Source organism: Shewanella sp. S23-S33 (assembly GCF_043359565.1).
GTDB classification, from domain to species: Bacteria; Pseudomonadota; Gammaproteobacteria; order Enterobacterales; family Shewanellaceae; genus Shewanella; species Shewanella oncorhynchi.
The window spans coordinates 1-57,671 of record NZ_JBHFFD010000012.1; the positions used below are offsets into that span (position 1 = coordinate 1).

Sequence of the window (57,671 nt, forward strand, 5' to 3'; positions counted from 1 at the left end):
ACTTTTACCCTCATACAAAATCACAATTTCGAAAAATTCAAAAGATATGCTATTTATTTTATTTATATCAACTTTAAGAACTGCTTCAACAAGTTTTAAAATACTTGTCTTACCTGAGCCATTAACACCAGTAATTATACTCAAATCATCATTAAATCTTATTTCAGCGCTTATATACTTATGTAAATTCGCAACTCTAACACTTAATATTTTCATTATAAAATCCAATAGTTATATACCGATTTTTAAGTATGCTATATTTCACTTCAAACTGAGACCAAAGATATCATTATGATTTATAAATTGATTATTCACTCTTCCTTTTTTGTTTTTCAATATTCTGGGATGATATAGTATTTACGCCATGCTTCGGCTTTACGTATACGAGTGGCTTCATTTTGCTGAACGATACGTTACGTTGTTGTTCCACAGCCTATTGAATTGCAATTTTTTGCTGTTGATATTCAATAATCTTGCGTTCTTTTGCTGCCTGCTGGCGAGCAAGTTCTGTTTGCTTTTGTTGCATAGCAAACTCATTAAGCCCTTGTGTCAGACGGTATTCGACATAACTCAAATAGCCAATTCGCACCAACAAAGTGACTAAGCTCGCTAGCAAGATACCTAAGGTAATTTGTAGTATTAGTTTCATTGCAGCTCACATAACCCTAACTAAACTGAACCTAATGCTTTATCTGTTGCTGTCACTAATTCAGTAATAAACCGAATACACTTATCCACTTCATCACGCTTAATAATTTGAGGTGTTCCTATTTCAACCTGCGCACGATGAACCGCATCTCCACGCTTTCTTAGCCAAGTATTAAGGGTTTCTCTCGCTTGTTTAGGGATGTAATTCGGCCATTTCCAATGCTCTGTAACATCAATTCCGAAAAACTCTTCAAAAATTTGCTTCGTTTTAGCGGAGTCTGGGTTATGAAACATTTTCAAGCGGGTAGAAAACTGCTGCTCCATAAAGTTTCCAATTTGACACCCTTTTAGTGCACCAAACTTGTTGTTGAAAAGTTCTGTAGCAACATCTTCTACATAGGTTTCCCAAGCCGTCATAGTCATGATCAAAGCGGCTCTTTTTAATGCACCCAATGCTTGTGATTCCTGTTTTACATTTAGTTCGTCGTAGCATTCGATCAAAGCTCTTGCATCATTGATTGCACGCTTAAATGTATTTAGAGCAACAGACATTTTATTCCTTAGCCAAATAGTAGCCATACAAGTAAAAATCTGAATTTTAATAAAGTTTTTTGAATAAACACTAATGCCAAGAGTTACACCAATACCCTGCGAAGTTGCCGACGGGCGTTGAAGAAAATCACGTGTGCGAGGCATGGATGCCGAGCTAGCTTTCGGGGTACAGGATGTACCATCGGAAGCGTTAGTGATTTTCGAATAAGCGCTAGGCCAGTAACTAATGTATGTAACTTCGCTAGGGGCGTCTTGGAGCATCCAAGGAGGATAGGACGAGCAGTCCTCCTTGGTCGGGTGTGGGTTGAAGACCCACGACCTTGATTCACCTCGGCCGCTAGGCCGCAAAATTACTAGTTAACTAATTTGTGAACCGACAAAGCTTCCCCATTGCTACCGCACTTCGCCAACATTAGTCAGCCAAGCCATCAATCAAAACAAGGTTGCACTAGCTCAAAACGTCCACTGCTGAACATTGAGCAAAATGCCAATAAGCACTGTGGCAACAAGCATAAGTGCCAAAGCATATTCACCAATTTGCAGGAGGAGTTGGGTATCTAAGAAAGAGAAAAGACACATCGTCCTGATGCAAGTGACTCGAATCGCGGGTACGCGATTAAAGCTCATCCTTGTTAAAAACCTAAGATAGCGACATAGCGTACACTTGTCTATAACTTTAGCATTACAAATCAAGTAATTAAGCAAGCACTGATTTAACAATGTCAATATGAATACATGTGACTAAACCAATCGCCATCAAATAACACTATCTCTTGATCTTGCAGTGACATGAAGTCTCGCGGTGTCAGGCGGTTTGGTTTTGGCAAGCGAGCCAATTTCGACATGCGAATAAGCCCCAATTGAGCGCATTGCTCAAGGGCTCAGCGCAAAGGGTACTGAACAAAATTCAGGCATAACGTAACTGAGTTGAATCACAGTGCGAACATCACTGCAGAAGCCTGATAACACGGGTTTTACACTCTGATTTAGCTTGGTCAAAACTGCAACGATTAACCGCCTAAATTTGCATTTTCGGCCCTACATGCTAACGTGGCTAATGTAAATTTACATTCAGTGTTTATCAAAGCTATGTCGCAACAATCAATAAAAAGTCGATCGACAACAAGCTTATATCGGGCGATACCATGCAGCGCGGCTGATATTACACGGAAGCACAACTGAGGTTGAGATATGGAACCATCTAATACGTCACGCCGGACCTTTATTAAGCAATGTGTGATTGGCGGGGTTGCCGTATATTCGGCCCCTTTGTTGTGGGAAATGAGTCGCGCTAATGCGGCGATTGTCTCACCTGAACTGGCAGCCCAATGGCAAACTCAGGTTAATGGTCAATCCAAACCTAAGTTTCGTAATGACGGCATAGCGAAAGTCACAGGCCAAAAGGTCTATGGCCGTGATTACCGCGCTATGGACATGGAGGGCTGGCCCAAGCAGCAAGGTTACGCTTTTATACTTCGCGCTGCCGATGCCTCCCATGTTTATCAAGGTTTTTCCCTCGACCACCTGCCCGCTTCGGCTAAGCCCTATAAAGTGATCACCGCAGCCGATCTGGCCCGTGATAAAATCAAGCTGCCCGATTTTTACGGTGACAACATGTTACTGGCCGAGGGGCAAACCGCCGACTACTTAGGTCATGCGGTGGCGATATTGTTGTTCGACAGTTTCCCCGCCTTTAAGCAAGCTAAGTCTTTACTGCAATTTGATCAGACCTTACTGCGCTTTGGTGAGCAAACGCCGTTTGTGTCGGACTCGAAAGACCCGTACGCCAGCTGGCGCCTTATTCGAGTTGAAGGTGAAAATGGCGCAAGGGAAGATTTATATAGCCCGCTCCACGATGGGCTGTTTTTCCCTAGCGTAAAAGATCGCAAGCCTGAATGGTTAGGTAATCCGAATGCCAAAGGGACAGTGTCTGAGCGCGGGCTTTATTATGCGGGTGAGATAGATAAGCAGATTGCTAGCGCCCAAGCCAATCAACAATGGCAAGTGTTAGAGCGGGAATATCGCACCCAGATCATCGATCCTATGATGATGGAACCCGAAGCCTTTAACGGCTGGTATGATGCGGCTAGCCAAACCTTTCATACTGTGATTACCTCGCAGTCGCCGCAGGACTTTCAAGAGATGGCAGTGCACATGCTGTTATCTAGCCCACTGGCAGGCAAGGTAAAACATCTTGTGGTGCACTCGCCTTATATCGGCGGTGGATTTGGCGCGAAAGACCATTCGATATTTCCTTATTACGGCGTGATCGCGGCCGTTTATGCCAAAGGGCCAATCCGACTCGCCAATGACAGATTCGAGCAATTCCAGTCTGGCCTTAAGCGTCATCCGTTCATCATGAAAAGCCGCTTAGCGGTGGATAAATCGACCTTAAAAATCCAAGCCTTAACTTCGCAGATGACAGTCGATGGCGGCGGACGAGTCAACTTTACTCCGTCTGTGACCTCGGTTGGCGCAACGGCGATGCAAAGCATTTATTACACGCCGCGCAACGATATTATCGCCACCGCCTATGCGTCGCGTAACCCAGATGCGGGGTCGATGCGTGGTTATGGCACGCTGCAATCGATGACGGCGATGGAATGTATGATCCACGAGATAGCCGACGAGCTAAAGGTTGATCCCTTTAAACTGCGCGCCGCCAACGTGATGGAATCCGGCCAGCGCAATACTCAAGGTGCGATTCCTAACGGTACTTTACGTTACCGCGAAATGCTCGAGATGGCCGAGCAAGCTCCCGTGTGGCAAAACCGCGCGGTGAATAAAAAGGACTATGAGGCCAAACATCCGGGGATGCGTTACGGCGTCGGTTTTGGTATCGCCACTAAAGATTATGGAACGGGCGCAGCGGCGCCAAGTGCGGCAGTTCGCCTAGCTAAAGACGGTAAAATTACCCTCGAAATCGGCTTTATCGAAATGGGCACAGGCACGCAAACCTCCCAAGCCGTTGTGGTCAGCGATGCCCTCGGCAACTTTGCCGATGAGGTAAAACTCGCCGAAGTGGATATTTGGGATGCGATGCAATTAGTGCAAACCGATAATCCTTATATTATTTCGCAGCAACGCCAAGATGAAATGGCGGCCAATCCACGCTGGACGCCCGTTAAAGCTATGGCATCGTCGGCGTCTATGTCGGCCTATTACCAAAGCCATGTCAGCCGCATCGCAGCCGATATTATCTATCGCCACGGTCTGTGGCCTGCGGCGGTATCAATTTGGAACGAGTTGTATTTTAACACCCCAATGGGCTCAACTAATTTGCATAACTCACGGGATGGTCGCTGGGTCGATGGCAAGTTAACCGCCTTGGGCTTTCCGCCATTGTCGCTGGATATTCTCGCTAAACGCGCCCACGACATGGGCTTAGTGGTCGGCGTGATGGGCCATGCCTTTAATCGCTGGGCTTGGGCTGAAGCCGATTTCGACATTCTTGGCACTAAAGAGCGTTTAGCACTCGATGCGCTGGCGCTGCAATACGGCGAAGGCAACGCGACATTTGCGGCCACTTCCGACACGACTAAGAGTATCAAAGCGCGTCAAGCCAGCATGAAATCTAATGGCTATCACTTGATCGATCGTCAAGCCATTAGTTATCCCAGAGCCGAACTGAACAATGCCATGGTGACTTACTACGCCCCCTGCGCCACTTTGGTTGAAGTGGCCGTTAACGAAGGCAATGGCGAAGTCACGCTACTGAGTTCTCATACTTGGTTAGAGGCGGGCAAAGTGATTGTTAAAGAATTAGTCGAAGGGCAAATTCAAGGTGGCCTTGCGATGGGAATAGGCCATGCACTGCATGAAGGCTTACCGCCATTTGAAGCAGGCGCCGGCAATGGTACGTGGAACCTCAATCGCTATCAGGTACCGCTAGCGCGGCATGTGGGCGTGTGGGATCAACGTCATACCATATTGCCGCAGTTGTCTGATAACGATCCCAGCCGTGGTATCGCCGAAGTGGTGATGATCCCTGTGGTCGCGGCGCTGATTGAAGCCGTGTATCAAGCAACCCATGTCCGCTTTTACGATTTACCTATGACAGCGAAAAAAATTAAGGAGGCCATGGCATGAGCCAGTCTATTAAACTGACCATTAATAACCAAGCCGTAGGCCCGATTGAAGTCGCCGATGGTGTGATGATGATTGAGTTTCTACATGAATACTTAAACCTCACAGGCACTAAGTTTGGTTGTGGCGCAGGCGTATGCCACGCCTGTACAGTGATCGTCGACGACGAGCAAGGCATGAGCGAAGTGGTGCGTACCTGCATCAATGGTGTAGAGCGTTTTAATGGTAAACGCGTCCGCACTGTCGAAGGTCATGCTAGACAAAACTCCCTTGGCGAAATCACCGCCCTGAGCCCAGTGCAAGAGGCTTTTTTAGAGCACTTTTCGTTTCAATGTGGTTGGTGCACCTCGGGCTTTGTCAACGAATCGACCGCACTGCTTGAGCGATTAGAGCGACAACCTATCGCTAAAGATCAAGTTGAAAAAGTCGTTGAAGATGCCTTGAGTGAACACGTATGCCGCTGTACTGGCTACGTAAAATACTATGCGGCGGTCAAAGATCTGATCCTCAAAACTAAGGGGCTAACCCTGTGATGACATCAGCCAATCTGCGCTATTTCTCGCGCTATTTCCCGCACATTAGTAGGATAAAAAATCTGTTGAGCCACAATCTACTCCTGAGTTTAGGGCTAGGTTTGCTCGCCTGTTCCAGCAGCGTTGCAGATGAAGGCGGCAATACGAATAACGACATCGCACGCGGCGCGTATCTGATGAAGATAGGCGACTGTGTGGCCTGCCATACTGCAGTCGGCGGTCGCGAACTCGCGGGCGGTTTGCCGTTCGAAACGCCCTTTGGCGCTGTGTACTCAACCAATATCACCTCAGATAAAGAAACCGGTATTGGCAAATACAGTTACGAAGAGTTTTTTGATGCCATGCACCACGGTGTTGGCGTCAACGGCAACCTCTATCCTGCTATGCCTTACACTTCCTACAGTTTGCTCACGGACGCAGACACTCAGGCGATTTATGCCTATCTGATGAGTACTAAACCTATCAAGCAAGCTAATCGCGACAATGATGTTTACTTTCCGTTTAACCTGCGTTTTGGCCTAAAAGCTTGGAACTTAGTCGCCCACGATGCTAAGGAATTTACCCCTAGCAAGGAAAAAAGCGAACATTGGAACCGCGGCAATTACTTAGTTAATGCCCTAGGGCACTGCGGTGAATGCCACACCCCAAGAGACACGCTGTTTGCCATGGAGCAGGACAAGCACTTTGAGGGCGCGATTATCGAAGGGCTAGAGGCATCGGACATTCGCCCCGCCGAGCTTAACAGGCAAAACTGGACCCATGAGGATCTTAAGTCGCTATTTACCGAAGGCTACTCCCGTAAAGGCACTGTCTTTGGCGGCATGTATCCCGTGGTGTATCACAGCTTTAGCCACTTAACCGATGATGATATGCGCGCGGTTAGCAGTTATCTGCTCGATAACGACGATGATCTTAAACCGGATCCGCTCACCTTTAACGGCCATAAACCTGAACTGCCAGGCTATACGCTCTACAAAGGTTACTGCGCCGGTTGTCATGGCCAAAATGGTGAAGGTCGTCCTAATGTCGCGCCCGCGATGGCAGGAAACGCCACCTTAGATAAAGCGAGTCCTCACAATATCGTTGCCGTGATGCTAAAAGGCATTAAGAGCCAGCATTACAACCTCACCACCAGCTTTTATGCCATGCCAGGATATGCTGATGAGTTAAGCGACGAGCAGATTAAAGACTTAGCCAATTACCTAAGACTCACCTGGAGCACACAACCCGGTAATCTCGATGTGAAGACCATCCAAAGCTTGAAAGAAGTGATCCTCGAGCACGACTAACCCGCATATGTGGGAGATTTAAGATAAAACCCGCATTGATATGTGGAAAATTAAAAATAAAAGCCGACGCTAGCGTCGGCTTTTGCTTGAATGATATAGCGCGCATGAATCGGCCACTCATCGACTTAATCAAAGTAAGCGGAGCTTCACTCCCACTTAGCCACGCAGTCGAGTATCAAAGAAAGCTAAGCTGCGCGCCCAAGCAAGTTCGGCGGTGGCTTTATCGTATCTGCCAGTGGAGTCGTTATGGAAACCGTGATTCACATTCGGGTAAAGATAGGCGACATAATCGGCTTTATTGGTTTTTAGCTGGGTTTCATACTCGGCCCAAGTGTCGTTTACCCGCTGATCGAGCCCAGCAAATTGCAACATAAGTGGCCCCTTTACTCGGCTACGCAGCTCTGCAGCCGCGGGTGTGCCATAGAAAGGTACGCCAGCATTGAGTTCATCGGGAATCGTGGCGGCCAGCATATTGACGATATAGCCGCCAAAACAAAAACCTACGGCACCGAGTTTGCCATTGCTTTGAGGATGGGATTTTAAAAACTGCGCAGCGGCAATAAAGTCTTGCTCGATTTTGGCTCTGTCTAAACTGCTTTGCATGGCGCGGCCCGCATCATCATTACCCGGATAACCACCGAGGGAATAAAGCGCATCGGGGGCGAAGGCGATATACCCCTGCGCGGCTAATCGGCGAGCCACATCTTCGATATAGGGATTAAGGCCCCGATTCTCATGCACCACTAATACCACAGCGGCTTTTTTACTGAGATCTAAGGTTTTCGGCTCACCTGCGGCACTGCCCGCGAGCAATAACTCATCGGGCATGACTAAGTAGCCGCGCCCTTCACCGTAACCATTGGGCGAGGGAAACTTAACATAGCTGGCTTGAATACTGGGATCGTTAAAGGAGACTTGCTCGGCGAGGGCATAGTTCGGCAAGAGTGCGCCCGTGAGCATCGTCATGGTGAAACCTAGCGCCACCAGCCCTGCGAGCCGCCCCATAAACTCACGGCGATCGATAATGCCATGGGCATATTCGTCATACCAGTCAAAGGCTTCCTGCGGTATCGGTTGTACTTTCTGGGCATGTATCTGACTTGTTTCTGCTAAGGCTTGCTTGTCTTGTTGTATCATCGTTATTCCTCCATTGAACAAGCTAACCACAGGTAACACGTCTTCCCTAGCTTGTGGGTGTTAAGATTTAACTCAAGAGTAAAGTAAGAATCGCACTTAGGGCAACTGACTTTAACGTTTGCCGTTTGGTAAGTTTGTTTTGAAATAGCACACGATCGGCACAAACGGCTGTCGGTTAGGGCAAGGCTAGCTTAAAATAGCGATTTAGATTCTAGAGGGCCTAGCGTGATACAACATAGAGCTAGCCAGATGGTGATATTCCACACTCTGGTGACCAGTGGTAGTTTTACCCAAGCGGCGGCCAAGTTAAAAACCTCGACTTCCTATGTCAGCAAGCAGCTTGGCGCACTGGAAGCCGAGCTGAACTTGCTGTTAGTCCAGCGGACCACTCGCACCTTAGTGCTAACCGACGCGGGCCAACAGTTTGCCCATTACTGTGAGCAAGTGTTTGAAGCGACGCAAAATGCCGATGCGATTATGCTAGATGCCCGCGATGACATTAGCGGTACGATTCGTCTCGGTTCCTCCCAGTCCTTTGGCACCTTACACATTATCCCCGCGCTGGAAGTGTTGCAGCAAAAGTACCCCGAATTGCGATTTGAGCTAAGCCTGTTTGACCATAAAGCCGACATGCTAGAAGAAGGCCTAGATCTGTGGATCACTAACCATGAACAGCTGAACGAAGGTTATATCGCCCAGCACCTCGCCGAGACTAACTTTGTGGTGGTCGCCTCTCCCGATTATTTACTCAAGCATGGCGTGCCACACCATCCACAGGCGTTAGCGCAACATAATTGCGTTATCTATCAAAGCAAGAGCCGTAATTATGATCGCTGGAGTTTTGCTAAGGATGACCTAGAACAAACCGTGCATGTGGCGGGGAATTACCGTGTCGATTTAGCCGAAGCCGTGCGCAATGCGGTGATTGCCGGGCGCGGCATAGGCTATGTGGCCACGTATTTACTCAGTGATGAGTTTCAAAGCGGAAAACTGATCCAGCTCTTACCCGATTGGAAACCACTGCAACAGATGCCCGTCTATGTGGTTTACCCGAGGCGGCGCCATTTACCGACTAAGTACAAGGTGATAATCGAGTGTTTAAAGTCCCATATCGGCCACCCGCCCTACTGGGATAAAAAGCTCAAACCTTGGTTAGGTAAGACAGTCACTTAAGCTATAGTCATTTAAGCTACAGTCACTTAAGCTGCATTTCAAACCAGCACTGACTACTGCACCAGCCTAAAGTCGTCTGTGGCGTGATTTCTATTATTGCCGCAGACACAAATATTATTTCCTCTGGGCAACAGTAGCCAAAATCGTTTTTATTATCCTGCATAAACAGCAACTTAAACTGTTGCTATTTTCTACGATTTTATCGTAACAGCCCAGTAACGCCCTCGACTTGCCCTTACGCTGACTCGGCCTACAATGCGCGACTTCTTCTATCACTCAAAAGAATAAACCCATTATGACCGCGATATTAGGCATGATTAGCATCTTGTTTTTTGCTTGGTTACTGTCAGTGAACCGCAAGAACATTCCCTACCGCACTGTGATTTTAGCCCTAGGCCTACAAATTATATTTGCCCTGTTAGTGCTCTACGTCCCTGCGGGTAAGGCCGTATTACAGTCTGTTACGGCGGGCGTGTCGAGCGTGATAGCCTATGGCAACGAAGGGATTGGCTTCCTGTTTGGGGATCTCGCCACGGGTAAAGTCGGCTTCGTATTTGCAATCAATGTGTTAGGTATCATCATCTTTTTCTCGGCACTGATTTCAGCCTTATACCATATTGGGTTAATGCCTAAGGTGATCAACATTATTGGTGGTGGTCTGCAGCGTTTACTGGGCACGGGCCGCGCCGAGTCTTTATCTGCCACGGCAAACATCTTCGTCGGCATGATTGAAGCGCCGCTGGTGATCAAACCTTATTTAAAGCACATGAGCGATTCGCAATTCTTCGCGGTCATGAGCTGTGGTTTAGCCTCAGTCGCGGGCGGCACCTTAGTGGGATATGCCGCTTTAGGTGTCGATCTTAACTATTTGATCGCCGCCGCCTTTATGTCGGCACCTGCGGGTCTGTTGATGGCAAAAATCCTCATGCCGCCTAGCGACAATGACAAAAATAGTGCCGATGAAATCACCTCAGTCGAACTGCCACGCGCCACCAATGTGGTTGAAGCCTTAGCCGATGGCGCTATGTCTGGCATGCGGATTTCTGTCGGGATAGGTGCCACTCTACTGGCCTTTGTCAGTGTTATCGCCCTACTGAATGGCATGTTAGGTGCTGTGGGTGAATGGTTCGGTTACCAATTAAGCTTCGAATTTTTACTCGGTTATCTGTTCGCCCCTATGGCGTGGCTGCTGGGTATTCCTTGGCATGAGGCCATTACTGCAGGCTCACTCATTGGCCAAAAAATCGTAGTGAATGAATTTGTAGCCTTCATCCAGTTAATGAAAGTCGAAGACCAACTGAGCGCCCATTCTCAGGCCGTTGTGACTTTTGCCCTGTGTGGTTTTGCGAACATTTCAACCATGGCGATTTTGATCGGTGGGCTGGGTAGCATGGTGCCAGAGCGCCGCGAATTTATCGCCCGTAATGGTTTTCGCGCCATTGCCGCTGGCGTATTCGCTAACCTCATGAGTGCGGCAATTGCCAGCGTGATCCTCTCGCTGTAATCCATCAGCTTAGGCTTTTTTAGGCACTCATCTCACCATTGAGTTAACCACTAAGTTAGCCACTCGCGCGCAGCAAAACCGCGATCAACACAAACCCAAATCAAGCAAGCTTGGTTTGGGTTTTCTTTTATGCCTCAGATATTTTTTGTGTATAATGTCGCCAGAAAAAGATTAATGAGTTTACATTTCAATAACATGCGTAGCCAAAGGAGTACGAATGGCCATAGTGAAATACAAGGCAGTTAACGCCGCAATCGGTATAACAGCACTAGGCATAGCCTTAGTGCTCGCCGCCTGCGATAACTCAACGTCCCCCTCCAATTCAGTTAATACCAACATACCCACAGAGCGTGAATATCAGATTATCTCCACCATAAACCTCAATGATGGCTTTGAAACCCGCAAAGTGCTGCAGGCACGATTACTGCTGGATTACCAAGTACAAGACGCAGAGGGCAAGGCGGCCAACTTAACAACACCATTAACCCATAACGCCCGTTTTTTTATCCAACCTAATATGCTGCAAATTAGCGATTATGGCATGCCGATTCCGGTGAGTAATATCGACCCTAAAGGTAACTCTAATGAAATCTTTCAGTTGGTTAAAGATGGCTTTAATGTGGAATTTAACAATGGTGAAGTCCGCCAACTGACTCCCATTGCCAAGATGGATCAAAAAGATATCAAGGAATTATTTGACCACTGGGGGAATCTTAATAGCTTGTTTAAACAAGCTCCAACCTTGCCTGTGGCGCTAGAGCCTAGGGTCGGTTATAGCATTAGCGCCCCCATGGACGCACGCCTAACTTGGACGGTTGAGGGAGTGACCGAAGATAAGTTATTTGCGGTAGTACAAGGTGAGAAAGACAACTTTAAGGCCTATGGCAAGTTCGAGCTTAACCGCAAAACCGGTTGGTTAGAGAGCATGGCGTTTTTTCAACAAGAAGTGCAGCAAGGCAGTACTCTCACCCGCCGCATCGCCATGGCGCCCAAGGATAGCCCTTATATTATGAGCATGCTTTGGCATGCCGACGCTAACTACGATGCGGAGCGTGATATAGATGATCTGCAAAAAGAGCTCTACCCGATTAGCGATGTTCCGCGGGAATATAAAGCCCATGATAAGGACTTTATAAAATCCTTATTAGCTGATCAGCAAGGTATTCTTGATAATATTGGCCCATGGGGCGCTGACACGCCAGAAGTGCTGCAATTGCGCTTTGTGCATAATATGAGCCCGCGATATGTGGTTGCTAATGTGAATTATGAAGACTTAGCCGCCTTTGATGCCAGCGGAAATCCGATAGACATTCACTTCTGGCAGCACAGCAGAGGTGTGGCGATGAATTTCAACCGCTCGATTGAGTCTTCGGTGGATCTTATCGCCACAGGCTGGGACAACACCGCCAATAAACTCAAACAGATAGACCATATCACCGCCAAGCTGACCCTTATCCCCGAAAGCAATAAGATAGTCGAAAAATCGTGGGATGAACTGGTCGCGAATCCTTACGCCTTCGGCGATGCGAGCCTCACAATTCAGGTGCTCGACGCCGAGGCAAAACTATTTAAAGTCGTAACAAAGCAGAGTAACACTCAAAACATTAACCTTCCTTTTCAGCAATTTAAAGGAAAGATGGCCGAAGCCCGTCGCGATGGTGATTATCCTAAATGGTTAACGGTGACGGATAAGGAACTACTGGGGGAATTAATCGGTGTCGATGATCCTCATCACCTTAGCACCCGCGCCCTGCTACTTAAGCTAGATGAAATCCCTAAAACCGTTGTAATACTGGAGAGCCAGCCACAGCCGGAGTTAAGCCAAACCAAGAACATCCGCTTTGTGACCTTTACCGACTACAACCAAAATCTGGCCAATCCCTTAAGCGAGTTTGGCGATTCGAGCCTCAATAACTTCCTCTATCAAGATCTTGAGCCATCAAACGCCGAAATCAGTGCGATCCAAGGGATAAAACCTGAGACTGAAAATGGCCATAATCTGTATATTCCCATGTCAGCCGCATTAGCGAGTGCCTGTAAACCTGAAATAGAACAAGGTTTTAAAGAAGGGAAACACGAAGTCACTTGGCTGTTTGAGCATAATGCCCCAAACGGACCAGCCTATACCCTGATGACGCCCGACCGCGAGCGGCAGTTTTTCTACGATAAACACATCCAAGGAAAAATCCATTGCCAAGGTGATATCAGTTGGCAACCCTTAGAGCAGGCAGCTAACCCACGTCCTTGGTTAATCGATTTACAAGCTTGGCTAACAAAAACCGGTTATGGTGACGAGCCGAGTAGCGATCTTAAGAACTACTTTAAAGTCGAGGATGCCCAAGGCAAATCCCTAACGATTCGACTGCCCGAAACCACCGAACTGCGGATTAAAGAGGCGCTGGTCGATGGCCGCTATTTGAGTGTGGAGGGCCCTGCAGCGAAGGTGAGTTATATGACGCTCTCTCAAAACCCCGTAGACATCCCCTATGAATTCACCTTTAAACCTTTGCCATAAAAAGGAGCGGTTATGCGTCTATTTACAGTAAAACTGCTCCTTGGAGCACTGGTACTTATTTGTATCACTATCAGTGCCAGTGCCAATGCCAATGCCAATGCACAAAAGGTGTTACTCGATGCCCATTGGAAGGTTGTCAAAGATGAAAAACAGGCTCAATACTATCTAAAAAAATCGACCGAAGTTATCGACGGAAATTATAAGGCTGAAGTTTATTACAAAAATAACGATATGCTTTTCTGCGCCAGTGCCCTCGCCGATAACAAAATTGGCAAAACCCTCACAAGCGAACAATTTCGCGGTGCTTATCAATGCTACTTTGAGGATGGCAAGCCCTACGAACAAGGCTTTCGCAATGGGCAAGGTCAACTTCATGGCCTGCTCAAAAAATATATCGCCACGGGTCAATTGTATGTTGAATCGCACTATGAAAATGGCGTTAAACAAGGCCTTGAAACGGGTTACTGGGAAGGTGGGAAGATCCGGTACAAAACGACCTATAAAGATGGCAAAGAGGTCGGTATAAGCGAGCTTTTTGATAGCGAGGGCAAGCTTAGGGGCAAAGTCTGTAATAGTGGTACTTGTGTTACCCAGTACTATGACAATGGCAACTTACACGTCGAAATCCCTATGGTGGATGGGCTTACACATGGCCACGAGACCAATTGGGGCTTTGGTAAAATCATTTCGACCCAAGCTTATGTCAAAGGTAAGAAACACGGGGATTACTTCGAATATTTCGACGATGGCAAGGTAAAGCGCCACTACCGCTACCACAATGATTATAAAGTCGGTGAACAACTGGATTACTTTAAAAATGGCCAGATAGCCCAAAAGGAAATCATAGAGGCGCCATGGAATGTGAAGTTATCGATTAAATACAATGAAAAGGGCGAAATGCTCAGTTCAACCGAAGAAAAACACCAAGACAACAACTGGGTTTACCGTAAGCATCAACGCTTTAGTGAAGGTCAACTTACCTCTAACATAGAAGAAGACAAGCTTAAAAAATGGGTCCTCAACGAAATATTTGAGCAAGGTGAGTTAATTAGCCGCAGCGAGCATATCGATAACCAATTGACCGGTTTATATCTGCAAACCCTAAACCGTAGTCAAACTGTAAAAGTGATTACCCGCGAGTATTTTAAAGAGGGTAAGCGCGAAGGCCCCTACGAGATGCTGAAAATTAACCATGAGACAGGGGAGCAGTGGGTGGCCGAGCGCGGCCAATATGCCAATGACAAGCCCGTTGGCGCTTGGAAGAAACAACAAGAAGATGCCACCCTCACCTTTAGCTATGATGCCCAAGGCGAGCTCGATGGTGAGTTCCGTAATGAGACAAGTTCTGGGCAATTGCTTGAATTAATCAACTTTAACCATGGCAAACCCGAAGGATTAGTACAACGCTACGCCACGAACGGCCAATTGTATGAAAAGGGCGAATACCGCAATGGGCAACAGGATGGCGACTGGGTGTACACCCATGGTGAGTTCGGTTTCAACCCAATGCCAAATCCTGAGAGACACTATTGGTACGGACGCTTCGACCAAGGTAAACAAGTCGGCCACTGGGAACTGCGTAATACCGAAGACTATGTGCTTGAAATAGCGAATTATGACGAGCAGGGCAGGCTTCATGGTAAACAATACGAATTTAGGGATAATGGCTGGATAGAAGTGATCAATAGCTTCCATCATGGCGAGTTTTTAAATCGGGAAATACCGCCGCCGGTGATTACCTCGGACCATGTTTTCCCTATTTTTTAGCCTAAGCATATTCGCTTAATCGATTAACTTAACCCTTGGCGCTGTGCACTGTATATAAGTGCACAGCCCGATAAATAAACTCAACAGCAAAAAATTAGGATTCTTGTATAGGCTGCAAACCGCGCGGCCTTAAGACCCAGAACAGAGCAAGGAATCAGCATGTTCAATACGCCATTTCGCTTTATCAGCCTCGCGATTGCGGGAGCCAGCTTAACCAGTGTCCATGTACAAGCAGCGCAAAATCTCTCCTCCATGATGGTCGAAATCCGCCAACAGGACGGAATTCCCAGCTATTACAATCTCGCCACTGGCATGCCCTTAAATGGCGATATCGCCATAGTGCGCGATAACCAAGGCTATACCTTAGGGCAGTTTTCCGAGGGGATCCCTAATGGTAAATGGCAAGTATTTCATACCAATAACAGCAAGCTAGTCGAAGGAAACTATCAGCAGGGTTATCAAGATGGCACTTGGCATATGTTCGATTTGAGCGGCGCCGTTACTGAGGAACAGCAATTTGCCAAAGGCGTGCCCACGGGCGAATGGAAGGAATACAACAGCAGCGGCCATCTCAGCCAAACGACACGCTATCAAGACGGTAAAAAGGAGCAAGTAAAACGTTTCTATGCCAGTGGCAAACTGCAAGCCCAAGAAAGTTACCTCGATAACCTGCGCCACGGGAAATGGGAAAGTTTCTATGAAAACGGCACCTTGTCCCAAAGCCAGAGCTATGCGAACAACCAACTCTCAGGTTCTTATTTAGAACAAAATCCCAATGGACAAGCCACAGTGACGGGCCGCTTCGATGCAGAAGGCCGTCGCCAAGGAGCATGGGAAACCTTTTTCGATGACGGGACTAAATCGAGCAGCAGCCAGTTTAATCTCAATCTGCTCGAGGGTGAAGAACGGACATTTTACCCCAATGGTGAACTCGCCAGCCGCTGCCAATATAGCGCTGGACAACGCCAAGGGAAATGCCAGCAATTTAATGATGCAGGTAAATTACAAGTTGAAGAACAGTATGTTAATGGTGCATTAGACGGGCCACAGCAATATTTTAATGCCGAGGGCATTCTCACTAGTGCTCTCAACTATAAACAGGATCAACTCGCCGGTACGCAAAAATATTTCCACAACAACGGCCAACTTAAAGAATTACGTAACTACCAAGACTCAAAGCAGGCTGACAATGGCCAATACCCGCTTCATGGACCATCGGAGCGTTATGATGCCGAAGGTCATCTGCTCGAAAAAAGCCACTACGACATGGGAATTAAGGATGGCCAATTTGAGCGCTATCACGCTGGCAAGCTGCAATCCTCCGAACAATGGCGACAAGGGCAGCGTCACGGAGAATCACGCCGTTACCACAACAATGGCAAGCTGCGGACGCTAGATCAATACGTTGAAGGTAAACCAACAGGGAAATCAGAAACCTATTTTGACGACGGCACAGTGAGTGAGCGCGGCGAACGTATCGATGGCCAATGGGTCGGAAAATATGAGTCATTTTACGATAACGGTAAACCTCGGGAAGTATCTCACTACGCACGGAATAAAAAAGACAATGCCAGTCGTTACCCTCTTGATGGCCATTTCGCCCGCTGGTATGCCAATGGTGATCCCAATGAAGAGGGCACATATCAAAACGGCAATAAAGAAGGCCTATGGATACAGTACAGCGAAGGCCTGAAACAACGGGAGCAAACCTTCGCCAATGGCAAACTTAATGGTAACTATACAGAGTATTACCACGGACGCCGCCGTGTGACTGGGGAGTATCTGGACGACCAAAAAACCGGTCTATGGACGGATTATCGCTACGAAGAAAAAGACCCTACCTATGGCACAATCCCCGAGGGGAATATCCAGCAAAAAAGCCATTGGCAGGAAAACAAGCGCCACGGAATTCGCGAGTTTTACAGCTTTAAGCAAGTGGTTTACCGCTCAGAAACCTATGATAAAAATGATAAAACAGGCACATATGCCGAGTACTATCCCAACAATGGCCAGCTAAAACTCAGCGGGGCTATGGATAAAGGTAATCAAACTGGATTGTGGGAAAGCTGGTTTGAGGACGGTATGCAAGCTGCTAGCACTGAGTTTTTAGACGGTCAAAGCCATGGCCAAACGAAAGAATATTACAGTAACGGCCAACTCAAATTAGAGGCAATTTATGCTAAGGGGTCGCTTGATGGTCAAGTTAAGCAATATCACCAGAACGGTAAGCCAGAACTCGTTGAAACTTGGGTGAAAGGCCAAAAAGAAGGCGATGCCAGCTATTACCACAACAATGGCAAGTTAGCCGAACAAGGCACTTATCTTAGGGATCGCAGGGAAGGCCTATGGCAAAGTTTTTGGCCTAATGGTGAAAAACGCACTGAAGGCAGTTATCTCAGCGATCGAGAATCAGGGGATTGGAATCATTATGATCAACTCGGCAAGCTGATTAAAACAGAACACCATGGCTAGCTTAAAAATGGGGTTTTAGATTAAAAAGCGATCTAGTTCAAACATTTATCCTTAACTCCAAATCTAAAGGAAGTTTCATGCAAAGTGTGCCATAACCAGTGTCTATACTAACGGCCTTTTTTTTCGTTTAGGACAAATTGCCTATGAAGACATTTATGAAAGACGAGTTAGCCCTGCTACTGGGAATACTGACCTTAGTATTCTTTAAAACCGGTGGCGATAGCTTACTCGCCGATGGCACCGCCCTCTCGACCTATATTCCCGTTTCACTCGCCCTATTGGGTGTAGTGACTTGGGCCATTTTCTCTGTGGTACGCCACTCAGATGCACTAGCGATTAAGCTTGGCGATCCCTATGGCACCTTAATCTTAACTTTATCGGTCATTTCACTCGAAGTAGTGATGATCTCCTCCGTGATGCTGACCGGAGAACCCAACCCTGTCATGGCACGCGACACTATGTTCGCCGTCGTCATGTTGATCATCAATGGCTTAGTGGGCTTTACATTATTACTTGGCGGCTGGCGTTACCATACCCAGCATTTCAATTTAGATGGCGTAAAATCCTATCTCGTGGCGATTATTCCCCTCGCCCTACTCTGTTTAGTACTGCCCAATTTTACCGAAGGTGGCACTATTGGCGGCATGTCTAAAGCCATGTCTTGGATGCTGATCATTATTTCGATTCTGCTCTATGGCGTCTTTTTAGTGGTACAGACGAAGAGCCACAGCCATTTCTTTGTCGATGCCGATCATGAAGACCATGAGGAACACCACGGCATACTGCGCAGTAATGCTTACCATACGATTCTATTAATTGGCTACTTACTCGTAGTCATTTTGCTGGCAAAAACCTTAGCTATGCCCATCAATTACAGCGTAGCAACCCTAGGCGCTCCACAGGCATTAGGGGGCTTTATTGTGGCCTGCTTGATTTTATCCCCCGAAGCTGTGGGAGGCTTTAAGGCCGCGTTAAACAATCAATTACAGCGGGCGATGAATCTGTATTTTGGCTCAGTGCTCGCGACGATTGCACTCACAGTCCCCGCGGTATTAATTATTGGCAGCGTGATAGATCAAGAAGTCCATTTAGGCCTGTCACCCGCCGACATGGTGCTGTTAATCACCAGTTTAATGGTCTGTAAGGTAAGCTTTAGCAGCGGTCGCACCAATGCATTGCACGGCGCGACTCATATAGTCTTGTTTATCGTTTACTTGTTCTTAATGTTTGAACATGCCTAAACTTTATTAAATCCAAGGCCGAGCGTGATTTATTTGCGTCTCGGCTTTACGCTTTTCTCATCCAGATTGACCCGCAGTAAGAGTACAAACCAGACTAAAGCGCCAACAACAAACCAGATAAAAATCCACACTAACTTATAGCCATTACGAGCCTCAAATGGTTCAAATTTGGGCATAAAAATCGTTTGATGTTCAGCTTGATAAAGCGGACTTTTTTGTGCGGCGCTGAGCAACTCTGAACGAAGAGAGGATGGGGCTAATCGTTCAAGGTAAACAAAACTCTGGGGATCCAACTCATTGAACTCATTTAGGGATTTAGCCAAAAACGCTTTGAATTGCGCTTCTTTCTCATTGGGTTCAAGTCGATTACTGATCTCCTGCTGATAAACTTTACCATACCAAGCGAGGGCCTTAGCATGCCAACTGTCTGCACGCTCTGCAAAAATAGGCATAGCGATATACAGCGCCATATTTAAGTGACTACTATGTTTACCTGTAACCTCTAGGCTTCGCTGCAAACCAATTTGCGTCTTATCAATATAAGATTGCTGAAACTGATAATACTGAGTATTTTTATGGAGATACAATTCTTGTATCGATGCTAATTGCGTTAACTTCCCCGTGGTAGTCTTGAGATATTCCTGCGCAACGATGCAAGGAACAGCCATTAATTGCACCGCGATCAATAAATAGAAAAAGCGCGAATTATCTTTAACAAACTTGAGTCGTTTTAGCCTAGGTCGGATATAAATGATCGACAATAGCCAAGACAGTATCTGCGGCAGCCACAAATTAACGATATCTTCATCTAGGCTAAAAAACTCAAGGTTAACCAACAACAGCCAATGGACAAAACTGTAACCAGAAACAAATAACAGGCTGAGAAATAAGAAGGGAAAATAGATAAGTTGAATTTTTTTTAAAAATACATCCACACAAATGTCATCCTTGAGAACATAAAATAACGACTATGGTACGCTCAAATCCATCATAAATTTATCAAAATTGAGTAGAAACTCAAAGCGTTAAAACATAAAGGCCAGATTGATTGCTCATCTGGCCTGTTATGTTTGTACTTTTATAGAGCTGCAACCGAGAAACTAGGTCTCACTCAACTTAGCTAATTGCTGCTGGCTACGTTGTTTCTTGTATTGCTTAGCTTCAGCAGGAATAGGAGTGACTTTGCCAGTCTCTAACCAGTTACGTAAACGGTTAGCATCCGCAATATGCGTATATTTGCCGTAGGCATCGAGCACGACAAATGCCACTTGGCGTTTTGCCATTTCAGTACGCATCACAAGGCAATGCCCTGCTGCATTCGTAAAGCCTGTTTTGGTTAGATGAATATCCCAGTTATCTTTATAAACCAAACGATTGGTATTACGAAAATCTAAACTGTATCTTGGGTTGGCAAAGGTAACCGTCTTCTTCTCGGTCGAACTCAGCTGGCCTAGCATAGGATACTTTTCACTGGCCTTGAGTAATACAATCAGATCACTGGCACTCGAAACGTTTTTATAGGATAAACCTGTAGGTTCAACATAGCGGGTATTTTTCATTCCCAGCGCTTTTGCTTTGGCATTCATCGCCTTAATAAAAGCTTTATGACCACCGGGATAATGATGTGCAAGACTTGCAGCTGCACGGTTTTCTGATGACATTAAGGTCAGTAATAACATTTCTTTACGGCTGATTTCACTGCCGATACGAACTCGAGAATAAACACCTTTCATTTCTTTGGTATCACGGATGTTTACCGCAAGCTTTTGCTCCATAGGTAACTTTGCATCCAGCACTACCATAGCTGTCATCAACTTAGTGACAGATGCAATTGACATTACTGCATTAGGATTATTGGAATAAAGCACTTCATTGGTTTTTAAGTCCACGACTATCGCACTACGTCCTGCAATTTCTTGCTTTAATGGTGCTTGCTTCGTTTTTGCTGTCGATTGAGTTTTGGTGCTTTTATATGCGACAGAGGCCGAATCGGCTGAATGCGCTGTCGTGGCAACGGTGAGACTGCTGCACGCAAGAATAAAACTACTGAGCAGAAAACGGATCTTCATATAGATTTCACTGAATAGATAAGGGATCGATTGTGCTATGGCACAGGTTTTGGCTAAGTATAGGAGTTCTACAGTGAAAGAAATAGAATGCAATTAGACTTTTATCAGTAAGATCAGCACTTTCTTCTCAATTTTTTTATATAAAACCAGCTTAACCTGTCACCAATCCAGAGCAATAAAGCATCTAGATCTAGGCTTTTCAATTACAGTAGAGACAAAATCTTAGGAAGAGGCTTTTTTCAGTAGAATAATTTGAAATGAAAATAATGGGCGACTTTTTGCACTTTTAACAAAAGTCCCTGTACAACAGTGGTTTCAAGCATCTAAATACGTCATTTTAGGCGAATGAAAGCGTTAACATACGCCCTAAAATGTCGCGTTATAGCATCTTATCCGCTAGCGTAAGACAAATTCGAGTAAAGCTTCAGTATCTTCACACTCTTGTATCAGTTGGTCTGTCAGCACAAAGCCGTGTCTGAGCAGCACTCGCTGTGAAGCTAAATTATGTTTAGCCACATGGGCAAAGAGGGGTCTTAAACTGACTAAAGGCAAAAATTGCGCTAAGGTCTGTGTCGCTATACCTTTGCCCCAATATTCACGGTCAATCCAATACCCTATCAGCGCTTGTCCATCACTTTGCCAATGCCCAATATTGCCCACAAACTTGCCATCGACCACTATCGCCCTTGGTAATACATTCACTTGTCCCAGAATATTTTGATGCCAATGTTTAAAAAACGCTTCTCGATCCCGAGGAGGAAATTGAGCAAGCTGGTTAGCAATGGGATCGCTTTGATGCACAAAAATAGCTTCAAGATCACTTTCAATAATCGGGCGTAAACTCACGCTGTATTGCGTGTTTAGCTGTTTATCTGACTTACTAGACATAGGTATCACCATTAATACTATGTATTTCAACTTGGTACAGCATGCCACATTTTATGAAGGTAAGCTCAAAAAAAAAGCGCATAACCGAGAAGGAGTTAGCGCTCGAAGAGGCAAATTTGCCGAAATTGAGGTGTGTAAATTCAAGCCATAAAACTCACACGATAGCATTCAAAGCCTAGATAAAAATCAATGCAAAAACGGGTGCGCCTAACACCATAGCGATACCAATAAAAATCATAGTCAAACTGGCGATAACGCCCTCTTGCTTGCCGATTTCATTGGCTTTTGCGGCGCCCGCACCATGGGCAGATGCCCCTAGAGCAACACCTTTACCTAACGAAGTACGAATACGCATAAATTTAAATAAGGGATCGCACACCAAGATGCCAATGATGCCTGTGATTAACACCATCATGGCCGTCAACTCAGGCACGCCGCCAAAGGCACTAGTCGCCTCCATCGCAAAGGGCGTCGACACCGAACGTACCAGCAAACTCTTAGACAATTCCACCGGCAAGGGCACAAACTTTACCAACAGCCAAGAAGACATCATCCCCAAAAACAATCCCGCCGTTACACCTAACCCTATCGTCAGCGGATACTGGCGGATCAAGTTACGCTCACGATAAATCGGCAAAGCAAAGGCGATAGTCGCGGGCGCTAACATGGCCATCAACCAATGGGTGTACTCAAAATAGGTTGGCAGCGGGATCTTAAGATTAAACACCAATAAGGTAATCACTATTGGCGCTAACACTATGGGCGCTAACCACCAGACTCTATGGTACTTATAGAGACGCTTGGCACCGAAGTAACAGAATACGGTCAGCAATAAGCTGAATAAGGCTAATCCCGTCTGCGACAACACAAAATCCACCACTTTTGAGTCAGTCATCATTAAGCCGCCTTAGCGTGGCGACGGGCTTGCTTTTTGATGTTCAGTTGGCGCTCAAAACGAAACACTCTATCGACCACAAAGCCTGTACCAAACATCACACACACACTGCCCATCACTAAAGTGAATAATATATTGGTGCCGTATTGCTCAAACAAACCTTCGTACTTAATAACGGATATCACTGGCGGGATGAAAAACAGCAATAACTCACCAATCAACCAAGCGGCGCCCAGTTGCACTGCATTTTCAGGAATGAGTTTAAAACCTAATAAAAATAAGAGTATGCCTAAGCCAATCACACTCCCTGGAATAGGAGAATGTGCCCAAGTGGCGAACCAGTGACATGCGAAGGACAGTAAACAGAAGAGGCCGATTTGGCTTAATAACAAAGCCCAATGTCGACACTGACGTATTGCGGCTTGTGGGAATGACATGATTTTCTCGGTTAGAACAAAGTTTTCTATAGGGCTATTCTAGGCTTGCCTATTTGATAAAAAAAATGAATATTAAGAATGTAATGCATGAATTTTAAGAATACATTTAAAGGTGAACCTTAATGGACCTCAAAGTTATCCGCTATTTTATCGAAATCGTCGATGCTGGAGGCTTCGGTAAAGCCAGCGAAAAAGTCCATCTCACCCAACCTGCACTATCAAAAGCCGTACGCCAATTGGAAGAGGAGCTCGACCTCATCTTACTCGAACGCGGTAAACGCGGCACCCAAGTCAAACTCACGCCCGCGGGCGAAGTTGTTTACCGACATGGCAAAGAGTTACTCGCTGGCCGACAACGCATGCTCGCTGAACTCACGGCCCAACGCAGCTTAACCGCGGGCGAACTCAATCTCGGATTGGCTCCTCTAGGTAGTGCCGAAATTTTTGCCCCGATTATTGCCAAATATCGCCAGCAATATCCGCAGATAGAGATGCACTTACTCGTCCGTGGCGGTGTAGAGCAAACCGCGGCAATCCAAAAGGGCGAAATTGAACTGGCCACTGGGATTATTGATTTTGATGAGGGCTATGACGGCATACGCGTGTTTAACGATCCTATGGTAGTAGTGCTGCCTAAGGAAAATCCGTTATCCACCCGACAGATATTATCGTTTAGCGATCTCAGTGCCGACCCTCAGGTGATGTTCGAAACCGAATACACTCTCTATCAATTAGTGCTCAATGCCTGCCGACACGCCGGATTTGTCCCTAAAAACATTACCCGCGTTAGCCAAGCCGATTTCGGGATTGCCTTAGTCGCCGCGGGCACAGGGGTTATGGTATTACCGCGCTCCATCGCGCGGCGCTACAGCGTGCCAGGCGTCGTAAATATCCCGCTGGCGAGTGACGAGCTGCGCTGGGAGTTATCCCTCTTTTGGCGCAAAGACCAAGTCTTATCCTTCGCGGCTCAAGCCATGATCGCCTTAGTCGAGAAGCACTTAACCCATAAATAACCCTATTCTTACCAAGGAACAACTAAGCTTAAACGCACTAGCGTATCGCTATCCCATGGCAGAATAGGCAAATACTCAGCCGAGTTAACATCGACTTTGGCATAGTGGTCTAAATTGTACTGCGTGTGCTCAGCGCTCAGCATTAACACGCTATTGGGCCGCCAAAAATCGGTTTGGTAACTCAGCTCAAAGCGATATTGATTCTCTAACCATTGGTCTTCGTCTTGCCAGGTTTGTGAGGCCACTTGCATATGTAGCTTAGGCGTCACATTAGCCCCTACACTTCCCATAAAGGTATAAGCAAACGTACCATTCCCAAAATCGCCACGATCGTAACCTCGAGTTCTAGGCACATCGTCATCGATTTCGAGATAGTAATAACCCGCACCTGCCTTGAACTGGGCCTGTAATGCTTGTCCGTCAAAGTTAGCTGTCAGCCCAGGAAATACCTTAGCTTGTTTCTCAACCGAGCTAACGGTATTACGCTTTCCCTGTAAATCGAACTGCCAACCAAATGAAAACGCGGGATTAACACGATAAAGTTCACCGCTCGCGGCATAGGCAGACTTAAACCACACAGGGATGTGGTCAGGGTCGAGTTTATCGACATCTACGTCTATATAGGCATCCAGCGCCGCCGTCAGCAAAATATCGCTTTGGGTTTTATGTTCTAACAATAGACTCGCATTCACCCCTAAGGTGTGAGAATCCTCGACCACAAAATCATGGCTGCCTAAGCTGTAATGCCACTGAGTTTGCTCTTCGGCCTGCAGTGCACTCGATAAGCACAGGGCTAAGCACACTAATGCTGAGTTGAGATAGTTCACTTTTGACTCCTGAAACATCGTTTCTAGCTTGATAATCAAATCAGCCAGAGGATTAAACTGCATAAAATAGGAATAACACCAACGAAGGTTGTCGTTAAAGAGCGGCTAAACTAGCCAATTTAATCAAAGAATAATAGGCGATAGTTCAAATTATGACACTCTCATTGAGAAGCCGCTAATAAACACCACAGAAGTATAGATAGCCAAAAACCTAACAGTAACAATAGTTATAGACCAAAGCACAATAATTCAACCCAGAAAAAACAACTTACACACAAATTTGTACAGGAAAGCAGCGGGCCTCAATCTTGCGACTGAAAACCGCAAAATAGAAATGAATTTTTAATCAAATTAAAAGCATAATTATTGACACTTAATGCTCATCTGCCTATAGTCGCCACACTGATAGTGAAATCGAACAAGAGAGTCTTAAATGAAAAAGTCCATGTTATTAGGCGGCCTGACCTTAACTGCCACCTTGTTGTTAGCTGGATGCGGAAAAAGCGATGACGTGTTAGTCGTTGGCACCAATGCCGCCTTCCCTCCTTTTGAATATGTTGGCGGCCAAAGTGGCGATGAAATCAAAGGCTTTGATATCGATCTGGCCAAGCAAATCGCTAAAGATGCCGGCAAGACGCTCAAAGTCGAAAACATGAAGTTCGATTCACTGATCGTCGCGCTTAATTCAGGCAAGATTGATTTTATCGCCTCAGGTATGACGATTACCGCTGAACGTCAAGCAAACGTAAACTTCTCTGAGCCTTACTACGAAGCGACTCAAGTCGTACTCGTCAACAAAGATAACGATAGTATTCATACGCTTGAAGATATTAAAGGCAAACACTTTGCGGTGCAGTTAGGCACAACCGCTGACATCATGTCGAAGAAATACACCCAAAATATCACCGCCTTTAATACGGGTTTCGAAGCCATTATGGAGCTTAAAAATGCCAAGGTGGATTTAGTGTTATTCGACAGCGAACCTGCCGCTAACTATCTGGCTAAAAATCCTGAATTAAAGATGATTAAACTGGATTTTCCTGCTGAGTTTTATGGTTTCGCCGTGTCAAAAGAGCAGCCTGAACTGCTGGCGAGCATCAATAAAACACTGGCTAACATGAAAGCCGACGGCCAATATCAGACGCTCGTTTCTGCCCATATAAAGTGATATCAGCATGATAGACGCAATTAATACCTCGCTGTTTAGCCCGATTGGCGAAGATGGCATGATAGGCATACTGCTGATTTTAAATGGTTTGAAGGTGACATTAATCGTCACTTTCTTCGCCATGTTATTAGGCGCAGTGTTAGGCATTGGCACCACCTTTATGAAGATGTCGTCTAAGTGGTATATCCGCTTCCCCGCCAATCTTTATGTCGGTGTGATCCGTGGCACCCCAGTAGTTGTGCAATTAGTGATCCTTTACTTCATCGTGCTGTCAGCCTTAGATGTCGATAAGATCACTGCCGCCATTATCGCTTTTGGTCTCAATAGCGGCGCGTATATTTCTGAGATAATCCGCGCAGGGATTCAAGCCGTTGATAAAGGTCAAACCGAAGCGGCCCGCTCACTTGGCTTGTCCCAAGCAATGACCATGAAGTCGATTATTCTGCCCCAAGCGATTAAGAATATTCTGCCCGCACTTGGTAATGAATTTATCGTGCTCCTCAAGGAAACCGCCGTCATTGGCTTTATCGGTGGTGTTGACCTTATGCGCGCCGGTGAAATCATCCGTAGCCGTACCTTCGAGGACAGTGTGCCCTTATTTACCTGTGCCCTTATTTATCTATTCCTGACCTACAGCTTCACGTTTGTGCTGTCGAAATTTGAAAAGAGGTTGAAACAAAGTGATTAAAATAACCAACCTGCATAAAAACTTCGGCGATAACCAAGTGCTCAAGGGCATTAGCGAGCATATTCGTCAGGGCGAAGTGGTGAGTGTGATCGGCCCAAGTGGCAGTGGCAAGAGTACCTTTTTGCGCTGTATTAATCTGTTAGAGCAGCCAAGCCAAGGCGATATCGAGATTGAAGGTCAATTGATCACAGCGCCAAACGCCTGCGTCGATAAACTGCGGCAAAAAGTGGGCATGGTGTTTCAAAACTTTAACCTGTTCCCCCATAAAACCGTCATCCAAAACATCACCTTAGCGCCCATTAGTCTAAAACTAATGACGCCAGCTCAGGCCGAGACCAAAGCCCTCGACCTACTGGCACAGGTTGGTTTAAGTGACAAAGCCAATGCCTACCCCGCCAGTTTATCGGGCGGCCAAAAGCAAAGGGTCGCCATTGCCCGCGCATTGGCCATGGAACCAGACTTGATGCTGTTCGATGAGCCAACATCGGCACTCGATCCCGAAATGGTCGGTGATGTATTAGACGTGATGAAAGATTTAGCGCTAAAGGGCATGACCATGGTCATTGTCACCCACGAAATGGGCTTTGCGCGCGATGTATCCGATCGAGTGATCTTTATGGACGGTGGTTATGTAGTCGAATCTAGTCCTCCCGATGAACTATTTAGCCACCCGAAAGAAGCCCGTACCCAAGCATTTTTAAGCAAAGTATTACGCTAGCTTAAGCGGCTTAAGTCCTGTCCCTCATGCTCACTATCGTGACCTTTATAAGTACGTGCAGTGAGCGAAGGATTCAAATTAGGATCCCAACATTCAACGTTCATGACAAAGACTAAATTAGACAAATCAGGATACAATCATCTTTCACAACACCATAAGAATTATGCCGTTGAATTAACAGGAATTGAAAAAAAGCTAAATAGCCGTTTATCTGTTCAGGGAGTTTATTGTCATTGTGTCTCCAGCGACACGCCGTGAATATGTCCTTATAGGCTCGACGGCGACATCCATGTCGCCAACAGTCACTGGTGCCCCAATGCCAATTTTAACTACCAGTTTTGCTATATATACGTAAAAAGCTAGTAGACATAAATGGGTTAGAATTCTTGCTCTAATCTATGATTTTCGGATTAAATTTTCTATGAATTAACGCCGCGCTCTAGGACAAACCGAAGCGCAGCGCAGATTTGTCCCTAGCAGCGCCTTGTTATGCGCTTGCCGCTTCACTTAAATCAATCTCCATTGGAATCTGATATGAATTTGTGTAAAGGCTAGCTTTAAATGATGCCCTCGGCGTGATCAGGACTTTTCCATCTTTTACTGAAATTGTACCTACCAGAGGAAATATATCCGATGGCCCCTTAAGCTCAACAAACCTTTTAGTGAAAGTAGCACCTGTTTTGTGGTTAATGTATTTTACAAGCCCATGAGATGCTTCGCCATTTGGGCGCAATTTATATGAAACCAGAACCGAATATGACTTAGTATGTTTTGCCTTAACTGGAAGCTCGACTGCAGAACCAAATCTTTCCACCTCGTTTGAAGCAAGCTTGATTTTTTCGGTTTTTTCTATGCTCAACTTACAAAGGTGCTCAAGACACTCAAAGGTACTGCGAATTACAAATTGTTCAAGTTCGGACTCATTTAATGATTTTAATTTCTCAAAATTTACACCACAGTCTATATACCTAAGCCACTTTTCTGGTGTTCTATCGGAAAAAACCATCGTGCCTTCTGGAATAGCATTTGTGTAGTTTACATATAGGTGATCGAATTCTCCGAGGGATAATCCATTTTCACCAAGTATTGTGGCTATACGAGCACCCCAGTAATGAAGCAGCTTAGGAAATTTGAAAAATCTAGAACAACTCGAAGGTAGACTCTTACCTGTCTCATATAGGGAGTCGCTAGCGTAATACCTAATATCTATTAATGCTTTTTCCATTTAAATATCCGATCTCTCTTCACGCATAGCCGCAAACAGCTGCTTTGTAGTGGATTGTTTTGCGGTAGCGCAGCAAAACAAGGAACGAAAAAGCCATCAGGCTGGTTTGCATTGTTATGTGTTACTCACAGAATGGACAAAATAAGTTGTTCATGAAGTCTAGTGGATCAATATTGCAGCTAGGTAGTAGAACCGTAACTCTACCGTGCTTTTGACATTCTATTTCTTGGAAGCCACCTTCTGCTTTTAAAGTACTTATTTCCAGATCGCTCCAGCCGCACCAAGGGCAACATTTTATCTCAGCTTCAGTGATAGCAGCTATTTCCTGCTCCCAGTTACACTCTCCGCAATGGACTTTGCGAATCGTTCTGGCTTCTGTGAGGTTTATTACTTTGGGTCTTTCGATCATTAAGATTCCCTTACACATAACGTTGGGTATAAGCGGATCCGCGTTAGCGAATAATAAATCAAGCCAACCATTTTAAACCAACAACTTAATGCACTTTTGGTTTGCCTTCAACCAGCGATTGCTTTGTTAAGCAACTGAAATCATTAAGCTGTGTGCTAGGCTATATGCAGGGTGATCACTGGAAGCGAGATATTCCGATAATACCTATTCTTGCTCCCAATTATCCCCTTCTCGGCGACAAACATAGTCATAGTAAAGGGTGGAACCAAAGGGCTGAAATTCCATCTCAATGCCGTTTTCGTAATACTGACCATTTTCGCAGTCCATTCTGTCATTAAGTCGTACTAAGGCATCATGAATACCACCACGTCTAGCATTAATAAGCATCTTGACGAGAATCTCTCTTTGCTGGACAGTTAGTGACGTTAAGAACTCATTTATTTCTGAATTTTCCTGCCTGTTTGGATAGCTCCCTTCTTGCAAGACCCATTTTTCAAATACTCCATCATGTAACTGAGCAAACTCGTCAACAAAGCATTTCCACAATTCAACTGAACTCATTTTTTCTCCTGAAAGCATAACGCAGTGCCCATGCGCGTAAACTTGTAAATGCCGCAGGCCTCGAATGCCTCACTCTGTTATGTGTCTGCTGCTTCATTAAACAAAATCCTGTTTGAAAACGGATCTGTTACAGTAAAGCAACGATCGCCCCAAGGCGCATCTTCAATACTAGATTTGTTGTATTTATATGGCTTAGAAGTCACATGAGCAAACAATTTATCAAGTTCACTCACATTCACAAAAACCTTACAGCCAGGAGTACAGTCGCCTGAATGTTCGCTCAAGTGCAAAACAAAATTACCAAGTGAAACTTGTATATAAATCGGGTAGCCATCCTCAAAGCGATGTTCCCAATCTAATTCCATTCCCAGAAAGCCAAGGTAAAACTCTTTGGCTTTATCTTCATCAAAGATCCGCATAATTGGGATTGTCTGAAACTTCATGCCATCTACTCCATCACACATAAGCTTTGTCTAGTGCGCATAAGCACCCAGTTTCAAATTTTTTTTGAAACTAATACCTGCCTTGATCACATTGTTTTTTACTTAAACCTGCTTAAAATGCTGCCATTGAATTTGTATTCCTTAATGATTTGGAGCCGTTACATGAGTGATTTAAGTTTCTTCGCCAAAAAGCGCTACACCACTAAGGCCTTTGATCCAACTAAGACGATTCCTGCGGATAAAATATCAGAAATCAAAACCTTATTGCAGTACAGCCCATCATCGACTAACTCACAGCCTTGGCATTTTGTGTTAGCGAGTACGGCGGAAGGTAAAGCGTTAGTTGCCCAAGCGACCGAAAACTATGCGTTTAATACCCAAAAAATTCTCGATGCTTCCCATGTACTCGTACTCTGTGCTCGTGCTCAATTAGATGAAGCACACTTACTGCAAGTACTCGAGCAAGAAGCGAAGGATGGCCGCTTTGCTAATGAAGAAGCCAAGCAAGGCCAACATAATGGCCGTTCTTTCTTCGCTAATATGCATAAATTTGAGCTGAAAGATGCCCAGCATTGGATGGAAAAACAAGTCTACTTAGCGCTTGGCACTTTAATGCTCGGTGCAAGTGTATTAGATATTGATGCGTGTCCGATCGAAGGTTTTGATGCCACTAAAATGAATCAAGTCCTAGGCTTAAGAGAGCAAGGTCTAGGTGCCTGCGTGGTTGTCGCATTAGGTTATCACTCAGAAAATGATTTCAACGCTAAATTGCCTAAGTCTCGCTTAGATCAAGAAGTGATCTTCACCGAAATCTAGTCCTTCACTCTATGTGAAAAATAAGCATGCCCTTGATTTTATGTGATATAAACAAGGGCGTCATGTCTAAAACTAGCCCTCTCTTAACTACCTTCCCCTAAAACCTCACTGCTGTTAACGGCTTATTTACGCCGAGAAACCATCTAAAGTAGGAGTAAACCATCACGGTATTGCTCTAAAATTCATCTTTGCCTACACTTTGGCTCTGTGGCATAGTTTGCGGCTCAACTTAGTGAATGATCATTTATCGTCGCCTTTCGAGTCATCTTTGTTGCAGCACAGCGGTTTTATCGGCGCATTGGTAACACTCACAATTTAGGATGGGACAGTCAGTATGTTATTTGCCAAACCCTCACTCACTGAAGAACCTCAATCGATTCGAGTTGCAAACACTAAGGGCGATAACCCACTGATCTGGCCGTTGCTTACGGTTTTACAAGCCTCAAATCAAAGTTGGAAAATCCATCACTTAGCCACTGAATTACAAACCCAAGGGCTGATCCACCAGCTTGATGAAAATCCGGGTAACGATTTATTCAAACGTAACTTCCTGCTGATGAACGCCCTGTTTGAGCTGCAGGAAATATTACTGCCCAAGCAATGGCTACAAGTCAAAGCCATGGAAATTCAAATCTTCCGCCTAGTACCATCAAACGTTAACCTGCTGATAATGCAAGATACTTCCCTGCGTGAGTATTACCTTGATTGGAATAACTACGACACTAGCGAAAACGTAGTACGAGAATTACTTGAGGCATTCTGGAGCAATTATAAGAGCTATATTGGCTTAAATATCAATCTGATGAACAAAGGTAACGCGCTGCGAGTTTTCGAATTAGACGAGAGTGCTACCGCCCGTGATATCCGCAAGCAATGGCGTCGTTTAGCGCTCAAATGGCACCCAGACAGGCCCGATGGCGATGCGGCGCGTTTTCGCGAGGTGTGCGAAGCTTGGCAGTCGCTTAGGGATATTGCGTAAGAATTTAGCCAGTGATGATGCAGAACTGGGCTTTAATCAACATGCACCGACTTAGCGATGCGATCCTGTCTACAGTCCTGCCAAATCTAAGGTAAAACTTCCATTGAGATCACAGATTTAGCCTACTAGCTTCATGCCAATTCAGTCATAATTAAGCCTTTCCATTTAACCTGAACCTATGTGTCAACGCTGGCATTTTGGCTAGCTTAACTCCTAGGTTGAAGCTCACTCTATCTCTTATGTTGACCGTTGAATGTCAACGATAACAACGACTGACATTGTGAATTCAATCCCACCGAATTTGAGGAAACTATGATTAAACAATTAGCCTTGGCTGTAACCTTAGCGATTGCACCATTGAGCACCTTTGCCGCCAATTTTGTAGAAGGCACACATTACACTCAAATCTCGACCAAAGCGCCTAGCAGCGAACCAAAACTCACTGAATTCTATTCATTTTATTGCCATAACTGCTTCAATATGGAAACCAACTATTTGCCTGATATCAAGGCGAACCTCAACAAACAGATAAGTTTCGACAATAAGCATGTCGACTTTATGAATAGCGACATTGGCACCGAAGTGATGCGTTCATTAGCCGTGATCCAAAGCGTTGATAACAAAGACGCCTTAACCCATGCCATGTTTACCGCAATCCAAGGTGCAGAGGGCGCAAACGGCCACGATCATAGTGCACCTGGCCATCAGCACGAGCCGCAAATTAACAGCCGTGATGACATCAAAAAAGTCTTCGCCCAATTTGGTGTCGATGCTGCTAAATACGATGAATTAGCCGATAGCAAAAGCACTAATGAAAAGCTTTCCCTCTGGCGCACCCAGCAGAATGAATTCAAAATCGACAGCGTACCCGCCTTTATCGTGAACGATAAATATGCAGTAAATTTAAACAGTATCAAAACCTTAGATGAGTTAATTGGGTTAATTAACTACCTTGCAGTTGAGAAAGATGCCGCCCCCGCTAAAACCTCATCGGGTGGCAGTCTAGGCTGGTTATTTCTAGTCTTCGCCGCCGCAATTGGTGTGATCCGTCAGCAACGTCTTAGCTAATTCAAAACAATTGTTGAAATAAAAAATGGCCTCCAAATTAGGAGGCCATTTTTATGCGTGTTCAATCCAAGTGATTGGTATAAGCGCTCAATATGGGTTCTGCCGTTTATTGCCGAATAAAATCAAGAATATGGCTCGCAGCCAAGACGAGATGTAGGATCAAGAAACCAATAAAAGCCTGCGCAAAGACTTGGTGATAACCACGCCATGTCAGTGCCGTTGGCGTCCCTTGAACGACAAACCAAACAAGGCCCGTAACACCTGTAGCCACCAGCAACAGCATGCCAATACCTTCTATGGCACTAAACAGCCCTTTGCCACCAGCGACGGGGAATTTGCCTTTAGCAAGTCCAACAATATCTTGCTTTAACTGTGTCCAATCGCCCGCCAACCAGCCAAAGTATTGGTGCCACTTGCAACGCAAGGTATTGCTGAGTAAAAAAAGAATCCCAAGCACAGTGCACGCTAAACCTAAATATACATGCAAATAATCCCAAAAACTGGCGTTATCGGGTATCCGTCGGCCCATAAAAATCCACGGACTGGCACACACGAGCAGGCTCGTCGACACGACAATCCAAACATGCAGTTGCGCCATAATGACTCGGCATAAGGAGCGAAGTTTAGTCATCATACTGCTCATATTTAATGCTCCTTTGCCCTTGTGACTAAGGCATACATACCGCTTTCAGGGCGCGAATAGAATAGGGCTAAATGAAGCACCGAAATTTGATATCAAGCTTAAGCGTTGTGGATCTGCTCACCAAACTCAGTCACTTTCTGCCAATCCGTGTATTCAACATTGGTAACAGGGTCCGTAGGTCCTTTCGTTAACCACATGATGAAACGGATAATATTTCTATCTAAAGCGTTATAGCCTTGGTAATTCAAGTTACCCCCAAAAACGCGCAGCAATTGTGGCCGCCAAGTGGTTTTACTTAAAAATGCCTGCATGTAAGGATTGGTCTCTGGGGTGTTTTTCTCGGGTTTACGTGCCACTAAGCTGACAGAGAAAAAACCACTGACCTTATCCGTCAATACGGCTTGATGCTTTTCAATAAACTCGTACAAACTTGGGTTATGTTTACCATGGCGAATACTGGCGCCTATGATGATTTTGTCGAACTCAGTGAGCACTGGAGCGGCCTTGATATCGGCAGTAACCACTTCATACCCCAAAGCCGTTAACTGCTGTGCGAGCTTTTTAGCAATCTTTTGGGTCTGGCCGTGAACACTAGAGTAAATGATAAGAATTCTTTTCAATTTAGCCTCGATTAATCCCAAGCAAAATAACAATAAGCGGCCTAGAAAAGACGGTGCAGGCGACTTAATTTCGACTCTCTATGCCCGTTCGTCATATCAAATGACATCACAACGCTCAGACTAAATGCGCTAAAAGTAGCAATGGACACCCAGAGTCATTGGCATTCCAGTGGAATTTAACTTGGTATGCAAAAGTAAAATGACAATTAAGATATTTCATACTAGGTGATTTACCCGCCAATTTACATGAAATAGATCACGGGCTTAGCGCCAAACACCCCAAGTATATGCGGTAGTTTTAACTGCCTCACAAAAATAACGCCTTAGGTATATTCTCGCTTTAGCGTCTTTGTAACCTAGAGAGTTAATTCGCCTAAACATTGTTACAAAATTGAAAGGGATAAGTCACACCTTATATAGCCAATCTAAGAAAAAAGCATTAGCATTTGAACACTTATCGCCTGAGTCCCTTATCCATGAAAGCTATTCAAGCAAAAGATCCTAAAGCACTCTTGCTGTGGATGACCTTTGTTATGTCGCTCGTGTTTGCCGTTTGGCAGGCATTACTCAACAACTTCGTGATTGAGAAAGCCCAATTCACTGGGGCTGAAATCGGCATGTTACAAAGCCTGCGCGAAATCCCCGGCTTCTTGGCTTTTACGGCGATTTTTGTGCTGCTGCTCATTCGAGAACAAGCCTTCGCCCTGCTCTCGCTCGCCATTTTATGTATCGGCGTAGCGGTAACAGGTTTCTTTCCTCAGGTCATAGGCCTGTATCTAACGACTGTGCTGATGTCTGTCGGGTTTCACTATTTTGAAACCATCAACCAATCGCTAACGCTGCAATGGGTCGACAAAAAAGACGCGGCGGGATTTATGGGGAAAGCACTGGCGTGGCGTTCGGCGGCCGCTTTAGTCGGTTATGCCAGCATTTGGCTAGTAATGACTTGGTTGAAGCTAGACTACCTGCATATGTATTTGATTATAGGCGTATTAGGTCTCATCATTGTGCTAACCATAACATGGTATTACCCCAAGTTTGAGACAACGGAAATACAACACAAAAAAATCATACTGCGTAAACGCTATTGGCTCTATTACCTGCTCACCTTTTTTTCAGGTGCAAGGCGGCAAATCTTTATGGTATTTGCGGGCTTTATGATGGTTGAAAAGTTTGGTTATAGCGTCAGTGAAATCACTGCGCTGTTCTTAATCAACTATGCCGTTAATCTACTGTTTGCACCTGCTATTGGTCGTTTGATTGGACGTATTGGTGAGCGTAATGCGCTTACTGTGGAATATATCGGACTCATCTTAGTCTTTATCTGCTATGCCCTAGTCGAACAAGCCCATATGGCGGCAGCACTCTACGTTATCGATCATTTACTTTTTGCGATGGCAATTGCGATGAAAACCTATTTTCAAAAAATCGCCGACAGCAAAGATATTGCCACCACTATGTCAGTCAGTTTCACCATAAACCACATAGCGGCTGTGATTATTCCTGTGCTTTTGGGCTTATTATGGTTAACCGATCCCGCCTTTGTATTTTACATAGGGGCGGGCTTTGCCGTATGTTCGTTAATACTAGCGCTGAATGTTCCGCGCCATCCTGAACCGGGTAATGAAACCTTATGGTCTTGGCCAACTAAAAGTGCGAAATCAATCGCTAAAATCGTTAAATAAAACGGCATAATAACGAACCAAAGAATTGGCTTAACGAGATGCTCAAACTAAAGAGATGATCATCTAAAGTAAGCTACAACCGAATGTAAGAGTTCACTAAACCCTCACCTCAACCACAGTGCAGGCTCAAGGATTAATAACGCGATGAAGGATTCAGATATTTTACTGTTGGCAGAAGAAGGCGAGTCAGCATCCGAGGTATCCGCTCGCAAAAAAGCCCTGCTACTCGGTCGCCAATTAGGGCTCGCCAGTGAGCAAGAATATCGCCCTGCGAACGCCTCCATAGCCGAGCGAGCTCAACATAGAGCACGCAAGTTATCGAGCGAATATCAGGCCAATGTGGAAACCATTTTTGCCTTAGCCCTCAGTTATACCCACTCAGATGTCACTGGGGTCGATCTTGATCCCGATTGGAGCCATCAATTTTTCTTGATGGCGGAACAAATCCATAACCGTAAGATGCAAGATTTATGGGCTCGGATATTATCGAGCGAGATAGTGAATCCGGGAAACTTCAGTCTACGTACCCTAGCGCTGCTCAAGCAACTGACTCACAGGGAAGCACAAATTCTAGAAAAAGCCCTTGGCATGGCGGCGAAGGTAAATAACGAGCAGCGCCTAAAACTCATCAGTGGCTACCGCTTGTCGGGTGGGATTGGCCAGTATTTCCGTAAAACCACCTCAGTCAATTTAGGCTTATCCCAGTTTGGGCTACCTTATTCCAGTATTTTGACCTTAGTCGATGCGGGAATACTTCACAGCAGTGAGTTCGAAACCGGCCTACTCAATAACAAAACACCAATTCAATTTGCCCTGCAAGGCATACAAATGAAGCTTACGCCCAAGAGCGGTAATCTGCTTTTTAGCTATTATCGCTTAACACCGATTGGTGATGAACTCGCCCAACTAGTACAGCCTAAGCCAGATCAAGAATACTTGAAGGCTCTACAGCTCTTGTTTGCTAAAGACTTTAAAATAGAATAATGCTCACGCCATAAAAAATTATGAATCAATGGTATAAGCAGTAAAACCCAGAAATAACAAAGGAGCCTAAAGGCTCCTTTTAAGCAAGATAAGGGCTGAATGTTAAGCTAGCACTTTTGCCTTATCGGCATTAATGACATTGATCGCCGTTAAATAATCGATTAATGCACGCACTTGAGTCACTAAATCGCCTTTGCTGGTATCTATGGTTAACTCGGCGGCTAATGGCGCTTCATAGGGTGATGAAATACCAGTGAAATTGCTAATTTCGCCACTGCGCGCTTTCACATACAACCCCTTAGGGTCACGCTGCTCGCACACACTCAAAGGCGTAGCTACATGCACTTCAATAAACTGCCCGGCAGGAAAACGGGCACGAATACCATCACGTTCTTCACGGGTCGGGGAAATAAAGGCCGATAACACCACAAGCCCAGCATCCACCATTAATTTGGCCACTTCGCCGACACGGCGCAGGTTCTCGTCACGGTCTTCAACCGTAAACCCTAAGTCTTTACACAGGCCATGGCGCACATTATCACCATCAAGCAAATAAGTGTGGAATCCCGCCTCAAATAACGCCCGCTCTAATGCACCCGCCAGTGTCGACTTGCCCGCGCCAGACAGTCCGGTAAACCAGAGTAATACGGGATTTTGGCCTTTCTGCTCGGCTCTGGCGGCTTGATCTACAGGATGTTGATGCCACACGATATTTGTCATAAAAACTCCTCAATCCCCATGCTGTTAAACGGCTAACATAAGGGCAATAAACTCAAGCTAATCACTAAAAAGGAAAGATGATCGGCACCATAAATATCACTATCAGGGAATACAGCACAGATAACGGCAATCCTAGGCGGACGAAGTCACTGAAGCGATAATTACCCGCATTAAATACCATCAAATTGGTCTGATAGCCGTAGGGTGAAATAAAGCTCGCACTGGCACCAAAGACAACGGCCATAATAAAGGGCCTTGCATCGACACCGTAATTAAGTGCAATCGCGTAAGCGATAGGGAACGCCAACGCCGCCGCTGCGTTATTGGTCACCAGTTCAGTCAGCAATAAAGTCATTAAATACACGCCGACAAAAGCGCCAAATACCCCATAACCGTTAATAACTGAGAGTAATCCTTGGGCTAAACTGTTCGCAAGGCCTGTACTCATCATCAAGTTGGCAAGCCCTAATGCACTCCCCACGATCACCACTAATTCCAATGGGAAACGGCGTTTAAGCTCAGCCAGTGTGACTGCGCCTATGGCAAAATAACTGAGCAGCAATATCACTAAGCCCTTAGCCAAGGGTAATATGCCAGTGACACTCAGGATGATCGTTGCCGCAAAGCCCAGCAATACCCAACGACCACGACGACTGTCTAGACGCACATTCAAATCTAAGCCACTGATCGCTGCAAACTCTGAACTCAGCTTTGCGCTATTGCTAAAACCATCACCTGGCGTCAATAACAACACATCACCGGGTTGCAGAATAATGTCACCGAGTCCGCCCTTCAGCGGATGATTTCCGCGGCGAATGGCCATCACAGCCGCATCAAATTGCTCACGAAAACGCGAGGCTTTCAACGAACTGCCCACTAAACTGGATGACGGTGCGAGTACAGCTTCAACTAAATTTTGTCCTTTGGCTTGATGTTTACCAAACCAATCTAAACCATCGAATTGGTGCAATAACTCAACCGATTCCACCGCGCCACTGAAGCGCAGCACGTCGTCCGCTTGCAACACTAACTGGGGCGGCACAGGACAAATACAAATGCCACTGCGTTCTAATTCAACCAGATATAACTTTTTTAGTGCCCTAAGTTTATTATCCACCACACTGCGACCGACCAAGGACGAACCTTTCGCCACATGGGCTTCGAGCAAATATGGCAGCGCTTCTTCACCTGATTCTTCCCGTCTGTCGGGCAGAATGTTCGCCAGTAAGGTCAGTAAGGTCAGTAACAATATACCCGCGACAACGATCACCACTGCAACTGGCGTAAACTCGAAGAAGCCTAAGGCGGGTAAGCCGGCGTTTTCTACAAAGGAGTTCACAATCAAGTTGGTCGAGGTACCAATCAGGGTCAGTGTGCCACCTAAAATTGCCGCATAATTTAACGGCAATAATAACTTAGCTGGCGCGTGTGCTTGATTGCGGCGCACAACACCAATCAGTGATGCCACAACTGCAGTGTTATTGGTAAATGACGACAGTAAAGCCGTCGAAAAACCGAGCTTTGCCATTGTCATAGGCAAAGAACTATTGCCTATGACTTGACTCAACTTTCCCAGCAGGGACGTTTTTTCTAACGCCGTAGCGGCCAACACCAACAGGACCAGCGTGACTAAGCCAATATTGGTAAAGCTTGTTAATGCGGTATCGAGCGCAACCATGCCAAGCAAATAACAGAGCAAAAAAGCAAATAAAAACAATACCGCTGGATTGATACGGCCGCTAATTAAGCCAGCCACAAGCCCTATCAAAATAATCGCTAATAGCCACAAGTCACTCACAAATTAAGCTCCAAGCTTAGTGATATCTATCGCTTGCCAATGGGGGAAGTGTTTACGCACTAAGGCATTAAACTCGACTTCAAAGGCACTAAATTGTGACGCTGTTTGCTTGTTAACATATTGACCCGACACCACCATCACTGCAGCAACCGTCGCATTACTCAGGCGGTCGATTAAGATCATTCCGCCCGTATCACGCACTAACGAATATGCATCAAACACTATGTCTTCGGTCAGTTCTAAGGTCACACGCGCAATGGCGTTTAACACAAGAGTGTCCGTCGCACTGCGTGCTAAGGTATTAACGTCAACCACATAATCGATAGCAGTCACAGAAGCTTGCGTCTTCTTACCAGCCACTTTGATGTCGTATAACTGACCGAGTTGTAATGGCTTTTCATCCATCCACACTATATCAGCGCTGATCACGTTAGCGACGGCTGGCGCAGAATCGGGTTTTGCCAGTAAATCGCCACGGGAAATATCAATTTCATCTTCCAGCGTGATAGTCACAGCTTGGCCTGCAACCGCTTCTTGTATGTCACCATCGAAGGTCACAATACGTTCAACCTTACTGCGTTTGCCCGATGGCAAAGCGACTAACTCGTCACCGACATTGATAATGCCAGAGGCTAACGTGCCTGCAAAACCGCGAAAATCTAAGTTAGGACGCGACACATATTGCACAGGAAAACGCACAGGCAATGAGCTGAGTTCACGCTGAGTATCAATGGTTTCTAGCAGTTCAAGCAGTGTACCGCCTTGATACCATGGGCTTTGGGTGCTGCGCTCAACCACGTTGTCACCATTAAGCGCCGATAACGGCACAAAGTGGATATCGAGGTTGCCGAAATCTTTAACGAAATCAGTAAAATCGGCACGAATACGGTTGAATACTTGCTCGTCAAACCCAAGCAAATCCATCTTATTCACGGCCACAACAAAGTGACGAATACCCAGTAATGACGCGATAAACGCATGGCGCTTAGTCTGAGTCTGCACGCCGTAGCGGGCATCGACTAAAATCACCGCTAAATCACAGGTTGATGCACCCGTTGCCATGTTGCGAGTGTACTGCTCATGCCCTGGCGTATCGGCGATGATGAACTTGCGCTTATCACTTGAAAAATAACGATAAGCCACATCGATAGTGATGCCCTGCTCGCGCTCAGCTTGCAGGCCATCCACCAGCAAGGCTAAGTCAATGGCTTCACCTGTGGTGCCCATCTTGGCGCTGTCGCTCTTGAGGCTAGCTAATTGATCTTCATAGATCTGGGCGCTGTCGTGTAACAGACGGCCGATTAAGGTACTTTTACCATCGTCGACACTGCCACAGGTTAAAAAGCGCAGTAAGCCTTTGTGCTGCTGCAGGGCTAGATATTCTTTCACACCATGGAGGGTAATTTCTGCCGCCATGAGATTGGTTTTATTGACCGCTTTGTCCATCATATTCTCACTCTTGATCTGCTTGGCTGAAGGTCGCGCTGATTAGCGCCACCTTCGCGAAATAGGGTTAACCCTGTAGAGATTAGAAGTAGCCTTGACGCTTCTTCTGCTCCATAGAGGCGCTTTGATCTGAGTCGATCAATCGGCCCTGACGTTCGCTCGAACGGGTTAACAGCATTTCTTCAATAATCTTTTCTAGACTGTCGGCCTCAGAATACATGGCGGCCGTGAGTGGGTAGCAACCTAAGGTTCTAAAACGCACCACTTCTTCTTTAATCTGCTCGCCCTCGGCTAACTTCATCCGCTCGTCATCGGCCATGATTAACTGACCACCGCGCTCAACCACTTTACGTTTAGCAGCAAAGTACAAAGGCACTAACTCAATGTTTTCTTGATAAATATATTGCCAAATATCCAGCTCAGTCCAGTTAGATAATGGGAACACGCGAATACTTTCGCCCTTGTTCACTGCGCCGTTATAGGTGCGCCATAATTCTGGACGTTGGTTTTTAGGGTCCCATCTGTGGTGACGGTCGCGGAAGGAATACACGCGCTCTTTGGCGCGGGATTTTTCTTCATCGCGGCGAGCCCCACCGAAAGCCGCATCGAAACCATATTGGTTAAGTGCTTGCTTTAAACCTTGGGTTTTCATGATGTCAGTGTGTTTCGCACTGCCATGGTCGAAAGGGTTAATCCCCTGCGCCAACCCTTCTGGGTTGATGTGCGTCAGTAACTCGAAGCCAAATTTCTTTGCCTGCGCATCACGGAATGCGATCATCTCTTTGAATTTCCAACCCGTGTCGACATGCAGCAACGGGAACGGGATCTTGCCCGGATAAAAGGCTTTACGCGCTAAGTGCAACATAACGGAAGAATCTTTCCCGATGGAATACAACATCACAGGATTATCGAATTCGGCTGCAACTTCACGAATGATCTGGATGCTCTCGGCTTCCAGTTGTTGTAAGTGGCTTAATTCACGCCCGGCCATACTATTCTCCGTTACCTTAAATTCGCCGTGTTACCACAGCATGGATTAGCTTAATTTGTTTAACTGCTTAATAGCTTTAACTGTTTGCGGCTTAATTTATCGACGCGCCCGAGACTCTAACCGATTGAGTCTGTTCATCGCTGACCTGAGTCGATTCAATCGCTTCAGGTTTGAACCAATGCAAGGTGTCACTCAGCGTGACGACTTCACCTATGATCATCAAAGCTGGCATTTGTAATTCTGGATCGGCAGCAAGCTGTTCAAGCTCACCTAAACGGCCAATAAAACGACGTTGCTCTTTAGTGGTTGCCTTTGACACTATCGCCACGGGTGTTTCAGGGCTTCGGCCCGCATCGATTAAACCTTGGCGAATAATGCCTGCGTTCAGAATCCCCATATACACGACTAAGGTATTGTTAGGATTAGCATAACCTTGCCAATCCATAGGGCGACTCTCTAACTGACAATGACCAGTGATAAAAGTGACGCCTTGGGCATGGTCTCTGTGGGTTAGGGGAATTCCCGCATAGGCTGACGTGCCGCTGGCAGCGGTAATGCCGGGAACGACTTCAAACTCAACCCCAGCTTCAACTAAGGTTTGTAACTCTTCGCCCCCGCGGCCGAAAATAAAAGGATCGCCACCTTTAAGACGCACCACATTTTTACGGGTGTAAGCTTTAGTGACGAGTAACTGATTAATCTCGTCCTGTGCGGCGCTATGCTTGCCCGCACGTTTACCTACGGCAATCTTCTCAGCGTCTTTAGGAATAAGATTGAGGATATCTTGGCTGACTAAAGCGTCGTATAGCACTGCATCAGCAGTTTTAAGGATGCGCCATGCCTTTAACGTCAATAGCTCAACGTCGCCGGGACCGGCACCCACCAGCCAGACTTTGCCTTTGGCCGCTTGGCCCGGTAAAGAGAAAATTTCCATCAGAATCCCCAAGATCACTTTAGTCTGTAGAAATATAGCGCGTCTTATATTCCATAATAAATAGATAATTATTAGTTTTTATATCATTTAGATATAAAAGAATGAGTGACCACTCACTTAAAGTGGGGGAAACCTTAGGTTTCAAAATCAAAAATGCCCTAAATCAAAGTTAACCCATTGAAATAAAATGACTTAATAAGATTAAGCGAATTGCATCAAATTAATTTCTGTCCGCTAAGTGCATGATTTTGGCACTATGTTATTGCCAAAAATTCTACCTAAACATGTCTCTATGTGACTAAAAATGGCTGACTACAAGATTTGTCATTAAGTGACACAGGATTTTTCCATAACCATAAATTCACTTTCTAATGTTAAGCTGGAAATAACTATCTTTGTTGAGTACGACTGACAAATAAATAAACACATCAAGGAGGGCAGATGAAACCACTTTACTCAGGTATTGCATTGGCAGGGCTATTAGCCTGTACGGACATAAATGCCGAAGAATCATTAGTCAAAGGAAGAGTAAAAGATGAACTTGCCACGGCGGATCTACCTTTTGTGATTACGCCACATAAAGTGAATTACCTTTTACCAGTCACCTACAGCCCAGATCCCAACATGGCACCTTTCACCGAAGATGCAATACTCAACCCCTATTCTTTAGATGAGTTTGAGGCTAAGTTCCAAATCAGTTTTAAATTTCCTATTTGGTACAATGTGTTTGGTGATAATGGCCATTTATTTTTTGCTTACACCAATCAATCCTATTGGCAAGTTTATAACAAAGACACTTCGTCGCCTTTTAGGGAAACCAATCACGAACCTGAAGTCTTTATGCTGTTTAATAACGATTGGAAAATTGGCAGTGTGACCAATTCCTTTTGGGGGTTTGGTGCCGTACATCAATCGAATGGTAAAGCAGGGCCACTTTCCCGCAGTTGGAATCGCCTCTATGCCACTATGATTTTTGATGCAGGCCCACTCGCCTTCTCCACCAAAGTGTGGTGGCGTATTCCTGAAGATGAAAAAACAGATCCATATAAAGCCAGCGGCGACGATAACCCTAATATTGATGACTATATAGGTAAAGCAGAGTTTATTGGCGTTTATGGTATCGATGAACATAGATTCACTTTAACCGTTAAAACGAATCTAGAAGATATCGACAGAGGCTCAGCAGAACTGACTTGGAGTCATCCTATCGTCGGCAACTTACGCTTTTATACTCAATACTTTAATGGTTATGGCGAAAGCCTAATCGATTACAACTATCACAATCAACGTATTGGTATCGGAATTTCACTCAACGATATTCTTTAAGAAAGATATACTCACTTGATCCCGCTATTTAAGATTGTTTGGGTATATAAAGTGACTAAGTACAAAAATCGACCATAATTTGCTGCTAATCTACCAAACCTGCTGCTAAATTGCTCAGATGGACCTGAGTTTAGGGCTCAGCAGGACGATTTACATTGATCCGAATGGCATTTAAGCCGATAGTCGCACACCTTTTTGTGCCCTGAAGCAGCGCCTTAACATCATGGAAGAATATGAGTTTTAGCTACCGCAGCATAGTCATGCTACTCAGTGTCATTATTTTCGCGAGCTTACTTAAGCTCGCGTTTTTCGCTGTGCCAAAAGATAGCGCTGCACCAGTGCTGAATGCACAAGAGGTACGCCAAGATCTCTATGCCTTATTGGATCAAATCGAGCAACACTCAGCGTTTTATGCCTTAACGGCCGACAAAGCCAACCCGCAGCTTAAATTTATGGCTAGCCTTATTGTTGAACAGTATCAAGATATTACTCCCAATGATCGCTTTGCTGCTGAAGTCACTAAATTACTCAATACCCTCAAAGATCCAGGCGCTCAAGTGCATAACTTCGATGATCAAAGCGGCGATCTCCCGTTAACGCTAAGGCCAGTCAACGACCAATGGTTAGCCTTGGATAACGATAATAATCCAGTCAACAACGACTTCCCCTTTATCACTCATATCGATGGTTTACCTATGAGCAAATGGGTAGCGACCAGCCAAGCCTACTTACCTGAGCCGGCAAAACAGAGCCAAGAAATGCAGTTACCTTGGCTGAAAAAACTTAACCTACTGCGCGAAGACTTAGGACTCAGCATAAAGCCCTATGTGGTCATTACGCTAATTAATGATGACCAACAAAGCCAGCAGGTGACTCTCGCCCTGCCAAGCCATAACCCACAAACTCAATTAGCAACTATCAGTGAAAAAGACGAGACTCAAGATATTAATGTGCTCGAATTTATTAACCAATTATCTCAATTTGAGCGCACCGAATTTCAAGACATGCCAAATCAATTAGAGACGGTCAACAATACGACGGTCAAACTTAAGATCAGCGATCTCTACGCCTTTGAATTAGATAAAGAACAACAGCAAGAACTGCTCAAAGGCATGACACATCCCTTACTAATCATTGATTTACGTGATGCCAGTGGCTTTAGTCCGAAATTATTGACTATGCTGTCGCGATATCAAGATGCGGATTTAAATAACACTTTAACACCTAACGTGATGGGATTTGCGCACTATCGCCGCTCACCAGAGCTGAGAAATGACTATCTACAGCCGCTCAATTTTATGCCTCTGGATGCGTTAGAGTACAGTCCTCCTAGGCTCAAATCTCTCACCCGTAACTTACCCTCTGTCGATAAAGAGAAATTCAGCCCTTGGTATGTTCGCACTAAGCCTGCGGTGGCTCCTGAAGGGCGAAATCGCTTAGCTCTACTCGTGAGTCCCCATTGTCGCCAAGAATGCGAGTGGATTGCCTATCGTACTAAATCTTGGTCTAGGGCAAATTTGATTGGTGAAAAAACCTCAGGCGACTTTGCACGTCAGTATCATTTCAAACTGCCAAACAGTGGATTAAACATAAGATTCAGCAGTTCGTTAACCTATGATGCACAGGGGCGACTCCTGTCCGGTATCGGGACTGAACCGGATATTTTGCTCCCTCAGAACAGTGATATTCAATGGCAAGGGCTCGTTAGTTTAATGCGCTCCGCCAAGCCCAAAGCGCAACTTGTTCTGCCAGCACAGCACACTAAGTTGGCTCAAGCTAAGCTAAATTAAGCCAAAAAAAGAGCCAGCAATCTGCTGGCTCATTTCAAACAAATATGAGTTTACTAACGCATTACTTCTTTTCAGTCGCTTTAGAATTGGCGACTGAACCTATGACCAAGCCTTGCTTATTCACATCGAAGCTCATTTGAACTCGCATGTTGTAATCTTTAAGCATTTGCATTTCTTCAGGGATCGGCTCACCGCTCATTTCTAACAGTGTTAGCACTGGCGTAAACATCTTGCCGTAATCAGCAGATAAGCTGTACATGCCATTCGCTGACAGTTTCTCGCCTGCTAATTTGTTAGCTAAGGCCAAGCCTTTATCACCGCTATACACCACTAAATGTTGACCTTTAATCGCCAGCATTGGCTTAACACCTAACTCTGGAGGCAACATCAATATTGGAGATAAATCAGTAGCATCGCCGTTATCGGCTAATTGCACTTCAGCCAGCATAGGGGCGAAAGGTTTCACCATATTAAACAACATGGATGGGTTTTCGGCGCTGAGGCTGACTAAAGCATCTAAACTTTCTAACTTAGGCTCTTGATCTTGTGTGCTCATTTTAAAATCGAGCAATGAAACGCTCATGCCTTTCACACCGTTAGCCATGCCAGTAAACATGCCTAGCATAGCTGGGCTCTGTTGGCTCAACTCAGCCTGCAACTCTGCCAATGGTGCACAGGTCAGTTGTGGCTTTTGCAGATCATCCCAAATAGCCGTTAATGAAGGAGTAATTTCATTGATATCTAGACCTATTCCCATGGAGAAGATAGTGCTGTCGATATCCGCCAGATGCGATGGAATAAAACCACGCATCTTTTGCATTGCCGCAAGAATAGGTTGATTCTTCGTTTCGACAACAAATGAAGCCGCCATATGGCTTTCTTTTTCCGTCACAGAAAACGCCGTTAAACCAGCAACGGTACGCGGCCAGTTAGCGGCAATCGCAGTCAGTTCGGTACGACATTCTGGTGTTCTGATTTGAGCTAATGGATCTTCCCCCTCACTTTCATCAGCAAAAAATTGAGTCAGTTGCTTAGCTAGCATATTGCTATCTGCAGAGGTCAATGCCTTTACAATTTCCACATGGTTAATAAAGCTAATGCTGTCATCTTTAAAACCATGGGTCTTAATAATATCTTCTAATATGCCAGAAGCGGCTAATGACTGCGGCGCCTTCTTAATACCAAATGCCATTTCTAATAACTCAGGCTCGGTAATAGAGGTGCTGAAAGTCATCGTTAATATGCCATCTTTCTGGGCAAATAGCAGTTCAGCTTTCTCTGCTGAGCTTTCATCCGATAGTGCATAAGCGCGATAATCAACATCGCCCACTTTACGCATTTCGTGGGTTACACCACTGTCTTTTTCGGCTTTATCTAATACAGCCCAAAATGCTTCGGCCTGATTAACATCAATCTTTAATACTGGCAAAGCACCTAAAGTATAAATATAAGGTTTAACTTCATCGGGGAAACCGAAGGTTTTTAACAGTAAGGCAGGATCTTTCATCCCATCCATATACTGCTGATAAATGCTAACGAAGAACTTGCCCATAGGGCTATCCTGCACACCGAGTTCATCAAGCGTATTACTTGGATATTGCTGATAATTTCCAGAAATAGACTGTAAATACGCTTTTAACGGGAAGGGTTTTAACTGGCCCGAAAATATCGGCGTATCGGCAGGCACATAGTCGAGCAAAGGATTAGCAGAGGCACTAGAACCCGCGCCATTCTGCATATACCAATAACCACCAGCACCTGCTGCAATAATTGCCGCGGCAATCACAATCTTTTTCATTTAAGAAACTCCATTTAATGACATTCAATTTTATGAAAACAATACCTAAAGAACTCACCTTAGGTATTTAAATATTTATCCGCTCTTACATATCCCTTATGCAGATAATGCAAAATCAGAAAACGCAACGACTCAGCCCTACGCAATACAAACCCAGTTTAAAATGCTTAGGCTAAGCGAAACTAAGGTATAAAATTTTCCCGATAATTTAACATTAAACCGACACAGAAGCGAACAGGATAGGAGTTCGCAGCATTAAAAACGTATTAGAACTAACGTTTATTCAACATGATTCCAATCTTATTTCAATTCGGTAATAAAACATCTCAAAGTCATCGACGATTAAGCAAAGAACTCAATGACAAATTAAGCTCATCTCACTCAAACTAACTCACCAGAGCGTCATCGTGCTTCGTGGACTTTTTTAAGCGTGACGTCACCTAGCTGACGCATTTGCTTACGGATCCAAGCTGAGCGCTGCTGCACATAGGATGACGGTGGAGACACCTTATAGCGCCAAGGATTGGGTAAAATGGCTGCGAGTAATGAGGCCTCGTATTGGGTAAGTTTTGCCGCTGACTTTCCAAAATAATGCTTTGATGCCGCTTCGGCGCCATAAATGCCTGGACCAAATTCTACAATATTTAAATACACTTCAAGAATACGCGACTTATCCCAAGTCAACTCCATCAATAACGTAAACCAAGCTTCCAATCCCTTACGAAAGAAACTGCGACTCGACCACATAAAAAGGTTTTTCGCCGCCTGCTGACTTAAGGTACTTGCCCCGCGGACTTTGGTACCTTTTTGGTTGTATTTCAGTGCCGAACTTATCGCGGCTAAATCGAATCCAGTATGCTCAACAAAACGTTGATCTTCCGCAGCAATCACAGCCAATTGTAATTCGGGAGAAATTTGCGCTAAATCGCGCCATTGATGCCTGATCTCACCGATAGGTGCTGGTGGAAATAAGGCACGCTCGATACGCCAAGTCCACATAGGAGGATCGACGAATCGTAGTAGGATCACTAATAAAATTGAGCAAATAAATGCCCAAACTAATCCCTTAAATAGCCAAGACAATAAACGACGAAAACCACGCTTTCGTCTCTGAGGTGCTGGGTCACTCGACTTATTAACACTTGGACGCCTGACATGATCTCGCATCGCATATAAAGGGGCCGTCATTTATACCATCTCATCCACACACTCTCATTTCTTGTTTCTCATCTATCCAGTCAAGCCATCCCATTGCAAGGATTCTTTGGCGCAACCTAGGCTTACAGAAAATATTCTAAAGCTTTACGCGAGTTGCAAGCTGATCATGCTACGAGAATAAAGGAAACACCAAGGATATCTTACTCGATAATCAAAGATAGGTTGAGAAATAACCATAACAAGAACAAATCACTATTGGAGATTGACTGGGGTCGACTTAACTTGACCTCGGCAGCTTTGACGACAGCTGACCGAGGTAATGATGGCTGATTAACGAGAGCTAGCAAGTCAATCAAACTGCTTGATACTCGCAGGTGCGAGTCAGGTTTTCAACGCTTTCACTGCATCCAATTAAGCCATATCGATACACAGCAAACCCAGCCCATAAATACCGATATACAACAACTTAACCTCATAAAAGACATGAATCATGTCAATTAACGCAGTAAAACGCTTCAAAACCATCTACGGGAACTTCAAAATATAGCGCAGGCTTAACCAATGTGCATAACTCTGTGAGTAAAAATGTACAACATTTTTAGCATTTAAAAATGAATGCAAACTAACTCTATGAATATCAATCTATCTTAGTTAAACGACGCTTAAATGACATCACTTAACTTCCTCGACAATCCAGAGTATTAAATTCAATCCCACTTATCTTAAAATGATAAAAAAACGCCCCAAACTAAGTTGAGGCGTTTAATATTTAAAATCAATAAAATGACTAGATTTCGTAGTGCAGACCACACTCACGTTGAAGGCCATTAAAGCGAGTGTCTTCCTCTGTCATGCCTAATTCGAGTGGTTTACTCGAATGGGTATCCCCCACAGAAACATAGCCTTGGTCCCAAAGTGGATGGTACGGCAAGTCAAATTGAGTCAGATAGAGGTGAACATCTTTATTCGACCACTCGATAATCGGCAGTAACTTAAAGCGCGTGCCATGAATCGCCAGTATCGGCAACGCCTCACGGGTACTGGCTTGGCTGCGTCTAAGCCCTGCAAACCAAGTGCCTACCTCAAGCTCGGCTAAAGCGCGTTGCATAGGCTCAACTTTGTTTAACCGGTTGTATTGCTCTAGTCCGTTGACCCCTTGCTCCCACAACTGGCCAAAGCGCGCCTCTTGCCATGCCGATGTCATCACTGCTTGGTACACTTTTAAATTCAGTGATAAACGATCTGTCAGCTCGTCGATAAACTGATAAGTCTCAGGGAATAAATAACCCGTATCTGTGAGAATAACCGGAATATTCGCCTGTGCCTGACTCATCATATGCAGCATTACAGCGGCTTGGATCCCAAAACTTGAGGACAGCGCATGATTACCGGGCAAATAAGTTAAGCCCCATAGCACTCGCTCTTGTGCGCTTAATCCCCCTAAGAACTGATTAATGCGCTCAAGCTCTATCGCTTGCTCTGCCTTAGGCGCACTCAATAATGCCTTGAGTTCGGCAGCGCTGACCACAGTCGGCACTTTATCACTGGTTTTTTGCTCAATATCAGCCATGAAAATCCTTAGCGGCATCGATCACCGCCTTCACTACACCCACGCGGACGGTGAAGTTACCAAAGGTTTCGCCTGCATCACGCTCTACTGCGTAGCGGCCAAACAGGGCATCCAATTCGGCGAGAATGTCCGCCTCTTGGATATTTTCTCTGTGCATCTTGTTCAGGCGAGTCCCTTCAAAGCTTGCACCTAAGTACAAGTTATAACGACCCGGCGCTTTACCCACAAGGCCAATTTCAGCGGCAAATGGGCGGGCACAACCGTTAGGGCAACCCGTCATACGCACCACAATCGCTTGCTCGCTGATGCCGTGTTTTGCCTGTAGCGCATCGATATGATCGATAAACTCAGGGAAATAACGCTCGGCTTCCGCCATCGCTAATGGGCATGTCGGCAACGCCACACAGGCAATCGAGTGACCGCGGGTTTGCGTCAACACTTGGCCCAGCAGACCATGTTTACGGGCTAAACCTTCAATCGTGGCTTTATCTTCTGCCGCTACACCTGCGATGATCATGTTTTGATTCGAGGTCATGCGGAAATCGCCCTTGTGGATCTTAGCAATTTCACGCAACCCCGTTTGCAGGGTTTGGCCCGGTAAATCCTTAATACGACCGCTTTCGATAAATAAGGTTAAATGCCACTTACCGTCAACGCCTTCGACCCAACCATAACGATCGCCGCGATCGCCAATCACTACATCACGCTTAGGTTCAAATTTTACTCCTGCACGCAGTTCAACTTCGGCTTTGAACTTTTCATAGCCGTGGTCGACGATAGTGTACTTAAGGCGCGAACGCTTACGATTAGAGCGATTGCCCCAGTCGCGTTGCACTGTCATGACAGCTTCAGCAAACTTCATCACGTCTTCAGTTTTGATAAAACCAAAGTCGTCAGCCAGGCGTGGAAAGGTTTCTACTTCGCCATGGGTCGAGCCCATGCCGCCGCCCGCCGTTAAGTTAAAGCCAACTAGCTCGCCGTTTTCGGCAACAGCAATAAAGCCTAAATCGTTGGTGTAAACGTCAACATCGTTATCAGGAGGAACCGCAACCGCCATTTTAAATTTACGTGGCAGATAGGTTTTGCCATACACAGGTTCGACGGTTTCATCTTCGGTAGAAAGTAACTTTTCTTCATCTAACCAGATTTCGGCGTAGGCGCGAGTGTGGGGTAATAGATGATCAGACAGTTGTTTCGCCACTGCATAAGCTTGCTCGTGCAGTTTCGATTCCACCGGATTGGGGTTACACATGACGTTTCGGTTAACGTCACCACAGGCAGCAATCGAATCCAGCGCCTGCCGATCTAAGTCTTGAATAATGGTCTTCAAGTTACGCTTAGGAATACCGTGATATTGGAAGGTTTGACGGGTCGTCAAACGAATACTGTTCGAGCTGGTGAGCGTCGAGGCAATTTTGTCCACGCCTAACCATTGCTGTGGAGAACAAATACCGCCGGGTACACGGGCGCGTAACATAAAACTATATAAAGGTTCGAGTTTTTGCTCTTTACGTTCGTTACGTAAATCGCGGTCATCCTGCTGATAGAAGCCATGAAATTTGATCAGCTGCTGATCGCCGTCACTGAAACTGCCAGTCACAGAAGAATCTAAACCTTCTTTGATGGTCCCGCGCAGGTAATCACTGTCGGTCTTTAGGTATTCGTTTAACGCTAACTTTTGCTCACTCATGGCAACTGCCTCTTAAAATTGGGTTCGCTGGCTGCACAGGTCATCACGTGTGCAGCGTTGGCTATTCTTATGCGTTTCTTTATGCGCGCAACGGTTGAGATTAATACACGTCTTTTTGGTAGCGTTTATCGCTGCGCAGGGTTTCAAAATAGGCTTCGGCAGCTTCGGTATTCAAACCACCGACTTCGACTGCCACCTCAATCAAGGCTTGGTGAACATCTTTCGCCATACGTTCAGCATCACCACAAATATAAAGATGCGCGCCATTTTGCAACCATTGCCACAGGGCTTGGCCTTGCTCTTTAATGCGGTGCTGCACATAAATCTTATGGGCTTGATCGCGTGAGAACGCCACGTCGATACGGCTGAGATCGCCATTTTTCAAATACTGTTGCCACTCAGTTTGATACAAGAAATCCTGCTCAAAGTGAGGATTGCCGAAGAATAACCAGCTATCACCTTGGATCCCTTGTGCTACGCGCTCCTGCATAAAGGCACGGAAGGGCGCAACACCTGTACCAGGACCCACCATGATCACCGGTGTTTCTGGATTCTCGGGTAAACGGAAATGCTTGTTCGACTCAACATAAACCTTAACTTGCGTGCCTTCCTGCGCAGATGCTAAGAAGTGTGACGCGCCGCCAAAACGTGCTGAGCCGTGGCGCTCATCTTCCACTAAGGCCACAGTTAAGTGGACTTCTGTTTCAACTTCGCTTTGACTTGAGGCGATAGAGTAAAGTCTTGGCGTTAATGGCCGCAGTAGCTCAAGCAGTTTTGCTGCATTTAAGGTTACTGAGTTATTTGATAATGGATACTGAGTAACTAAATCGGCAAATTGATGCTTAAGGATAAAGTGGCGCACTTGTTCTTTATCTTCGCTCAATGCCAGCAGTTCAGCGCTGCCGCTCAATTCGGCCCATGCTTTGACTAATCCAGGGTATAACTGAGTCAGTTCTTTCTTATCAACCAAAGCTTGCTTAAGGGACAAGGATTCTGTGCCTAGGGTTACTAACTCATCAGCGACCAATGACAGGCCTGCTAAGACTTCATCGACTAACACTTCGTTATTACTAAACCACACACCAAGGGCATCACCCGCTTGATAGGTTAACCCTGAGTCGCCTAAGTCGATTTCAACATGGCGCACATCTCGGTCTGATCCACGGCCGGTAATTTTTTGGCTCACAAGCACTTCGGCGCTATAGGGGTTTTGCTTAGTAAATTCACTTTCGCCAATCGCTTTAGCGGTGCCGATGGATACCACACTGGCGGACGAGGTTTCAATTAGCGGCTTAACGGCCTCTAATACATCGGCGTGCCACTGGCCCGCGGCAGCTTCATAATCCACATCACATTCAATTAAAGGTAACAGTGATTTAGCACCGAGTGCAGCTAGGCGGGCATCGAAGTCTTTACCAGTTTGGCAGAAAAATTCATAGCTAGAATCCCCCAGCGCAAGCACAGAGTAATGTAGATTGTCTAACTTAGGGGCACGTTTCGATGCTAAAAACTTGTGTAATTCAATCGCATCATCCGGCGCTTCACCTTCACCATGGGTGCTGACCACCAATAAAAGCACAGCTTCTTGCTTTAATTGGCGAACATTGTATTCGCCCATTGAAGCCAGATTGACCGCATAACCTTGCGCCTGTGCCTTATCGGCGAGCGCTTTAGCGACACCACGGCCATTACCCGTTTGGCTGCCATAGAGAATCGTCACAGTTTGAGCCGTTTGCGCCTGCGCGACGGTAGCTAATTGGCCCGCATTGGCTGTGGCAGCAAGATAGCCACTCACCCAGGCCAATTGCACAGCACTTAACTCAGATGTGAGTTGTTTTAGCTTCTCGACTTGTCCTTGAGACAATGGCGAAGCCAGCGATGAAAGTTCTTTTAACAACATGAGACGGCCCTATGACAGTGTAATGTCCACAAGCTTATCGCGGTTTAAGAAAAGCAAAAAAGAATAAAATAGGATTTTTAATTCCATTTTGGAATATACAAAGTGCAAAATTTAAGCTACAAAAGTGTGCACTGGTTAAAAGTTTTTGATCCGACCAGTGCAGAAACGGCCTGCTTGAGAAATATGCACTTGTGCCAAGCTAAAGTATTGCCACAATGGTCATGAGCCTGTCGAACAATAATTTCTGTTGCCCACAGAATAGTTTGTTTTAAAAACAAAAAGTGTCCATCCTAGATTGAATGCCCTAACTGACTCGAATCACCCGCCGAATAAACGCTGGTGACGACAGATTTTGCAGTTGAGTACGATGAAGGAAGAACAGCAGGCGGAACGATTATATAAACCATCAGGGAGTAGTCATGCAGATTGGAATACCGAGAGAAAGTCTCGCCGGTGAAACTAGGGTCGCCGCGACCCCAGCCACCGTTGAGCAGCTTAAAAAACTCGGCTTTGAAGTTGTTATTGAGGCCAATGCAGGTCAACTGTCAAGTTTCGATGATGCAGCCTTTGAAGCTGCGGGCGCGAAGGTGACAACAAACGTTTGGCAAGCCGATCTGATCTTTAAGGTCAATGCGCCAAGCGACGCCGAAATTGAACAAATCAAAGACGGGGCGACTATCGTCAGCTTTATTTGGCCCGCACAAAACCCTGAGCTGGTTGCGAAGTTATCTAAACGTAAGATCAACGTGATGGCAATGGACATGGTGCCACGCATCTCCCGCGCCCAGTCACTTGATGCCCTCTCCTCTATGGCAAACATTGGTGGATATCGCGCCGTTGTTGAAGCCGCACATCAATTTGGCCGTTTCTTTACTGGCCAAATTACCGCTGCTGGTAAAGTACCGCCCGCCAAAGTGTTAGTCATTGGTGCTGGTGTAGCTGGCCTTGCCGCCATTGGTACTGCTGGTTCGCTTGGCGCCATAGTGCGCGCCTTCGATACCCGCTTAGAAGTGGCCGAGCAAATCGAATCTATGGGCGGCCAATTCCTTAAACTGGATTTTGGTAACGAGGAAGGTGGTTCATCGGACGGTTATGCTAAAACCATGTCGGATGAATTTATTGCCGCCGAAATGGCGCTGTTTGCCGAACAAGCCAAAGAAGTCGATATCATCATCACCACAGCGCTAATCCCTGGTCGTCCAGCGCCTAAGCTCATCACCAAAGCCATGGTCGATAGCATGAAGAGCGGCTCAGTGATCGTCGATTTAGCCGCTGCGACGGGTGGTAACTGCGAATACACGCAATCGGGTGAGCTGTTTGTTACTCCTAACGGCGTAAAAGTGATTGGTTATACCGACCTTCCCGGTCGTCTACCGGCGCAATCCTCACAGCTTTACGGCACTAACTTAGTCAACCTGATGAAGTTAATGTGTAAAGAAAAGGACGGCACAGCCAGCATCAACTTTGATGATGTAGTCATGCGCAATATGACAGTGATTAAAGAAGGTGAAGTGACCTTCCCGCCACCACCGATTTCTGTTTCTGCGGCGCCAGCAAAACCAGCGGCGAAAATCGAGCCGAAAAATACCACTCCGAAGGCACCATCTAAGCTCAAATACGTGCTCGCCGCCTTAGGCGTTGCAGGGTTTGCTGCCGTGGCATCGGTAGCACCACCAGAGTTCCTGTCGCATTTCACAGTATTCTTGCTGTCCTGCGTTGTTGGCTATTACGTGGTATGGAACGTATCCCACTCACTGCATACACCTTTAATGTCAGTCACTAACGCGATTTCGGGCATTATCGTGGTCGGCGCCCTACTGCAAATCGGTCAGGGTTCAACTTTGGTCACTGTACTGGCGTTTATCGCCGTGCTGATCGCCAGTATTAACATCTTCGGTGGCTTTACCGTCACTCAGCGCATGCTGAAGATGTTCCGTAAGGATTAAGGGGGGTTTAACGTGTCTCAAGGACTGGTAACAGCAGCTTACATTATTGCCGCCATTCTCTTCATCTTCAGTCTCGCGGGACTGTCGAAGCAAGAGACGGCAAAACACGGCAATTTATTCGGTATCTTAGGTATGGCAATCGCCCTACTGGCTACCATTTTCAACCCCGATACTAACGGAATTGCGTGGATCTTAATCGCTATGGTGATTGGCGGCGCGATTGGTATCCGTTTAGCACTAAAAGTCGAAATGACTGAAATGCCTGAACTGGTTGCTATATTGCACAGCTTTGTGGGTATGGCCGCGGTATTAGTGGGTTTCAACAGCTTTATCGACTTACACCCACAGGAAGTCTCACAAGTCGTGGTGGCTGTCGGTGGTGATATCAATACGACCCTCGCCGCAGTACAAGATGCGCTAAGTGAAGCGGTGAAGACCGCCAGCAAAGAGCACCTCACTGGCGCTATGCTTAACATTCACTTAGTCGAAGTCTTCCTCGGGATCTTCATCGGTGCGGTGACCTTTACGGGTTCTATCGTTGCCTTTTGTAAGTTACGCGGACTGATTTCATCTAAACCTCTGATGCTGCCACATCGCCACAAGCTAAACCTAGTCGCAGTGCTAGTGTCTTTCGCCCTGTTGGTGTACTTCGTTCAGACAGGTGGCACTATGCCAGCACTGCTGTTGATGACCTTGATTGCTTTCGCCTTTGGCTGGCATTTAGTGGCATCCATTGGCGGCGCGGATATGCCAGTGGTTGTGTCTATGCTGAACTCCTACTCAGGTTGGGCTGCGGCAGCGGCAGGCTTTATGTTGTCGAACGACCTCTTGATTGTGGTCGGCGCGTTAGTGGGTTCATCGGGTGCTATTCTGTCTTACATCATGTGTAAGGCCATGAATCGCTCATTTATTTCAGTTATCGCTGGCGGCTTTGGCACAGATGGTGTGGCCTCGACTGCCGATGAAGAAATGGGGGAATACCGTGAAACCAACGCCGAAGATGTGGCGGATATGCTGAAAAATGCCACTTCAGTCATCATCACTCCGGGTTACGGTATGGCAGTGGCGCAGGCGCAATATCCTGTTGCGGAAATCACCCAAAAACTACGTGATCGCGGCGTGAAAGTGCGTTTTGGTATCCATCCAGTTGCTGGTCGATTACCAGGCCATATGAACGTACTGCTCGCTGAAGCGAAAGTCCCCTACGATATCGTGCTCGAAATGGACGAAATCAACGAAGACTTTAAAGACACAGATGTCGTGCTCGTTATCGGCGCCAACGACACGGTTAACCCCGCGGCAATGGAAGATCCAGGCAGTCCCATCGCAGGTATGCCAGTGCTGGAAGTGTGGAAAGCACAAAACGTGATTGGCTTTAAACGTTCGATGAACACAGGTTATGCCGGCGTGCAAAACCCGCTGTTCTTCAAAGAAAATACCCAAATGCTGTTTGGGGATGCTAAGGCCAGTGTTGAAGCCATTTTAAAGGCACTTTGAGCTTGATTTAATATCAACAGAGTAAAAATCGTTTAGGCGATAAACACTATTCTA

Annotated in this window: 47 protein-coding genes; 22 read left to right on the forward strand and 25 right to left on the reverse strand. The window is 45.8% G+C overall.

The window, feature by feature from the left end:
• The 3 genes from ACHA99_RS02660 to ACHA99_RS02670 form a co-directional block, all read right to left on the reverse strand.
• On the reverse strand, nucleotides 1–216 hold a 216-nt coding region (locus ACHA99_RS02660; RefSeq protein ID WP_393940891.1), incomplete at its 3' end, for an AAA family ATPase.
• Nucleotides 217–433: 217 nt separating this feature from the next.
• Nucleotides 434–649 carry a hypothetical protein gene (locus ACHA99_RS02665; protein ID WP_259513857.1) on the reverse strand — a complete coding sequence of 72 codons (216 nt, stop codon included), beginning with the start codon at nucleotides 647–649 and terminating at the stop codon, nucleotides 434–436.
• A gap of 20 nt (nucleotides 650–669) precedes the next feature.
• Nucleotides 670–1,200 carry a HEPN domain-containing protein gene (locus tag ACHA99_RS02670; RefSeq protein ID WP_063883774.1) on the reverse strand — a complete coding sequence of 177 codons (531 nt, stop codon included), beginning with the start codon at nucleotides 1,198–1,200 and terminating at the stop codon, nucleotides 670–672.
• Nucleotides 1,201–2,391: 1,191 nt separating this feature from the next.
• Here ACHA99_RS02670 and ACHA99_RS02675 point away from each other — a divergent pair.
• The 3 genes from ACHA99_RS02675 to ACHA99_RS02685 are packed head-to-tail and all read left to right on the forward strand — an operon-like array spanning nucleotide 2,392 to nucleotide 7,108.
• Entirely contained in the window at nucleotides 2,392–5,289 is a 2,898-nt protein-coding gene (locus tag ACHA99_RS02675; protein WP_393940894.1) for a xanthine dehydrogenase family protein molybdopterin-binding subunit, read from the forward strand.
• A complete protein-coding gene (locus tag ACHA99_RS02680; RefSeq protein WP_006082848.1) occupies nucleotides 5,286–5,819 on the forward strand; it encodes a (2Fe-2S)-binding protein in 534 nt (177 codons plus the stop codon). The genes ACHA99_RS02675 and ACHA99_RS02680 overlap by 4 nt, the downstream gene beginning before the upstream one ends.
• The gene (locus ACHA99_RS02685; RefSeq protein ID WP_393940896.1) at nucleotides 5,819–7,108 is read left to right on the forward strand and encodes a cytochrome c; all 1,290 of its coding nucleotides are present in this window, start codon (nucleotides 5,819–5,821) and stop codon (nucleotides 7,106–7,108) included. Before ACHA99_RS02680 ends, ACHA99_RS02685 begins: the two co-directional genes overlap by 1 nt.
• A 156-nt stretch (nucleotides 7,109–7,264) precedes the next feature.
• Here ACHA99_RS02685 and ACHA99_RS02690 read toward each other — a convergent pair whose 3' ends face one another.
• The gene (locus ACHA99_RS02690) at nucleotides 7,265–8,245 is read right to left on the reverse strand and encodes a dienelactone hydrolase family protein (protein ID WP_393940898.1); all 981 of its coding nucleotides are present in this window, start codon (nucleotides 8,243–8,245) and stop codon (nucleotides 7,265–7,267) included.
• Between the two features lie 225 nt (nucleotides 8,246–8,470).
• Between ACHA99_RS02690 and ACHA99_RS02695 the strand changes: the two genes are divergently transcribed.
• The 6 genes from ACHA99_RS02695 to ACHA99_RS02720 all read left to right on the forward strand — a co-directional run bounded on the left by ACHA99_RS02695 (nucleotide 8,471) and on the right by ACHA99_RS02720 (nucleotide 18,917).
• The gene (locus tag ACHA99_RS02695; RefSeq protein WP_028761657.1) at nucleotides 8,471–9,418 is read left to right on the forward strand and encodes a LysR family transcriptional regulator; all 948 of its coding nucleotides are present in this window, start codon (nucleotides 8,471–8,473) and stop codon (nucleotides 9,416–9,418) included.
• 295 nt (nucleotides 9,419–9,713) lie between these two features.
• A complete protein-coding gene (locus tag ACHA99_RS02700; RefSeq protein WP_105251603.1) occupies nucleotides 9,714–10,922 on the forward strand; it encodes a NupC/NupG family nucleoside CNT transporter in 1,209 nt (402 codons plus the stop codon).
• Nucleotides 10,923–11,139: 217 nt separating this feature from the next.
• The gene (locus tag ACHA99_RS02705) at nucleotides 11,140–13,437 is read left to right on the forward strand and encodes a hypothetical protein (protein WP_393940901.1); all 2,298 of its coding nucleotides are present in this window, start codon (nucleotides 11,140–11,142) and stop codon (nucleotides 13,435–13,437) included.
• Between the two features lie 12 nt (nucleotides 13,438–13,449).
• Nucleotides 13,450–15,204: a toxin-antitoxin system YwqK family antitoxin gene (locus tag ACHA99_RS02710; protein WP_393940903.1), complete on the forward strand. Its 1,755-nt coding sequence runs from the start codon at nucleotides 13,450–13,452 to the stop codon at nucleotides 15,202–15,204.
• Nucleotides 15,205–15,363: 159 nt separating this feature from the next.
• Nucleotides 15,364–17,676 (forward strand): toxin-antitoxin system YwqK family antitoxin, encoded by a 2,313-nt coding sequence (locus ACHA99_RS02715; protein WP_393940905.1) that lies wholly within the window; start codon nucleotides 15,364–15,366, stop codon nucleotides 17,674–17,676.
• Between the two features lie 143 nt (nucleotides 17,677–17,819).
• Nucleotides 17,820–18,917 (forward strand): calcium:proton antiporter, encoded by a 1,098-nt coding sequence (locus ACHA99_RS02720; RefSeq protein WP_025008445.1) that lies wholly within the window; start codon nucleotides 17,820–17,822, stop codon nucleotides 18,915–18,917.
• Between the two features lie 29 nt (nucleotides 18,918–18,946).
• Here the strand turns inward: ACHA99_RS02720 and ACHA99_RS02725 are convergent, their stop codons facing one another.
• From ACHA99_RS02725 to ACHA99_RS02745, 5 genes are all read right to left on the reverse strand, one after another.
• The gene (locus tag ACHA99_RS02725; protein WP_249195546.1) at nucleotides 18,947–19,852 is read right to left on the reverse strand and encodes a hypothetical protein; all 906 of its coding nucleotides are present in this window, start codon (nucleotides 19,850–19,852) and stop codon (nucleotides 18,947–18,949) included.
• Between the two features lie 165 nt (nucleotides 19,853–20,017).
• Complete coding sequence (gene pbpG / locus ACHA99_RS02730) at nucleotides 20,018–20,986, reverse strand: D-alanyl-D-alanine endopeptidase (RefSeq protein ID WP_105251600.1); 969 nt, start codon at nucleotides 20,984–20,986, stop codon at nucleotides 20,018–20,020.
• Between the two features lie 396 nt (nucleotides 20,987–21,382).
• Complete coding sequence (locus tag ACHA99_RS02735; protein ID WP_393940909.1) at nucleotides 21,383–21,874, reverse strand: GNAT family N-acetyltransferase; 492 nt, start codon at nucleotides 21,872–21,874, stop codon at nucleotides 21,383–21,385.
• A gap of 175 nt (nucleotides 21,875–22,049) precedes the next feature.
• A complete protein-coding gene (locus ACHA99_RS02740) occupies nucleotides 22,050–22,769 on the reverse strand; it encodes an LrgB family protein (protein ID WP_393941036.1) in 720 nt (239 codons plus the stop codon).
• A gap of 2 nt (nucleotides 22,770–22,771) precedes the next feature.
• Nucleotides 22,772–23,206 carry a CidA/LrgA family protein gene (locus tag ACHA99_RS02745; RefSeq protein WP_028761649.1) on the reverse strand — a complete coding sequence of 145 codons (435 nt, stop codon included), beginning with the start codon at nucleotides 23,204–23,206 and terminating at the stop codon, nucleotides 22,772–22,774.
• Between the two features lie 122 nt (nucleotides 23,207–23,328).
• Between ACHA99_RS02745 and ACHA99_RS02750 the strand changes: the two genes are divergently transcribed.
• Entirely contained in the window at nucleotides 23,329–24,219 is an 891-nt protein-coding gene (locus ACHA99_RS02750; RefSeq protein WP_028761648.1) for a LysR family transcriptional regulator, read from the forward strand.
• A gap of 8 nt (nucleotides 24,220–24,227) precedes the next feature.
• Here ACHA99_RS02750 and ACHA99_RS02755 read toward each other — a convergent pair whose 3' ends face one another.
• Nucleotides 24,228–25,046: a hypothetical protein gene (locus ACHA99_RS02755; protein ID WP_393940912.1), complete on the reverse strand. Its 819-nt coding sequence runs from the start codon at nucleotides 25,044–25,046 to the stop codon at nucleotides 24,228–24,230.
• Between the two features lie 433 nt (nucleotides 25,047–25,479).
• Between ACHA99_RS02755 and ACHA99_RS02760 the strand changes: the two genes are divergently transcribed.
• Genes ACHA99_RS02760 through ACHA99_RS02770 form a run of 3 tightly spaced genes read left to right on the forward strand, consistent with a single transcriptional unit; the run spans nucleotide 25,480 to nucleotide 27,620 of the window.
• Nucleotides 25,480–26,214: a basic amino acid ABC transporter substrate-binding protein gene (locus tag ACHA99_RS02760; protein WP_006085902.1), complete on the forward strand. Its 735-nt coding sequence runs from the start codon at nucleotides 25,480–25,482 to the stop codon at nucleotides 26,212–26,214.
• Nucleotides 26,215–26,221: 7 nt separating this feature from the next.
• Nucleotides 26,222–26,902, forward strand: a complete 681-nt coding sequence (locus tag ACHA99_RS02765; protein ID WP_006085903.1) for an amino acid ABC transporter permease — start codon at nucleotides 26,222–26,224, stop codon at nucleotides 26,900–26,902.
• Nucleotides 26,895–27,620 (forward strand): amino acid ABC transporter ATP-binding protein, encoded by a 726-nt coding sequence (locus tag ACHA99_RS02770; RefSeq protein WP_028761645.1) that lies wholly within the window; start codon nucleotides 26,895–26,897, stop codon nucleotides 27,618–27,620. The genes ACHA99_RS02765 and ACHA99_RS02770 overlap by 8 nt, the downstream gene beginning before the upstream one ends.
• Before the next feature lie 487 nt (nucleotides 27,621–28,107).
• Here the strand turns inward: ACHA99_RS02770 and ACHA99_RS02775 are convergent, their stop codons facing one another.
• From ACHA99_RS02775 to ACHA99_RS02785, 3 genes are all read right to left on the reverse strand, one after another.
• Nucleotides 28,108–28,845: a hypothetical protein gene (locus ACHA99_RS02775; protein WP_393940915.1), complete on the reverse strand. Its 738-nt coding sequence runs from the start codon at nucleotides 28,843–28,845 to the stop codon at nucleotides 28,108–28,110.
• 613 nt (nucleotides 28,846–29,458) lie between these two features.
• Nucleotides 29,459–29,815 (reverse strand): DUF6547 family protein, encoded by a 357-nt coding sequence (locus tag ACHA99_RS02780; RefSeq protein ID WP_263168307.1) that lies wholly within the window; start codon nucleotides 29,813–29,815, stop codon nucleotides 29,459–29,461.
• Between the two features lie 77 nt (nucleotides 29,816–29,892).
• The gene (locus ACHA99_RS02785) at nucleotides 29,893–30,258 is read right to left on the reverse strand and encodes a glyoxalase superfamily protein (protein ID WP_393940917.1); all 366 of its coding nucleotides are present in this window, start codon (nucleotides 30,256–30,258) and stop codon (nucleotides 29,893–29,895) included.
• A 162-nt stretch (nucleotides 30,259–30,420) separates the two neighbouring features.
• Here ACHA99_RS02785 and nfsB point away from each other — a divergent pair, with 162 nt between their 5' ends.
• The 3 genes from nfsB to ACHA99_RS02800 all read left to right on the forward strand — a co-directional run bounded on the left by nfsB (nucleotide 30,421) and on the right by ACHA99_RS02800 (nucleotide 33,121).
• Entirely contained in the window at nucleotides 30,421–31,074 is a 654-nt protein-coding gene (gene nfsB, locus ACHA99_RS02790; RefSeq protein WP_393940919.1) for an oxygen-insensitive NAD(P)H nitroreductase, read from the forward strand.
• Between the two features lie 334 nt (nucleotides 31,075–31,408).
• The gene (locus tag ACHA99_RS02795) at nucleotides 31,409–32,053 is read left to right on the forward strand and encodes a DNA-J related domain-containing protein (RefSeq protein WP_006082872.1); all 645 of its coding nucleotides are present in this window, start codon (nucleotides 31,409–31,411) and stop codon (nucleotides 32,051–32,053) included.
• Between the two features lie 312 nt (nucleotides 32,054–32,365).
• Nucleotides 32,366–33,121, forward strand: coding sequence for a DsbA family protein (locus ACHA99_RS02800; RefSeq protein ID WP_338254523.1), 756 nt, complete (start codon nucleotides 32,366–32,368; stop codon nucleotides 33,119–33,121).
• Nucleotides 33,122–33,227: 106 nt separating this feature from the next.
• On the opposite strand, the gene ACHA99_RS02805 is transcribed toward ACHA99_RS02800, so the two are convergent.
• Together ACHA99_RS02805 and hemG are read right to left on the reverse strand one after the other, a co-directional pair.
• Complete coding sequence (locus ACHA99_RS02805) at nucleotides 33,228–33,755, reverse strand: cytochrome b/b6 domain-containing protein (RefSeq protein WP_393941038.1); 528 nt, start codon at nucleotides 33,753–33,755, stop codon at nucleotides 33,228–33,230.
• Nucleotides 33,756–33,862: 107 nt separating this feature from the next.
• Nucleotides 33,863–34,384 carry a menaquinone-dependent protoporphyrinogen IX dehydrogenase gene (gene hemG / locus ACHA99_RS02810; RefSeq protein WP_393940922.1) on the reverse strand — a complete coding sequence of 174 codons (522 nt, stop codon included), beginning with the start codon at nucleotides 34,382–34,384 and terminating at the stop codon, nucleotides 33,863–33,865.
• Between the two features lie 476 nt (nucleotides 34,385–34,860).
• Between hemG and ACHA99_RS02815 the strand changes: the two genes are divergently transcribed.
• Nucleotides 34,861–36,069 (forward strand): MFS transporter, encoded by a 1,209-nt coding sequence (locus tag ACHA99_RS02815; protein WP_393940924.1) that lies wholly within the window; start codon nucleotides 34,861–34,863, stop codon nucleotides 36,067–36,069.
• A 144-nt stretch (nucleotides 36,070–36,213) separates the two neighbouring features.
• Nucleotides 36,214–37,053, forward strand: a complete 840-nt coding sequence (locus ACHA99_RS02820) for a TIGR03899 family protein (RefSeq protein WP_028761753.1) — start codon at nucleotides 36,214–36,216, stop codon at nucleotides 37,051–37,053.
• A gap of 102 nt (nucleotides 37,054–37,155) precedes the next feature.
• Here the strand turns inward: ACHA99_RS02820 and cysC are convergent, their stop codons facing one another.
• From cysC to cobA, 5 genes are all read right to left on the reverse strand, one after another.
• A complete protein-coding gene (gene cysC / locus ACHA99_RS02825; protein ID WP_028761752.1) occupies nucleotides 37,156–37,773 on the reverse strand; it encodes an adenylyl-sulfate kinase in 618 nt (205 codons plus the stop codon).
• A gap of 64 nt (nucleotides 37,774–37,837) precedes the next feature.
• Nucleotides 37,838–39,571 (reverse strand): SLC13 family permease, encoded by a 1,734-nt coding sequence (locus ACHA99_RS02830; protein ID WP_393940927.1) that lies wholly within the window; start codon nucleotides 39,569–39,571, stop codon nucleotides 37,838–37,840.
• A 3-nt stretch (nucleotides 39,572–39,574) separates the two neighbouring features.
• Nucleotides 39,575–41,017: a sulfate adenylyltransferase subunit CysN gene (gene cysN / locus ACHA99_RS02835; protein WP_306685393.1), complete on the reverse strand. Its 1,443-nt coding sequence runs from the start codon at nucleotides 41,015–41,017 to the stop codon at nucleotides 39,575–39,577.
• A gap of 82 nt (nucleotides 41,018–41,099) precedes the next feature.
• Nucleotides 41,100–42,008 carry a sulfate adenylyltransferase subunit CysD gene (gene cysD, locus ACHA99_RS02840; RefSeq protein ID WP_105251586.1) on the reverse strand — a complete coding sequence of 303 codons (909 nt, stop codon included), beginning with the start codon at nucleotides 42,006–42,008 and terminating at the stop codon, nucleotides 41,100–41,102.
• A 91-nt stretch (nucleotides 42,009–42,099) separates the two neighbouring features.
• On the reverse strand, nucleotides 42,100–42,942 hold the full coding sequence (gene cobA, locus ACHA99_RS02845; RefSeq protein ID WP_393940930.1) for a uroporphyrinogen-III C-methyltransferase: 843 nt from the start codon (nucleotides 42,940–42,942) through the stop codon (nucleotides 42,100–42,102).
• 441 nt (nucleotides 42,943–43,383) lie between these two features.
• Here cobA and ACHA99_RS02850 point away from each other — a divergent pair, with 441 nt between their 5' ends.
• Both ACHA99_RS02850 and ACHA99_RS02855 read left to right on the forward strand, forming a co-directional pair.
• Entirely contained in the window at nucleotides 43,384–44,268 is an 885-nt protein-coding gene (locus tag ACHA99_RS02850; RefSeq protein ID WP_113939007.1) for a phospholipase A, read from the forward strand.
• A 233-nt stretch (nucleotides 44,269–44,501) separates the two neighbouring features.
• Complete coding sequence (locus ACHA99_RS02855; protein ID WP_393940932.1) at nucleotides 44,502–46,058, forward strand: S41 family peptidase; 1,557 nt, start codon at nucleotides 44,502–44,504, stop codon at nucleotides 46,056–46,058.
• A 61-nt stretch (nucleotides 46,059–46,119) separates the two neighbouring features.
• Here the strand turns inward: ACHA99_RS02855 and ACHA99_RS02860 are convergent, their stop codons facing one another.
• The 5 genes from ACHA99_RS02860 to ACHA99_RS02880 all read right to left on the reverse strand — a co-directional run bounded on the left by ACHA99_RS02860 (nucleotide 46,120) and on the right by ACHA99_RS02880 (nucleotide 54,174).
• The gene (locus ACHA99_RS02860; RefSeq protein ID WP_173496778.1) at nucleotides 46,120–47,856 is read right to left on the reverse strand and encodes a hypothetical protein; all 1,737 of its coding nucleotides are present in this window, start codon (nucleotides 47,854–47,856) and stop codon (nucleotides 46,120–46,122) included.
• A 402-nt stretch (nucleotides 47,857–48,258) separates the two neighbouring features.
• Nucleotides 48,259–49,044, reverse strand: coding sequence for a monofunctional biosynthetic peptidoglycan transglycosylase (gene mtgA / locus ACHA99_RS02865; protein ID WP_105251581.1), 786 nt, complete (start codon nucleotides 49,042–49,044; stop codon nucleotides 48,259–48,261).
• Between the two features lie 757 nt (nucleotides 49,045–49,801).
• Nucleotides 49,802–50,584, reverse strand: coding sequence for a phosphoadenylyl-sulfate reductase (locus ACHA99_RS02870; protein WP_393940935.1), 783 nt, complete (start codon nucleotides 50,582–50,584; stop codon nucleotides 49,802–49,804).
• A complete protein-coding gene (gene cysI, locus ACHA99_RS02875) occupies nucleotides 50,577–52,274 on the reverse strand; it encodes an assimilatory sulfite reductase (NADPH) hemoprotein subunit (RefSeq protein WP_393940937.1) in 1,698 nt (565 codons plus the stop codon). Before cysI ends, ACHA99_RS02870 begins: the two co-directional genes overlap by 8 nt.
• A gap of 100 nt (nucleotides 52,275–52,374) precedes the next feature.
• Nucleotides 52,375–54,174, reverse strand: a complete 1,800-nt coding sequence (locus ACHA99_RS02880; protein WP_393940939.1) for an assimilatory sulfite reductase (NADPH) flavoprotein subunit — start codon at nucleotides 54,172–54,174, stop codon at nucleotides 52,375–52,377.
• A gap of 419 nt (nucleotides 54,175–54,593) precedes the next feature.
• Between ACHA99_RS02880 and ACHA99_RS02885 the strand changes: the two genes are divergently transcribed.
• Nucleotides 54,594–56,120 (forward strand): Re/Si-specific NAD(P)(+) transhydrogenase subunit alpha, encoded by a 1,527-nt coding sequence (locus ACHA99_RS02885; RefSeq protein WP_105251577.1) that lies wholly within the window; start codon nucleotides 54,594–54,596, stop codon nucleotides 56,118–56,120.
• Between the two features lie 12 nt (nucleotides 56,121–56,132).
• Nucleotides 56,133–57,617, forward strand: a complete 1,485-nt coding sequence (pntB, locus tag ACHA99_RS02890; RefSeq protein ID WP_105251576.1) for a Re/Si-specific NAD(P)(+) transhydrogenase subunit beta — start codon at nucleotides 56,133–56,135, stop codon at nucleotides 57,615–57,617.
• Nucleotides 57,618–57,671 lie beyond the last annotated feature (54 nt).

Coding starts and splice junctions, on each gene's coding strand:
- ACHA99_RS02665 (WP_259513857.1), bottom strand. CDS start 649: ATGAAACTAATACTACAAATTACCTTAGGTATCTTGCTAGCGAGCTTA.
- ACHA99_RS02670 (WP_063883774.1), bottom strand. CDS start 1,200: ATGTCTGTTGCTCTAAATACATTTAAGCGTGCAATCAATGATGCAAGA.
- ACHA99_RS02675 (WP_393940894.1), top strand. CDS start 2,392: ATGGAACCATCTAATACGTCACGCCGGACCTTTATTAAGCAATGTGTG.
- ACHA99_RS02680 (WP_006082848.1), top strand. CDS start 5,286: ATGAGCCAGTCTATTAAACTGACCATTAATAACCAAGCCGTAGGCCCG.
- ACHA99_RS02685 (WP_393940896.1), top strand. CDS start 5,819: ATGACATCAGCCAATCTGCGCTATTTCTCGCGCTATTTCCCGCACATT.
- ACHA99_RS02690 (WP_393940898.1), bottom strand. CDS start 8,245: ATGATACAACAAGACAAGCAAGCCTTAGCAGAAACAAGTCAGATACAT.
- ACHA99_RS02700 (WP_105251603.1), top strand. CDS start 9,714: ATGACCGCGATATTAGGCATGATTAGCATCTTGTTTTTTGCTTGGTTA.
- ACHA99_RS02705 (WP_393940901.1), top strand. CDS start 11,140: ATGGCCATAGTGAAATACAAGGCAGTTAACGCCGCAATCGGTATAACA.
- ACHA99_RS02710 (WP_393940903.1), top strand. CDS start 13,450: ATGCGTCTATTTACAGTAAAACTGCTCCTTGGAGCACTGGTACTTATT.
- ACHA99_RS02715 (WP_393940905.1), top strand. CDS start 15,364: ATGTTCAATACGCCATTTCGCTTTATCAGCCTCGCGATTGCGGGAGCC.
- ACHA99_RS02720 (WP_025008445.1), top strand. CDS start 17,820: ATGAAGACATTTATGAAAGACGAGTTAGCCCTGCTACTGGGAATACTG.
- pbpG (WP_105251600.1), bottom strand. CDS start 20,986: ATGAAGATCCGTTTTCTGCTCAGTAGTTTTATTCTTGCGTGCAGCAGT.
- ACHA99_RS02735 (WP_393940909.1), bottom strand. CDS start 21,874: ATGTCTAGTAAGTCAGATAAACAGCTAAACACGCAATACAGCGTGAGT.
- ACHA99_RS02740 (WP_393941036.1), bottom strand. CDS start 22,769: ATGACTGACTCAAAAGTGGTGGATTTTGTGTTGTCGCAGACGGGATTA.
- ACHA99_RS02745 (WP_028761649.1), bottom strand. CDS start 23,206: ATGTCATTCCCACAAGCCGCAATACGTCAGTGTCGACATTGGGCTTTG.
- ACHA99_RS02750 (WP_028761648.1), top strand. CDS start 23,329: ATGGACCTCAAAGTTATCCGCTATTTTATCGAAATCGTCGATGCTGGA.
- ACHA99_RS02760 (WP_006085902.1), top strand. CDS start 25,480: ATGAAAAAGTCCATGTTATTAGGCGGCCTGACCTTAACTGCCACCTTG.
- ACHA99_RS02765 (WP_006085903.1), top strand. CDS start 26,222: ATGATAGACGCAATTAATACCTCGCTGTTTAGCCCGATTGGCGAAGAT.
- ACHA99_RS02775 (WP_393940915.1), bottom strand. CDS start 28,845: ATGGAAAAAGCATTAATAGATATTAGGTATTACGCTAGCGACTCCCTA.
- ACHA99_RS02780 (WP_263168307.1), bottom strand. CDS start 29,815: ATGAGTTCAGTTGAATTGTGGAAATGCTTTGTTGACGAGTTTGCTCAG.
- ACHA99_RS02785 (WP_393940917.1), bottom strand. CDS start 30,258: ATGAAGTTTCAGACAATCCCAATTATGCGGATCTTTGATGAAGATAAA.
- nfsB (WP_393940919.1), top strand. CDS start 30,421: ATGAGTGATTTAAGTTTCTTCGCCAAAAAGCGCTACACCACTAAGGCC.
- ACHA99_RS02795 (WP_006082872.1), top strand. CDS start 31,409: ATGTTATTTGCCAAACCCTCACTCACTGAAGAACCTCAATCGATTCGA.
- ACHA99_RS02800 (WP_338254523.1), top strand. CDS start 32,366: ATGATTAAACAATTAGCCTTGGCTGTAACCTTAGCGATTGCACCATTG.
- ACHA99_RS02805 (WP_393941038.1), bottom strand. CDS start 33,755: ATGATGACTAAACTTCGCTCCTTATGCCGAGTCATTATGGCGCAACTG.
- ACHA99_RS02815 (WP_393940924.1), top strand. CDS start 34,861: ATGAAAGCTATTCAAGCAAAAGATCCTAAAGCACTCTTGCTGTGGATG.
- ACHA99_RS02820 (WP_028761753.1), top strand. CDS start 36,214: ATGAAGGATTCAGATATTTTACTGTTGGCAGAAGAAGGCGAGTCAGCA.
- cysC (WP_028761752.1), bottom strand. CDS start 37,773: ATGACAAATATCGTGTGGCATCAACATCCTGTAGATCAAGCCGCCAGA.
- cysN (WP_306685393.1), bottom strand. CDS start 41,017: ATGGACAAAGCGGTCAATAAAACCAATCTCATGGCGGCAGAAATTACC.
- cysD (WP_105251586.1), bottom strand. CDS start 42,008: ATGGCCGGGCGTGAATTAAGCCACTTACAACAACTGGAAGCCGAGAGC.
- cobA (WP_393940930.1), bottom strand. CDS start 42,942: ATGGAAATTTTCTCTTTACCGGGCCAAGCGGCCAAAGGCAAAGTCTGG.
- ACHA99_RS02850 (WP_113939007.1), top strand. CDS start 43,384: ATGAAACCACTTTACTCAGGTATTGCATTGGCAGGGCTATTAGCCTGT.
- ACHA99_RS02855 (WP_393940932.1), top strand. CDS start 44,502: ATGAGTTTTAGCTACCGCAGCATAGTCATGCTACTCAGTGTCATTATT.
- ACHA99_RS02860 (WP_173496778.1), bottom strand. CDS start 47,856: ATGAAAAAGATTGTGATTGCCGCGGCAATTATTGCAGCAGGTGCTGGT.
- mtgA (WP_105251581.1), bottom strand. CDS start 49,044: ATGACGGCCCCTTTATATGCGATGCGAGATCATGTCAGGCGTCCAAGT.
- ACHA99_RS02870 (WP_393940935.1), bottom strand. CDS start 50,584: ATGGCTGATATTGAGCAAAAAACCAGTGATAAAGTGCCGACTGTGGTC.
- cysI (WP_393940937.1), bottom strand. CDS start 52,274: ATGAGTGAGCAAAAGTTAGCGTTAAACGAATACCTAAAGACCGACAGT.
- ACHA99_RS02880 (WP_393940939.1), bottom strand. CDS start 54,174: ATGTTGTTAAAAGAACTTTCATCGCTGGCTTCGCCATTGTCTCAAGGA.
- ACHA99_RS02885 (WP_105251577.1), top strand. CDS start 54,594: ATGCAGATTGGAATACCGAGAGAAAGTCTCGCCGGTGAAACTAGGGTC.